The organism is Pseudomonas sp. UBT (genome assembly GCF_050915955.1).
GTDB classification, from domain to species: domain Bacteria; phylum Pseudomonadota; class Gammaproteobacteria; order Pseudomonadales; family Pseudomonadaceae; genus Aquipseudomonas; species Aquipseudomonas antarctica_A.
In genome coordinates this window covers 112,000-154,692 of sequence record NZ_CP168082.1, presented here as the reverse complement: position 1 = coordinate 154,692, position 42,693 = coordinate 112,000, and the positions used below count along the sequence as shown (strand labels likewise).

Here is a 42,693-nt window from a genome sequence, read left to right as displayed (position 1 = left end):
CAGCAATGCGGCCCTGTTCGTAGCGCAAAAACAAACACCGGCCTACACCGTTATCCAGCCGCTCGATCCGCCCCAAACGATCACGGCTGATGCGCAGTCGGTTGTCATAAGCATCGCTGATGGTGGTCAGCACACCGTCGCGGAAATGGTAGAAACGCGACGCCTGAGCCAGCACCAGTTCATCGGGTAAAGCACCCAAGTAAATCGCGGCTTCGGCCAAGCTGTTGGTAATCGCCGGCCGAGCCACCGTAGGCAAGGGCAGGGCAGTCGACCGGTTCTCATGGTCCGTCCACACCACCGAATCACCCGTAACCACCAACCGCTGCGCCAGCGCATGACTCCAGCCAAACCCCAACCCGCAATCCACGTCCACCGCGCTGGTGCGATACAGCCGCGTCCACTCAAACGGCAAAACCCCATCCAGGGTGCCATCGGTGAGGGTCAACAATTCTTCCCCGGTAACCATCGACACCGGGCATCCATTAGTAGCGGTTTTGTCCGCAGGGGCCGCCGCCTCGCCGTTCGGGTTCTTACCCGCAGCGGGCACATCGTCGACATGTTCCTGGCGCACCAATGCCGTCTGCTGGGTCTTCTTACGAACCGCAGGCACCGCGTTGGAAACCAGTTGATCCCCAGCCTTCAACGACGCAACCGGCACGGTCTTGATCGGCGTCGCCGTACTGCCCACCAGCAACGGCTTCACCACCTCGGCATGCGGCTCCAACCTGGGCATCACCAGTTTTGTCGCCAACAACTCCAGCAGATCCCGCGTCCGCCCAGACTTGATGTGCCCCAGCACCTGCGTACCCAGGCGCACCGCCACACCCATTCCCGCAGTCGCCCAGATCAGCAGCAGGTTGATCAACACCTCGCCGGTGATTTCCCCCATCAGTTCGTTCATTTCTTGCGGCGGCAGCATTCGCATCCAGCTGACCATCGCCGACACATAAATGAACAACAGCGGCTCATCGCTGAGTATCAGCAGGCCATTGGTAATCGCGTCGTTGCCGAGCTTCAGCAGTTCATCAAGTTCGGTTTGGGAGATGTATTGCAGCAACTTCTCGCTGTTGGGCTTGATGTCCGCCAGCAAGTCAAACAGCTGCGTGATGTTGTCCCACAGCCCGTAAAGCGCTTTGCCCATGCCACTGAGAAACGCCGCTTCCAGCACCCTGCGCCGATCCAGCGCAGTAGCGTCCGTATAGTCTTTCCACTGCGCTTGGAACGTGCTGTTCCACTCGCCGCGCAGGCGCGCTTCCAGCTCCCCGATCACCGACTGATAAGACGCGTACAGCGCCTTGACGTGATCCGTGGAAACGTTGGGATAGAAGCTGATTCGGTACGGCTGGTTGCGATCACACTCGGTGATTTCGAGAATGCCGCTGGGGCCGATGGTCTTGTGGATCGGCTCGCCCAGTGGGCCGCCGTTGGGATCGACGCGTTGCAGCACCACCGGTGTGTTGCCGATGGGCACAAACCGCGTGCTCTGGAACATGTGCACCAGGGTCAACGTGCCGTTGGCCTGGCACGTGGCGACGGTGCTGCCGGGAAAAATGGAGCGGTTGATGGGCGCGACCAGCGCCACCTCGTCGCCGACCTTGAACACCTGCTCGACATCCAGCGCCGAAAAGCTCCAGAAGCTCGAAGCCCAGTCGTCAAAGGTGTTCAGGCACTCTCTAAAGTCGCGCAAGACGGTTTCAACATCGACCGTCTTTGCATCCATTGGGGCCAGGGCCAGCCTGCCAATGGCCGGGTTCAAGCGACAGCCCCATTAACGCGGGCATTAACGAAAAAAACCATCTGCAATCCCTCGCACTGTGTGATCAGGCGAAGGACTTTGCAGAGGTTTTCAGGAGAGGTATGTAGAGCTTATCCGGAGGCGGGGTAGGATGTTTCAGTAGTCCTTGTCAGTGATCCATTAACACGATTCGACACGTTTTCAGCGCTGCGCAAACGCCAGGTTTAACCCAAGCCCTGCAAAGGCCGTGGCAAAACTGCGACGCAGCCAGTTCTGCACACGTGGCGATTCGACCACCGCACGACGAAACACATTGGCCAACAGGCCATACAGCACAAACACTGCAAGCGTCATCGCCATGAACACGCCGCTCAGTACCAGCATCTGCACGGCCGGTGCCGTGCCGCCTGGCGTTACGAATTGAGGCAGGAAGGCCAGGAAGAAAATCGTCAGCTTGGGGTTGAGGATGTTCAGCAAAAAGCCACGCAGCATCAGGCTGCGCGCGGTCGCAACCGTCGGCGTGTCGCTCATTGCAAAGGCCGAGCGGTCACGCCAGGTGGCATAGGCCAAGTACAGCAGGTAGGCCGCGCCGGCAAATTTCAATGCTTCGAAGGCCAAGGCGCTGGTGTGGAGCAGGGCGGACAGGCCCAGTATCGACGCCAGCAAGTGAGGAATGATCCCGGCGGTGCAGCCCAGCGCGGCAAACAAGCTGGCGCGTTTGCCGGAGGTCAGGCCGGTAGAGACGGTAAAAATCACGCCAGTGCCGGGGATCAGTACGACGATCAGGCAGGTGACGAAGAAATTCAGACTGAGCATGGCATCCAACTCCGTGTACGAATGGCTGATAACGGATCCTGTCATGTTCGGTGATAACTGGCGAGTGCAGCAGGTCGGCGAACCCCGGTTAGACTTACCTGTCGATATCCGCATTGCCCGGCCCGTCGTTACTGAAGGAAGCCCCATGTATTCAAGCCGTCTGATCCTGTGCCTCACTACGTTGCTGGTGCTGGCCGGCTGCTCCACCCCACGTGGCCCGCAGCAGCCTGAACGCAGCGAGGCCGAGGTAAAGGCGCAGATCGTGCGCCTGTTGCCGACCTCGGTTCCCGACCGCAGTGGCTGGGCCCAGGACATTTACACCGCCTTCGACACCCAGAAAGTCTACCCCAGCACCGAGAATATCTGCGCTGTGCTGGCGGTGACCGAGCAAGAGTCCACCTACCAGGTCGACCCACCCGTGCCAAACATGGGCAAGATCGCCCAGGATGAAATTCTGCGGCGTGCCGGCAAGGTCCATGTCCCGGCCTTCGTGGTGCGGACCACGCTGCAATTGCGCTCGCCCAGCGGTAAGACTTACGCCGATCGCCTCAACGCGGCACGCACAGAGAAGGACCTGAGCGGCATCTTTGATGATTTCATCAGCATGGTGCCCTTGGGCAATTCATTGTTTGGCGGTTTCAACCCGGTGCATACCGCCGGCCCCATGCAGGTCAGCATCGACTTTGCGCAACAGCACGCCCGTGATTATCCCTACACCGTGGATGGCACGATTCGGCGCGAAGTCTTCACTCGTCGTGGCGGGATGTATTTTGGTATCACCCATCTGCTCGGTTACCCGGTGAACTACGACCAGCCGTTGTACCGCTTTGCCGATTTCAACGCGGGCTGGTATGCCAGCCGTAACGCTGCGTTCCAGGCTGCCGTCAGCCGTGCCAGCGGTACCGAGCTGGCGTTGGACGGGGATTTGATTCGCTACGGGTCGCTGCTGCCGGGCACCACTGAGCTGGCGGTGCGCTCACTGGGTTCGAAGTTGGACATGCGCAACCCCAGCATCCGCAGCCAGCTGGAGCAGGGCGAGCAATTGGACTTTGAGCAGACCACCCTCTACCAGCGTGTGTTTGCTCTAGCTGATAAGGCTGCAGGCAAGCCGATGCCACGGGCGATCCTGCCGGGCATCGTGCTCAAGAGCCCGAAGATCACCCGCAACCTGACCACGGCGTGGTTTGCCAAGCGGGTGGATGAGCGCTATCAGCGCTGTATGAAGCGCTGATCATGGGCGGCGTTTAACGAACCGGCGCCACAGCCAGACCCACAACCACACCACCGGGAACGCCAGGATCACAAACGGCAGCACATAACTGGCGCGCTCCAGGGCGTCTGCCGTGCCGTTCACCAAGTTGTCACCCAAGTTGCTGAACATCCGGCTGAAGCGTGAGGGTTGATTCGCGCCGTCGGAAGAACGGAAATTCAGGGTCACACGGTTGGTATCAAGGCGACGTTGCTGGCCCGCGGCGACCTGTGCCAGTTCCTGCAATTCGTTTTCGATAGCAGCCTGTTCCTTGCTCAGGGCGATCAGGTCGCTGACGGTGATGTCCTTGCGCTTGGCCAGTTCGTCGAGGCGTTGCTGTTGGGCTTGCAGGCGATCCTGGCGACGGCGCACATCGGCCACCGCGTCGGCCAGGTCTTCGGCGCTAGTGATGCGCTGGCCGAGTTTTCCGCCTTCAGCGGCCAGTGCGACCATCGGCTCCACGCCGGTAGGTGCGATGCGCAGGATGATCGTGCCGCCATTGTCATCTTCGGTGATACCCAGAATATTGCAGGCGCCGAAACGTGCCGATTCACACGCCTCACGGGTAGCGTGCATGCGGGGTGCAAGCAGGGCGCCGGGCAGCGCCAGCGTCAGCTCATGTTCATAGGCCAACTGCGCCCCGGCCCGGCCCTGTTCGCCATTGATCACCGTGGCACGGGAGTGGTCCTTGGGCGAGCAACCGGCCAGGGCCAGGCCGGCCAGCACGATCAAAAGCAGCGGTTTTGTTGTGCCGTCCAGATGGCGCATTGCAGTTCCTTGGGGTGTGCAGGGGAAATGATCGCGATTAAAGCGGGTCTGGCGTATTTACGCAAAGCATCGCACAGGATTTGCGTGGCTGATGGTGATGGCAGCCTCGCAGAGCCAGGCGTACACCTCAAACCTTATACCAAGGAAGAACTCGCCATGATCGCTCACGCCGTGCCCGAAGGGTTTGTCTCGCTGCCGCGCAGCAGCCCGTTGCTCGACTTGTTAGGCCCGGCCTATTGCCGGGGTGAAGGTTTGCAACTGGAAATCGGCCTGCGCGCCGACAACCGCCACGCCAATGGGCGCGGCACGGTGCACGGTGGGGTGTTGGCGACTCTGGCGGATATCGGCATGGGGTATGCGATGGCGTTTTCCAGTGAACCACCGTTGCCGTTAATTACCGCGAGCATGACGCTGGACTACCTGGGCGCGGTGCAGGTGGGTGAGTGGGTGGTGGTGCGGTTGGAACATCATAAACGTGGTCGGCAGATGGCGTTTGCCACGGCGAGCTTGCAGGTGGGGGAGAAGGTCGTGGCGCGGGCGAGTGCGGTGTTTGCGGTGCCTCGTACCGACTGACACTGAAATCATTACCGTGTTTTTTCAGGAATGCTGCCCAAAGAAAAGGCCCGGTTTTCGTGGAACCGGGCCTTTTCCATGTTGCTCTTGAATCAGCTGCGTTCGAGGGCGAGGGCTACGCCTTGACCGCCACCGATGCACAGCGTCGCCAGGCCTTTCTTGGCATCACGCTTGATCATTTCATGCAGCAGGGTCACCAGCACACGGCAGCCTGAGGCGCCGATCGGGTGGCCGATGGCGATAGCGCCACCGTTGACGTTGACCTTGTCCGCATCCCACTCCAGCTCTTTGCCCACCGCCAGGGATTGCGCGGCGAAGGCTTCGTTAGCTTCGATCAGGTCCAGGTCGCCCAGGCTCCAGCCGGCTTTGTCCAGGCAGCGGCGCGTGGCCGAGACCGGGCCGATGCCCATGATGGCGGGGTCAACACCGGCGTTGGCGTAGCTGGCAATACGCGCCAGAACGGGCAGGCCGAGCGCCTTGGCTTTATCAGCGCTCATCAGCAGTACCGCCGCCGCGCCGTCATTGAGGCTGGAGGCGTTGCCGGCGGTGACGCTGCCGTCCTTTTTGAACGCGGGTTTGAGCTTGGCCAAGGATTCGGCGGTGGTGCCGGCGCGCGGCTGTTCATCGACCGCGAAGGCCGCTGGGTCGCCTTTGCGCTGGGGGATCAGGATGGGCGTGATCTCATCGACAAACCGGCCAGCTTCGATCGCCGCAGTGGCTTTCTGCTGGGAGGCCGCTGCGAAGGCGTCCTGGGCTTCACGGCTGATGCCGTATTTGTCCACCAGGTTCTCGGCGGTGATGCCCATGTGGTAGTCGTTGAACGCATCCCACAAGCCGTCGGTGATCATACTGTCGATCATCTTGGCGTGGCCCATGCGCAAGCCGGTGCGCGCAGCGGGCAACACGTACGGCGCCAGGCTCATGTTTTCCATACCGCCGGCGATGATCACGTCAGCGTCGCCGCAACGAATCGCCTGGGCGCCCAAGTGCAGCGCCTTGAGGCCAGAACCGCACACCTTGTTCAGGGTCAAGGCCGGCACGGCATGGGGCAGGCCGGCGAGGATCGACGCCTGGCGCGCAGGGTTCTGGCCACTGCCGGCCGTGAGCACCTGGCCGAGGATGACTTCATCTACCTGAGCGGGGTCCAGGCCGGTCTGCTCCAGCAGGCGACGGATCACGGCCGCGCCCAGTTCCGGCGCCGGGATACTGGCCAGCGAACCTTGAAAGCTGCCCACGGCGGTGCGGGTGGCAGCAACAATCACGACGTCTTGCATGGAATCTGTCCTCACTGGAAGTGCATTTCTGGAACGTGGTCCGGGACGATCAGTTTACCGGCGGTCTTGCTCACAATCTCTTCAACGCTGACGCCAGGTGCGCGTTCCTTGAGGACAAAAGCGCCATTTTCGATTTCCAGGTAGGCAAGATCGGTCAGCACACGCTTGATGCAATTGGCGCCCGTGAGCGGCAGGCTGCATTGGCTGAGCAACTTGGATTCACCGTCTTTGGAGGCGTGGGTCATGATGACGATGATGTTTTCCGCGCCGGCCACCAGGTCCATGGCGCCGCCCATGCCTTTGACCAGTTTGCCGGGGATCATCCATGAGGCGATGTTGCCGTGTACGTCGACTTCAAACGCGCCGAGCACGGTGAGGTCGACGTGGCCGCCGCGAATCATCGCGAAGGACTCGGCGGAGGAGAAAATAGACGCGCCAATGCGCGCAGTCACCGTCTGTTTGCCGGCGTTGATCATGTCGGCATCGATGGTTTCTTCAGTCGGAAACGGACCCATGCCCAGCAGGCCGTTTTCTGATTGCAGCATGACTTCCATGCCTTCGGGGATGTAGTTGGCCACGAGGGTCGGAATGCCGATGCCGAGGTTGACGTAGAAACCATCCTGCATTTCGCGGGCGACGCGTTGAGCCATTTGTTCGCGGGTAAGAGCCATTTTTTGTCTCCTTATTATTTGGGCTGGAGGATTATTTGCGGACAGTGCGCTGTTCGATGCGCTTCTCGAAGGTGCCGCAGATGATCCGGTCGACGTAGATGCCAGGGGTGTGGATCTGCGCCGGGTCCAGCTCGCCCGGTTCGACGATTTCTTCAACTTCGACCACGGTGATCTTGCCGGCGGTGGCGGCCAGCGGGTTGAAGTTCTGGGCGGTATGACGATAGATGACGTTGCCGAAGTGGTCGGCTTTCCAGCCTTTGACAATCGCGAAGTCGCCGGTGATGGACTCTTCCATCAGGTACGGGCGACCGTTGAATTCACGGGTTTCCTTGCCTTCGGCAACCGGGGTGCCGACGCCGGTGGCGGTGAAGAAAGCCGGGATGCCGGCACCGCCTGCGCGCATTTTTTCCGCGAGGGTGCCTTGTGGGGTGAGCACTACTTCGATTTCGCCGCTGAGCAGTTGCTTCTCGAACAGGGCGTTTTCACCGACGTAGGAGGCGATCACTTTGCGGATCTGCTTTTCTTCCAGCAGCACGCCCAGGCCGAAACCGTCGACGCCACAATTATTGGAAACCACGGTCAGGTCGCGGGTGCCTTTGCGTTTGATCTCGGCGATGAGGTTTTCCGGAATGCCGCACAGGCCAAAACCACCGGAAAGCACCGTCATGCCGTCTTCCAGGCCTGCCAGTGCTTCTTCATAGGACGCCACGCGTTTATCGAAACCTGCCATATGCACCTCTTTTATTGTGTGTGGGCCAGCCAATGAGCCGAGTGTTGCGCTGACGGATTGATTTGTTAAGTTGTTTTTTAAGGTTGATTGATTTAGAAAACAGCATAGTCCACCCGTCGTTCGGAGCAACCTCATGACCGTTAAACAGATGCGTGCCTTTCTCGCCGTGGCCCAGAGCCTGAGTTTCGCCGCTGCCTGCGAGCGCCTGCACCTTTCCCAATCGGCGCTGAGCCTGACGATCAAAGGGCTGGAGGAGGGCTTGGGTGGCCGCCTGTTCAGCCGTAATACCCGCAACGTCGCGCTCACGCCTGAAGGTGAATCGTTGTTACCCCTGGCGCGGCGCTTGATTGCGGATTGGGACAACGCCGAGGACGAGCTGCGCCAGCGCTTCACCCTGCAGCGTGGCCGGGTCACAGTGGCTGCCATGCCATCGTTTGCGGGCAACCTGCTGCCGCCGATTCTGAAGATATTTCGCGCACGTTACCCTCAGGTGAACGTGACGGTGCATGACCTGATCAACGAGCAGGTACTGGAGATGGTCCGCGACCGTCAGGTGGAATTGGGCGTGGCGTTCGAACCGTCGGAAGGTTCGTCATTGGCATTCACACCGTTGTACCTGGACCGGTTCATAGCCGTGGTGCCGGGTGACTCGCCCTTGGCACAGTGTGCCGAAATCGACTGGAAAACCTTATTGGAGCAACCGTTCATTACCTTGCAACGGCCTTCCACGGTGCGGGTGATGCTGGAGGAACACTTGGGCGCCTTGCAGATGAAATTGCCGGTAGCGCTGGAGAGCCATCAACTGGCAACGGTGGGCAAGATGGTTGCTAGCGGCCTGGGCGTCAGCGCCGTACCGGCATTGTGCGCACGACAGATGGAGGAGGCGGGTGCCCATTGCATTACGTTGAGTGATCCGGTGATCGAGCGGCCCATTGGTGTTCTGACCAAACCCGGGCATGAATTGTCGGCGGCGGCGCAGGTGTTGTTTGATATTTTTCGCGATGAAGCGGCGAAGGGCAGGTTTCCCGCACGGGCATAAGGTTTTTGAAAATCAGGTATTAAAAAGCCCGCTCGAATAAACGAGCGGGCTCAAAATTAAGTGACTCTGTTATCAGCAGTATCTATCAATCACTTTAACCTGCGACTGGCCTTTGAGGTGCTGCCATTCGGTATTAAGTGTATGGAAAACTTGCTCGATAAAGTTGCGATCGGCAGCCGCTTTCTTGCCAACATAACCCTGGCCGCGGCGGTACATCTTCAGGCGTGCCGCCAGTTCATGGTGATTGCGGTCGAACTCGGCTTCTTCGGTATGGGGCGCCAGGCAGTCAATATTGACTTCGCCCGATTTACCAATCCACAGGATATGGTTGTCGAGTTTGTCTTTCTGCGCTGCGAACATCTCAGCCAATTCATCAATAGTAGGTTGGTTGTTCAGATTCATGTGTAAGCCCCTTGACCAGTTGGCGATCTATCAGTTGATTCGTTAATACTGCTTAGTTGTCTCCGGTTCCGAAAACCGGGCGTCAGTGACGGTCTGCCGAATACGGGCAGGGTCTTGAACCTGATGCATGTAGTCTTGCTGATGAACTGCTACGCAATGGTTTCATAACGAAGACAAGCAGCGTTTGAGCCCCTTGTACCGATTCTTTCGAGCCGGTCAGCTTCATCAATCTGCCTTGTGGGCAGTGCACATCCGGAAAAAACAGCTCGGCGGTCAGACGAGCTTGTTCAAAACGCTTGTTACCAACGCTCCCGATCCGGGAGACGTCTCGATAATGCAAGGACAAAAAGGTTACGTCAACGATTATGTAGTGATTTTTTTGGAGCACTACATAAATCGCAGCAGGGCCGGGAGAATGCGGGAAAACGTGACTCGGGCGTCATTTTTTGTGCGGTTGGTCGAAGGGCACGATAGTCGAACCAACACACGAACCCTGTGGGAGCGGGCTTGCTCGCGAATGCGGTGGGTCAGCTAAACATTTGTTAACTGACAATCCGCTTTCGCGAGCAAGCCCGCTCCCACATTTTTTGATCTGCAGTGTTCCTACTGTCCCAATCGCTCGACCAGCAAGGGCAACAACCGCTCGCATGAGGCCTCGATCTTTACCTGCAACAGCTCATCCCCACGGGTCTTGCCCAGGTTGATGGCAATCACTGGCTTGCCTTGTTCCACCATTGCTTTGCACAGGCGGAACGCCGAGTAGGCCATCAGCGATGAGCCCACTACCAGCAAGCCCTCGGCGTGTGCCACAGCGGCCATTGCCTTGGCCGCCGTTGCCTGGGCGACGTTCTCGCCAAAAAATACCACATCCGGTTTCAGCCGTTGGCCGTTGCAGTAAGGGCAGTGGGGGACCTGGAAGCGTTCTTCAAAGGCAGGATCGAGCAGCGTATCGCCATCGGGCGCCTGCACGGCATCAACGCCGGCCAGATAAGGGTTCTGATCTTCCATCACCCGCTGGACTCCATCGCGCTCGCTGCGCTGTTGGCAATCCAGGCACAGCACCCAATGCAGGCTGCCATGCAGTTCGATCACCTCATGGCTGCCCGCCTGGTCATGCAAGGCATCGACGTTTTGCGTGATCAACCCGCCGATGCGCTCACGTTGCTGCAATGTCGCCAGCGCCCAATGAGCCTTGTTCGGCTGTGCGATGCGTACCCGTGGCCAACCCAGCATCGCTCGCGCCCAGTAGCGGCGCCGCGCTTGAGGCGTGGCCAGGAACTCCTGGTACATCATTGGTGCCTTGCCTCGGCGCACGCCTTCGCTGTCGCGATAGTCGGGGATACCCGACGACGTACTGATCCCCGCGCCGGTCAACACCAAAAAGCGCCGTTCAGCCATGGCCCGGTGCAGGGTATCGAGGTGGTCCTGTTGATATTCCAGCGTGTCGAGCATGGGGTCTCCTATTCGCCGCGGATGTACTGCTCCAGTTGCTTGATCAGGTCAGCCTGTTCGGCAATGGCTTCCTTGACCAGGTCACCGATGGAGAGCAGGCCCAGCAGTTTGCCGTCTTCGACCACCGGCAAATGGCGCAGGTGACTGTCGGTCATGATGTTCATGCACTCCTCGACACTTTTATGGGTATCGACGGTTATCACCGGTGAACTCATCACCTCATCGACCCTTGTGGTGACCGACGATAAGCCTTTGAGGATGAGTTTACGTGCGTAATCACGTTCGCTGATGATCCCTACAACCGTGCCTTCTTTGACGACCGGCAAGGCCCCGACGTTCTTCTCGGACATCCGCACCAGTGCCTCAAACACGGTGTGGTCCCATTGGATTGTGTGGACGTCGTGATTCTTCTGGTCCTTGGCTTTGAGCACTTGTGCAACGGTTTTCATGGCGGCCACTCCGGTGTTGTTGTTAGGAAGTCAGCGGGTCACCTACAGAATCCTAGACGGCCCACGGCGGAGCAAGGTCCAAAGCGGCGTTAAACCCGTCGAAAAACGTCATTCGCCGGATTTTTTCGACGTTATCCAGCATTTGTCGGTTTTTTCGCGCGCTTGGTGGGGGTGGCTGTCGCTTTGCGCGGTGTGCTCTTGCGTTTCTTTTTCCACGGCGTAGCGCCTCGGCCCGCAGGGCTGGCCGGGCCGCTGATGGTCATGCGCATGCCATTGCAGCGCGCCACTTGTTTACTCATCCAGGCGGCCTGCTTGGCGACGAACTCTTCCAGGCTCATTTCACCGCTTTGCACCATGTCCAGTGCCTGCTCCCAGATCGCGGTGGTGCCGGGGTCGGCGATCGCCCGTGGCACCGCGTCGATCAGGCTGAACGCCGCCGCAGTGGCTGAAAGCGCCTTGCCGTTTTTGACCAGATAACCACGGTCCAGCAGGCCCTGGATGATCCCGGCGCGCGTGGCTTCGGTGCCAATGCCGGTGGTGTCCTTGAGTTTTTGCTTGAGCAGCGGATCTTCCACCAGTTTGGCGACGTTTTTCATCGCCTTGATCAGGTCGCCTTCGGTAAACGGCTTGGGCGGTTGGGTCCAGAGGTCCTTGAGGTTGACCTTGGCCACCGCATAATCCTGGCCCTGCACCAGCGTCGGCAACGCTTGTGGCGCGGCGGCCTCTCGGCCTTTGGCGGGCGCCAGCGCTTCGGGCAGCGCGCGTTTCCAGCCCGGCTCGATGATGACCTTGCCGACTGCACGCAACGCCTGGCCGGCGCAGTCGAAATCCGCCTGGGTACGATCGTATTCATGGTTGGGCAGGAACTGCGCCAGATAACGCGCACGAATGAGGGTATAGACCGCACGATGTTTGCCGGTGAGCTGCCCGACATCCTTGCCTGCGCCGGTAGGAATGATGCCGTGGTGCGCGCTGACCTTGGCGTCGTTCCAGGCCCGCGAACGGCGTTGCGGGTCGATATGCGGCATCAGCTCGTTCACCGCCGCATCCGCACGGCCCAACGCTGCGAGGATCTTAGGCGCGTCGCCGTGCTGGCTTAACGGCAAGTAGCCGCAGTCACTGCGCGGGTAGGTGATGACCTTGTGGGTTTCGTAAAGGGATTGCGCGACATCCAGGGTTTCCTGGGCGCCGAGGCCGAGCTTCTTGGAGCAGATTTCCTGCAATGTGCCGAGGTCGAAGGGCAGGGGGGCTACCTCGCGCATGCGTTCGGTGCGCAGTTTCATCAGGCGCGCAGCCCCGGCATTGGTCATCGCATCGGCCGCTTCCCGAGCCAGCTGGGGGTTCAGGCAGCGGCCCTGATCATCACAGGCGTCCTCGCTGGCGCGCCATTGCGCGGTGAAGGTCATGCGTTCATGGCGCAAGTCGACATCGATGGCCCAGTAAGCCACCGGCACAAAGTCTGCGATGCTGCGGTCGCGGTCCACCACCAGGCGCAACGTCGGGGTTTGCACCCGGCCCACCGGCAACACGCCTTGATAACCGGATTGGCGCCCGAGCAAGGTAAACAAACGGCTCATGTTCATGCCGATCAGCCAGTCGGCGCGCGAGCGGCCGAGGGCCGAGTGATACAGGCTGAAGGTCTCGGCGCCCGGCTTGAGCGCGGCCAGGGCCTTGCGAATGGAGGCGTCATCCAGCGCCGACAGCCACAACCGCTGGATGGGCCCGCGGTAACGGCAATGCTCCACCAGTTCACGGGCGATCATCTCGCCCTCACGGTCGGCGTCGGTGGCGATCACCAGCTCCTGCGCTTCCCCCAACAAACGCTTGACCGCCTTGAACTGGCTGGCGGTCTTGGGCTTGACCAGCATCTTCCATTTTTCCGGGACGATCGGCAGGTCGGCCAGCACCCAGCGCTTGTATTTGGCGTCGTAGGCATCGGGCGGGGCGGTTTCCAGCAGGTGGCCGATGCACCAGGTGACTGTGACGCCATTGCCCAGCCAGCAGCCATCGCCACGGCGACTGGCGCCGAGTACGGCCGCGATATCCTTGGCCTGGGAGGGTTTTTCACAGAGGTACAGCCGCATGGTCATCACATCACATCACATCGGGTTGATGCCTTGCAGGATGCTTAGTCAGAAGGATTTGAGCAACCATTATCTGTATGGATGTACAGCTTTAAGTTTCAAGCTATAAGCTGCAAGTAGAGGCCGATCAGCTCCTACTTGCCGCTTGCAGCTTGCCCCTTGAAGCTGACTCAGTTGTTATCGATGTCCACATTCCGCGTTTCTTTGAGGCAGAACAACCCCACGATCAAGCTCACCCCGGTCACGACCACCGGGTACCACAAGCCATAGAAAATATCGCCGGTGTACACCACCAAGGCAAACGATACGGTCGGCAGGAATCCGCCAAACCAGCCGTTACCGATGTGGTAGGGCAGCGACATCGACGTGTAGCGGATACGCGTCGGGAACAGCTCTACCATCAACGCCGCCAGCGGGCCGTAGCACATGGCGGCGATCAGGATCAGCGCCACGATCAGCACCACCACCATCACCTTGTTGACCTGGGCCATGTCCGCCGAAGTCGGGTAACCGGCCAGGGTCACCGCGCCGCGCAGGGCGGCTTCGTCGAAGCCATCGATGCGCACGTCACCGACGCTCACCTGTACCGGGCTGCCCGCCGGGGCTACAGCGCTGCTATACGGCAGGCCCTGCTTGACCAGGAAGGTCTTGACCTTGTCGCACGGGCTGTCAAAACGCGCCTTGCCCACCGGGTCGAACTGGAAGGTGCACGTGGCCGGGTCGGCCAGCACGGTAATCGGGGCCTGGTGGCTGGCCTGGTCCATCGCCGGGTTGGTGTAGTGCGCCAACCCCTTGAAGATCGGGAAATACAGCACGGTGGCCAGCAGCAAGCCGAGCATCAGCACCGGCTTACGGCCGACCTTGTCCGACAGCCAGCCAAACAGGATAAAGAACGGCGCGCCGATCACCACACTGATGATCAACAGCATGTTGGCCAGCGCCGGGTCCATCTTCAAAAACTGCGTGAGGAAGAACAGCACGTAGAACTGCGCAGCGTAGAAGGTCACCGCTTGCCCGCCGTTGATGCTGAAAAGCGCGATCAGCACCACCTTGAGGTTTTCCCACTTGCCGAAGGACTCGCGGATCGGCGACTTGCTGGCCTTGCCTTCCTCCTTCATTTTCAGGAACGCGGGTGACTCATGCAGGCTCATGCGAATCCAGGTGGAAATGCCCAGCAGCACGATGGAAAACAGGAACGGAATACGCCAGCCCCACACTTCGAACTGGTCGCCGGTGAAGTAACGGCAGGCCAGCACTACCAGCAGCGACAGCAGCAGGCCGAGGGTGGCGGTGGATTGAATCCAGCTGGTGTGCAAGCCGCGTTTACCGGCGGGCGCATGTTCGGCCACATAGGTGGCTGCGCCGCCGTACTCACCGCCCAACGCCAGGCCTTGCAACATGCGCAGCGCGATCAGGATGACCGGCGCCGCAATGCCGATGCTGGCGTAGGTGGGCAACAGCCCGACACAGAATGTCGCCACGCCCATCAAAATAATGGTAACGAGGAAGGTGTACTTGCGCCCGATCATGTCGCCCAGGCGGCCGAACACCAGCGCGCCAAACGGCCGCACGACAAAACCGGCGGCAAAGGCCATCAGGGCAAAGATAAACGCCGTGGTGTCGTTGACCCCGGCAAAGAACTGCTTGCTGATCACCGCCGCCAGGGCGCCGTACAGGAAAAAGTCATACCACTCGAACACCGTCCCCAGGGACGAGGCGAAAATGACTTTCCTTGATTCGCTGCCGGTGCTCGCGCGGACCGCGGAGCCCAGGGGTTGAGCGTGTTCTGACATCGGGTATCCCTCACAGTGATTATTTATTGTTGTTCCACTGTCGGCGCCGGGTGTGGCGCCGCTATTCAGATTGCATGAACCGTTTCTTTCTGCGGGGCGAGGCTCCTTGTGTTCGGCGAAAGGATCAACTGCGCGGCTTTCTCCGCAATCATCAGTGTAGGTGAGCAGGTGTTGCCGGATGTGATGCGGGGCATGACCGAGGCATCGGCAATGCGCAGGCCGGGCACCCCATGCACGCGCAGTTGGGCGTCGACCACGGCGTCGGTGTCGCTGCCCATGCGGCAGGTGCCCACCGGGTGGAAAATAGTCGTGCCGATACGCGCGGCGGCTTCGTGCAGTTGTTCTTCGGTTTGCAACGACTCGCCAGGCAGGTATTCCACCGGTTTGAACGCGCTCAAAGCCGGTGCGGCGACAATGCGGCGCGTCAGGCGGATCGCGTCGGCGGCTACCCGCAGGTCTTGCGGATGGCTGAGGTAGTTGGGCCGGATCAATGGCGCATCCGCCGGGTTTGCCGAGCGGATATCGATACGGCCACGGCTCTGCGGGCGCAGGTCGCAGACCGATGCGGTGAATGCCGGGAATGCATGCAACGGCTCGCCAAAGCGCTCCAGGGACAGCGGTTGTACATGGTATTGAAGGTTGGCCGAGGTCTGTTCCGGGTCAGAGCGAGCAAAGGCGCCGAGCTGGCTGGGCGCCATCGACAGTGGACCGCTGCGGTCATACAGATAGCGCAGGCCCATGCCCATTTTGCCCCACACGGTGCCTGCGATCTGGTTCAGGGTTCGCGCGTTTTCCAGCTTATAGATCAGCCGCAATTGCAGGTGATCCTGCAGGTTGCCGCCGACGCCGGGCAGTTCATGCAGCACGTCGATGCCCAGCGGCTTGAGCACATTCGACGGGCCGATCCCCGAGCGCTGCAGGATGCCCGGTGAACCGACGGAGCCTGCGCACAGCAGGATTTCCTTGCGCGCCTTCCAACTCACCGGCTGGCCGTGCTGACGCCCGACTACCGCCGATGCGCGGCCGTTTTCCAGCGCCACACGGTCCACTTCCACTTCGGTCAGCACCGTCAGGTTAGGCCGCTGGCGGATCGGCTTGAGAAATGCCTTGGCCGCATTCCAGCGTACCCCGGCCTTCTGGTTGACCTGGAAGTAGCCGCAGCCTTCGTTATCGCCCTGGTTGAAGTCGCTGATCGGCGCAATGCCACTTTGCGCCGCCGCATCGCGAAAGGCATCCAGGATCGGCCAGTGCAGGCGCTGTTGCTCAACGCGCCATTCCCCGCCGTCGCTGTGAAACTCCGAGCCACCGGCAAAATGGTTTTCGCTCTGCTTGAACAGCGGCAGTACATCTTTCCAGGCCCAGCCAGCGTTGCCTTGCGCTGCCCAACCGTCGTAATCCCGGGCCTGGCCGCGCATATAAATCATACCGTTGATGGACGAGCAGCCACCCAGCACCTTGCCTCGTGGGTAACTCAGTGCACGGCCTTGCAGGCCTTCCTGGGCTTCGGTCTTGAAGCACCAGTCGGTGCGAGGGTTACCGATACAAAACAGGTAGCCGACGGGGATATGGATCCAGGGGTAATTGTCGCGGCCACCGGCTTCAAGCAGCAGCACGCGGTGGGCGGGGTTGGCGGACAGTCGATTGGCCAGCAGGCAACCTGCGGGGCCGGCGCCTACTACCACGTAATCGTATTCAGCAGCTGCAATGGGCATCTGAGGTCTCGCTTGTTTTTCTTATTGGCTCCATCCTAGTTGTTAGTTTTCGTCTTAAAAATGTTAGTTTTTACCCAGCTGCTGTGCGTTTTTAAACAGCGCGGCTCAGGCTCTCGCAACGGAGACGACATGTTCGACTGGAATGACTTGCGGTTTTTTCTTGAGTTGCAACGCAGTGGCCGCTTGCTCACCGCCGCGCAGCGCCTGAAAACCACCCACGCCACTGTGGCCCGTCACATCGAGGCGATCGAGAAAAGCCTCGGCACCGCGTTGTTTGTCCAGCACGCGCAGGGCTACGAGCTGACGCCCTCCGGCGAAGCCCTGCTCAAACACGCCGAAGCCATGGAAAACGTTGCGCTGCTGGCCGAAGACGAACTCACTCATCGCGCCGCGCCCTTGGGCAAGATTCGTCTGGGTGTGGCCGAAGGGTTAGGCGTGATGTTCCTCGCCAGTCGCATGGGCGGGCTGTTTGAGCGTTATCCGGGGCTGGAAGTGGAACTGGTGGCCGTGCCGCGCTTCGTCAGCATCCTCAACCGCGAAGCGGAAATCAGCATCCACCTCGAACGACCCAGCGTCGATCAACTGGTCACGCGCAAACTCACCGACTATCGCCTCGCGCTTTACGCCAGCCGTGCCTACCTGGACCGTAACCCGCCGATCGAGAAACGCGAAGACCTCGCCGCCCACGCCTGGATCGATTACGTGGACGACCTGCTGTTCAGCCAGGAACTTAAACTCCTCAGCAGCTTTTGCCGAAACCCCAAGGTGGTGTTCCACAGCACCAGCGTGATCGCCCAGCATCAGGCTGCGCGTTCGGGATTGGGGATTGCCGTGTTGCCATGCTTCATGGCTGCCGGCGATCCGGACCTGGTGCCGTTGCTGCCGGGGGAGGGCATTCAGCGAAGCTACTGGATCAGCTCGCGCCGGGAGCTGCACAAGTCGGTGCGGCTGCGCGTGTTGTGGGATTACGTGGTGGAATTGTGTGCGCGCGAGCAAGGTTTGCTGCTCGGCGAATCCAGTTGAAGAAACCGGATGAACCTGTGGGCGGAGCTTGCTCGCGAAAGCGGCGTGTCAGTCAGTAAATGTATTAACTGAGCCACCGCGTTCGCGAGCAAGCCCGCTCCCACAGGTTGATTGTGTGGTGTCAGGCAGGGGTTAGAGCTTTACCACCTGATGCACCTGTTCGGCACAGGCCCGCGCATCTTCAATCATCTTGCCAAACGCATCACTGGTGATTTGAGCGTGGGTCAACCAACGCGTCTTCTGGCTCAGGCGATAGTGGTAACGCAACCCGTCATCCGTGCGTTGCCCTTCCAGATCCAGGTCATACCACGGCGAGCGTACCTGGCAGCCGGGGATCGCTTTTTCCATCTTCCCGCCCATCAGCACGAAGCTGTAGTCGTGGGTCTCCGGGTTGCCCATGTAGAGATCTGCCTGTTGGCCGTGGCGGCGATAGTTGATAAAGCCGTCCCAGAGACCTTTGAGTGACTCATCGGTATAGACATAGTCATTCGCCAGTTTTTCCAGGGCGCGATGGTCGTTCAAGGTTGCGCTGACGGTGTAGCCGTCGTGCACCACAAACGCGGTGGGTGGGCGGCTGATGTGGCAGTCGCTGATCTCGTTGCCGAAGCGCGCGCAGAACTCTTGGTCGGTGGCGGTGGTGCCTTGTTGGCGGTCGGACACGCTCATTTGCATCAGCGGCAGGCGGCTGAATACGATGGTGGCTTGAGTCGCGCCGTTGCCTTGCTTGTCGTAGTGCACCTGCTTGTTCAGACGCATGCTCGTTTCGGGACGCTCCAGCGGGATATGTTCTTCGCGCACCTGGCTTTGGGCGTCGTTGACCAACACCCAGCGGTCCTGGATGTCGGGCAGCGTCTGGCCTGGGGCGAACACCGGGTTGGTCGGGTCGAGCCACCAGACCTGGCCATCCACTTCGGCGCGAACGATGGCGTGGTTCGGCGCGTTGGTGCCGGGAATCAGCAAGGAATCCACCACTTCGCCACGGCTGACCCACGCCGTCTCGGCCTTGATGCCGCTGGCCTTGAGCATGGCGGTCAGCAGGATCGCGAGGTCTTTGCAATCGCCATAACCATGCTGCTCGATTTCAGCCAGATTGAACGGCACATAGCCGCGCTCTGTAGCGCGCCAGTCGCCCAGGTAGCGGTAGTGATCATTGATGTGCTGCATCAGGGCGGCGACTTGTTCAGCCGGCGGCAAACCGCGCGCGGCGGCCACGGCCGCGGCACTTTGCGCTGGCAGGGTGGCCCCGAGGATCTGGTTGTAGCGTTGGGCGAAATCACCGAAATACGCTTGGCGATCCAGGGCGCTGCCCACTTCCAGGCGCGGGGTGCGCAACAGTGCGGCGCCGGGGGATTCATTGATGTAGTTGAGGTAAATCGGGGCTTTTTGTACCACGTCCAGGGTCTTGCCGTCGGCCGACGCGGTCACGGTGAAATCGTCGAACAGTTCGCTGCGCCACTGGATCGGTCGCTCAGCGGTAAAGCGTGCCTTGACGTGGTCGCGACGGACCGCGCTCGGGCCGAACTTGAGGGCGTAGTGAAACTGGGTCATCAGCGGCTTGGCCGCGCGATGTTCGCGCACGGTGTAACGAATCTGTGTGCCGACGCGCAGGTTCGGAAAGGCCAGGGAGGTCTGTTTGTCGCGGCGAAAGCCCTGGTCCGGGTTGGGCGCGGTGCGGGTGTCGATTTGCGCGGCATCCAGCGCGATCGGCCTGGCGCCAGGCTGGGTGGATTGGGCGCTGATCACTTCAAAGGTGTCGCCTTCGGAGTAATCGAAGTCGATGCGCGAGAGTATTTCGCGGCCGTTGGGCGCAAGGATTGTGTAGTGATAGGTGGTGGTGCAGTCGGTACTGGCATCGCGGTTGAAGTGGCAATGCAACTCGGTGTCGCCGGCCAGCGGGGCTTCGGCCATGGGTTGCAGTGCGGCGTTAACGGAGTGGGTAACCAGCCCCAGACTGAGGGCAATCAAAGGGCGGTGAAACGAAAAACGGTACATGGGCGCCTCGGGTGACACATTGAAACAACTACCCTGTGGGTAGCAAGAAGGCGCAGATGATAATTGATCTCAACAGCTAAGGCCAGGATTGTTCTACAATTTATTGGTCTGAAAGGCCCGTTCTAGAGCCTTTTGTGTAAGAAATGTCAGGCTTTATTCAGCTCGAACTCGGCGCTGGCGAGCTTCTCGCCATTGATCAGCACGTGTACCCAGTGTTTGCCTGGGTAGTGCTTGCGTGTGGTCAGCTCACGCATATGTTGTTCGCGGCGAATGCTGTGGTGCTCGCCCGCATCCAGGGTAAGCACCTTGAGCTTGAACACTTTGGCCGCACTATGACCGGCACTTTTTACATAGTCGATGGCGTAGTCCACCACCAGCTTTTGTGCGGTGGCGGCAGTGGACTCCAGGCTGAAAGAGAGGCTGATGCGCTCGCCCAGGTTGATCACCGCCGGGGTGACCGTCAGGTGGTGAACCTTCACCTCGGCCCTGGCACCGGCGCCCATTATTGTCAGCGCGCGGGTGTTGCCTTGCTTGATCAGGCTGCGCAGTGCATGGCGGGCGATCCACGCGGTATGCGGGTTATCCAGGTGCCAGCCTTCGATCAGGCTGAGCACCCAATCCGGGTCATCCTTGGTGATGTCATTGAGGTGGTTGGCCACGGATTTGCGCACATACAGGCTGCTGTCAGCCTTGAGGTTATCGAGGATCGACGCGCACAACTCGGGGTTGGCCTGCACTTCGGCAAGGCGAAAGGACCAGGGCAGGCGCGGGCGCGAGCCTTCGCTGGCCAGGCGCCGTACATGTTCGTTGGCGTCCAGCGACCATGCCTGCATCACGGCCAGCGTGCGCTTGAAGTCGTGCAGCAAAAAGTGGCGGATGGCGAATTCGGCCGAGCCAAACGTGGTGAAATATTTGAGCGCGGCCATGGAGCGTTTGAAGTCACCTTGGCCGTAACTGGCCACATAGTGCGGCAGGAACAGGCTGACAAACCCACTGTTCAGACGCGGGGCGAGGGCGTAAAGCAGCTTGAGGGTTTGCGCATAATCCAGTGGGATGACGGCGTGGAGGCTTTCGCTGACCCGCGCCATGCGCTGCATCACCGACAACTCGGCAAGCCCTGCCTTGGCGTGCTTGAGGAACCCCTTGGCGTCGAATGCCGGGTACACCGCCGACATCTCGCTGGCAATGTGTTGCAGGCGCTCGACGTTGAAGATTTCCTTGAGGGCTGGGGCGCTTTGCTCGGTCATCGGGGGTTCCAGGGCGTTAGAGAAACCAGCGGTATTCCCGCGCGTTGATCTCTTGTTGAAAGGCCAGGTGATCCTGGCGTTTGTTCTCGCAATACACGTCGACAAATTCGGCGCCCAGCTTATCGCGCACGACCGGTTGATGTTGCATGGCGCGCACGGCATCGAGCATTTCCAGGGGGAAGTCGGCGCCGCTGTTACGGTCTTCGTTCAAGGGGGCGATGGGTTCTTGCCTGGCTTCAAGGCCATGCTCCAGACCGGCGAGAATCGCTGCCAGCACCAGATACGGGTTGGCATCGGCACTGGCCAGGCGGTGTTCGATACGCAGGTTGCGCGGGTCGGACTCGGGGATGCGCACGCACGCGTCGCGGTCCTCAAAGCCCCAGCTGGCGCGGGTCGCCGCATTGACGGTGCCACCCAGGCGGCGGAAGGCGTTGTGGTTGGGCGAGAAAATCGGCATGCAGTGCGGCAGCAGTTCCAGGCAGCCGGCCACGGCGTGACGCAGCGGTTGTTGCTGGTGCGCCGCCAGCACATTGTTGCCCGCACCGTCGTACAGGCTCACATGCACATGCATGCCGCTGCCCGGGTATTGCAGATAAGGCTTGGCCATGAAGCTGGCGCGGTAACCATGCTTGAGTGCCACACCTCGGGTGCTGCGGCAGAACAGGGCGGCCCAGTCGGCGGCGCGCAAGCCGTCGTCAAGGTGGCCGAAGTTGATTTCAAACTGGCCGGGGCCAAGTTCGGCGGTGATTACCGTGATGTCGATGCCCTGGTCCCTGGCGGTTTGTGCCATATCGTCGAGCACGTCGGAAAAGCGCGACAGCCGTTCGATATGCAGGTTGGGCTGGTCATCGGTGTCATCGCTCAGCGGGTCGCGGGCAAATTGCGGCAGGCCGCTGTCGAGCTTTTTATCGAACAGATAGAACTCCAACTCGAATGCCACCACCGGATGGATGCCTTTGTGGTGCAGGCGTTCCAGGACCTTGGCCAAGACTTCCCGGGGTTCGAATTCGATAGGCGCTGCGGTGCCGTCCGAGGTAATCAGCATTTGCCCCAGCGGCTGTGACTCCCAGCTCACCGGCTTGAGCGTGCCAGGCACCAGGCGCCGGTTGGCGTCCGGGTCGCCATCGTGGAAGCAATAGTCGCCAATCTTGAACAGGCCGCCCTGAGCCCCCAGCAGCACAGCGTTTTGCGGCAGCTTCAACGGGCTGCCGGCGGCGACTTTTTCCAGCATGTCCACCGGGTAGCGCTTGCCGTAGAAATGCCCGGGAATGTCCAGGGCGATCAGGTCGACGTAACGCACCTCGGGATGGTTCTGGCGGAAAGTCCGTACTTCGGCCAGCAAACTGGATGAATGGCTTTTCACGGGTGTCGCTCCTAGTTGTAAACCCACAGCACGCGGGCGGGCAGCTCAGTCAGGTTGGCGTAGCGGCAATGGGCGAAACTGGCGAGGTGGAAGCTGTCGCCGGGGCCGAGCGTGACCGAGTCGTCCTCACCGTCCACCCACAGCGTCAACTCGCCCTCCAGCACAAAACCGGCCTGCTCGGCGCGGTCGCTCATGGGGTGTTCGCCACTGTTGGCGCCGGGTGCGAGCAGGCTGTCGAGCATCGAAAAGGCGGCGTTCATGCTCGGCGAGACCAGGATGTCGGTGATGCCATTGGCGTAATACACCGTGCGCCGCTCGTTGGGGCGGGTGACCCAGGCCACCGCCTTGGGTTTGGGCAGGCTGTAGAAGTAAGTGGTGGGCACATCGAGGGCGTGGCTGATGGCGGTCAGGTCCGCCACGGTCGGGCGCGACAAGCCGCGTTCGACCTGAGACAGGAAACCCACCGAGCGCTCGATTTTTTGCGCGAGTTGGGCGAGGGTGAGTTTCTTGTGCTTGCGCAGGTCGTGGATCAGGACGGCCAGGGTGTCGAGTTCTTGTTGTTGGTTCATGAAATTTATTTCGATAAATTTCATGAAAAATTACAGGATTTATTTCATGGGAGCAATGGACATGGCATTGGAAGCGCTTTTATTCGAGCAGGAACAGGCGCTGCAGGGGTGCACCACCCGTTCAGACGCAGCCCGACTGTCGCAGTTGCTGGCCGATGATTTTTTTGAGTTTGGTGCCAGCGGGAATGTTTGGGGCAGCAAGACCGAAATAATTACCGGCTTGTTGGATGAAGGGTTTTGCGCGCGGAGCATGACCGGGTTTGCGGTGAACGTGTTGGGTGAAGGCGTAGCGCTGGTGACTTATCGCGGCTATCGGGAAGGGGTCGGGCATTCGTTGCGCAGTTCAGTCTGGCGCGAAGAGGCTGGGCAGTGGCGGATGGTGTTTCATCAGGGCACGCCGGTGGCCGTTGTATAACCCGCCTTGAAGTCGAGTTCTGGCTGAATGATTCCGCGCGTCCGCGGTCGGAACCTGGGTACGCATCATTCATTGAAGGAGCACCCATGAAGTCTAAAACCCTCGCCGCTTGCCTGCTGGTCGCCACCGGCCTGTCCACCGCCAGTTTTGTCGTGCAGGCCGGTGATACGCCCCAAGAAACCGTAAAGCCTTCAAGCATTAACGCCCGCGACCTGAAAGAGGGCGACCGCGCCCCGGATATGCTGATGCGCAAGGAATCGGCGGTCAGCGACTGGAAGAAGCGTGGCCTCAAGCAGCCTGAGGCAGACAGCCAGTGGGCTCGGGTGGGTGACAGGTTTGTGCTGCTGAAAACCACCAACGGCACCATTCTCGAGATCACTCCCGTCAAGAAATGACCGGTCTTTTTTCCTGGCGCTTGCGCTAAGGTAACCGACCACACCGGTCGCGTTACCTTCAAAGGCTGAGAGCAGGATGTTTGCCACCCTGAAAAACTACCCGCGTAGCGTTAACCTGCTGTTGTGCGCCACGTTACTGCTGACCTTGGCCAAGGCGATCACCTTTCCGTACCTGGTGATTTACCTGATCGACCACTTCGGCCTCGACATTACCCAAGTCGGTCTGGTGATCGGCAGTTCATTGATCGTCGGCTCATTGCTCGGCGTGTACGGTGGCTTTCTGGTCGACCGTATCCACAGTTACCCACTGCTGCTCGCCTTGAGTGCGCTGTTTGTACTGGGGTTTGTCGGCACGGTCGTGGCCCACCACCTCTGGCTGTTTTACGGCTGCCTGATCCTGATCAACCTCGCGTATGCCGTCATCGATATTGCAATCAAAGCCGGCTTTGCCAGCTTGCTGCCTGAAGACGCGCGCAGTGGAGTGTTCTCTATCAAGTACACGCTCACCAACATCGGTTATGCGGTGGGGCCGTTTCTGGGCGCGATGGTGGCCAAGTGGGATATCAGCCTGCCGTTTATGTTGTCGGCGCTGCTCGGCGCGGGGTTCTTTCTGTTGTACTGGCGCTGGGGCGATCGCACGTTGACGACTGCCGATGCCGCGCAAAAACCGGTGTCGTTCCTGGCTGTTGGCCGCGTGCTGTTACGCGATCACCGATTGGTGTGCTTCACCGTCGGCGGTTTGCTCAGCGCGGTGGTGTTCGGCCAGTTCACGGCCTACTTGTCGCAGTACCTGATGACTACCAGCACTGCCGAATACACCTACAGTGTGATCAGTGCGGTGCTCACCACCAACGCCGTGCTGGTGATTGCGTTGCAGTATGTGATTGGCCGGCGTATTTCCCACCGTTACCTTAGCCAGTGGCTGATCGCTGGCCTGGGCATGTTCATATTGGGTGTGATTGGTTTTGCACTGTCCACCAGTGTGCTGTGGTGGGTGTTGGCGATGGCGGTATTCACCGTGGGGGAGATCATCGTGGTTCCGGCCGAGTACATGTTTATCGACCGGATTGCCCCGGACCCTCTGCGGGGCATGTACTACGGTGCGCAAAACCTGACCAACCTCGGCGCCGCCCTGGGCCCGGTATTGTGCGGGCTGGTGCTGGCCAGCCTGCCGGCCCACGCGATGTTCTACATGCTGGCGGCGTTTATCGTGGGCGGTGGGGTGTTTTACTTTATTGGCGCGTCGTTGAAACCGCGGCCGCTTGAGTAGCGCGCGGTTATTGCGCCGAAGGCGACAGGGGTAGGTCGTCCAGCGTCAGCCGCCCCATGGTGTTGCTCTGCAGTTCATAGCGCAGTTCTTCAACCATGTTTTCCACGGCCTGGGCCGACTGCAACTTGTTGACGCTGATACCCGTTACCACCAGGTCAACCCGGCCACTCTCGGCATCGAACACTTTCAGTGTCAGCGAAGCGTCCCGGCACAAGGTGAATTCGCAGGTTAGCGGCAGCAGGGCTTCTTCGATGCAGTTACGCAATTGGGAGAGCGTGAACATGGTGCTCAGCCTCCTCAACGGCGACGCAGCAACAGACCCACGAGCAGACCGATTCCGGCAACAACAGCCACGGTAGCCAGCGGTTTGTTTTTGGCAAAATCACTCACTGTATCCAGCGCGTCGCCATAGGTTTGCTGCAATTGGCCTGCGGCCTGGCGGGCAACACCTTCCGCTTGCAATTGCTCGTCACCGGTCAGGTCGCCGATAAAACCTTGGGCCTTGCCAGCGACCTTCTCCACGGCGCCTTTGACTTGTTCGCTTTTCATGGTGCATTCCTCAAAGAGATCAAACCTTTACGGCACGGGACTAAACGCCCTGTGCCCACTCTTCAAGGTTAAGCAGCGCATCGCGACGCAATAAGGCGAATTTGCACTGGTCGCACTAGTGCATTTGCACTCTATTTCTTGCTTTTAACTCGCAATTCACCGGCGAACAGCCCGCGTTCACGGGCCCACACGATGGCTGCACTACGGCTGTGCACGCCCAGCTTGGAGTACACGGTGGCCACGTGGTTACGCACGGTGTTAGGGGCCAGTTTCAGGCGCGATGCAATTTCCTTGTCGGCCAGGCCTTCGCAAATCAAGCCCAGCACATCACGCTCACGGGCCGTCAAATCGGTAAAGCTCACGCTCGGCAAATTGGGGCTGTTGACGCTCTTGGCGTTGGCCAGTTTCTCGATCAGGGTCTGGCTGAACCAGGAGGCGTCCTGCATCACTTCCTCGATGGCCGCCACCAGCTCCAGCTCCGAGCGTTTGCGCTCAGTGATATTCATCATCACCAACAGGTAGCAGGGCACGTCCTGGATGAGCACGGTGTCGGCGGAAACCACACAGTCGATCACCTCGTTGCCTTTCTTGCGCACCTTGAGGTCCTGGCCGTCGAGGTTGCCGGCTTTTTCCAGGGTGGCGAACAGCTGCGCGCCTGCCTGGGCGCTGTCGATAAAGTGGATGTCTTCGACGGTCTTGCCGATCAGTTCTTCGCTGATGTAGCCCGTGATGTTCATGAACGCTTCGTTGATATCCACCACCTGCCGGTTGGCGGCGCTGCACACCAGCGTCGGCACTGGTGTCAGGCGGAAGGATTTGGCGAAGCGTTCTTCGCTCTGGCGCAGGGCGGTTTCCGCCTTGCGTCGCGGCTCCAGGTCGGTGAAGGAAAACAACATGCAGTCTTCCTCGTTCATGTCCAACGGCTGGCCGGCGACGATCACCAGCTTGCTACCGCCCTCGGGCAGGCGCAGTTCGGCCTGCATCTGCGGGATGGTCGCGCCTTCGCCCAGGCGCTGCACGGCCAGGTCCTTGCGCTCGGCGTGTTCCAGCACATCCAGTTCATACACAGAGCGGCCGATGACCTGGTCACGGTTGTAACCGGTCATCTCAAGGAAACCCTGGTTGACCTTGATGTAGCGCAAGTCACTCAGGCGGCAGATCACGGCGGGCGCCGGGTTGGCGTTGAAGGTTTTCTCGAAACGCTGCTCGGCGCTGGCCCACTCGGTGGCGTCGCTGAGGATCAGCACCAACAGCTCCGGCTCGCCGTGAGCGTCGTTCAGTACCAGGCTGCGCAAGCGATGGACCCAGCGGCGGTCTTCGTCGGCGGCGGGGGTGACTTCCACTATCACGTCGCTGAATTCTTCACCGGCCGCCACGCGGCTGAGCGGGTAGTTGTCCAGCGGCAACGGATGGTTGTTGCGGTAGCGCAAGGCGAAGCGCTCGGCGTATTGCTTGGTATTGGCGCCGAGCTGCTCGATGTCGCTCACCCCATGCATGTTCAACGCGGCTTCGTTGGCCCAGAGGATGGTCTGGTCGACCTCGGCCAGGATCACACCGTCGGATAACCCTGAGATGATCTGCTGCAAATGGCGGCGGTTGGTTTCTTTCGCGAGGACATCCTGGCTCATGGTTTCTCCCGGTAGATAGCTCTTGGGGGTACGACACCCGGGGTTGAGGATAGTGCAGAGAAAGTGCGACAAGGGAAGTGCGAATGTACCAGTTCAACTGGTGCATTTGGGCCACGACTGAACATATGTCCTTTCGCCACACTCACACCCATCAAGGCACTTTGCCTTGCTCTCATAACTTGTGAAGGACCTGTGTATGACCACTGTCTATGAAACCAATCGTTCGCTGTTTCGAGTGTCCTGGAGCTCGGTATTGGCCGGTAGCGCAATTGCACTGGTGACCTATTTGGTGCTCAGTGTGCTGGGCACGGCTATCGGGGCGAGTGCCGTCAACCCAATGCAAGCAGGTAACCCACTGAGTGGCTTTGGTACGGGCGCCGGGATCTGGCTGTTCGTGTCGACACTGATCGCCATCGGCGCCGGTGCCTTTGTGGCTGGCCGCACTGCGCCGGACCGTGGTGGCTTGCACGGCGTGTTGACCTGGACCGTCACCACCTTGCTCACCACCTGGCTGTTGGCGGGTTTGGCTGCCAGTGTGGTCGGGACGGCTGGCAACGTCGTGGGCAAAGGCCTGTCGGCTGCCGGCAGCGGCATTGCGGCAGCAGCACCGGGCATTGGTAACACTGTTAAGCAGCAGTTGAACGAGCAGGGCATCCAGCTGGATTGGAACAGCCTGCAAGGCCAACTGGACACACTGCTCAAGCAAAGCGGAAAACCTGAATTGGACCCGGCCAACGTTGAGCAGAAGGCTGACCAGGCTGCCGCTGACGGCAAGCAATCGGCCACCGCTGCCGCTACCGATCCAGCCCAGGCCGGCGACGCATTGAAGCAGTGGTTTGAACGCGTTAAAGCGTCGGGTGAACCCGCGCTGAACGCTGCGGATAAAGATGCACTGGTCAACATCGTCGCGGCCCGTACCGGCAAGAGCAAAGAGGAAGCGACCCAGATCGTCGACAACTATGCCCAGGCCTATCAGCAAGCCATGCAAAAGGTTGACGAACTGAAGCAGCAGGCCGAGCAGAAAGCCCGTGAAGCCGGTGAAGTGGCGGCCAAACAGCTCTCCCGCGCAGCCTGGGGCACCTTGGCCATGTTGCTGTTGGGCGCAGCCTTGAGCTTCTTCGTCGGGCGTACGGCGCTGACCACTCGCCGAGTGCCATTGGCTTAAAAGTGTTTGCGGCAAGGACGCCGCTTTGCTGAACGCGTAAAATGCCGGCTTTTTACGCGGATCACGCAAAGGTGCACTTTGAGCGCAGGCAAAACTGTCGGGTTGTTATTACTCACCTCAATGATGGCGGCGTGCGGTACGTCGCCGCCACGCACACCCAACGACATCTGCGGCATCTTTCGCGAAAAAGATGACTGGTACGATGCAGCCAAGGTCACGCAAAAACGCTGGGGCGTGCCGATTCAGGTGCCGCTGGCGATCATGTATCAGGAGTCCGGCTTCCGTCAGGACGCCCTGGCCCCGCGCAAATACTTGCTGTGGATCATCCCCTGGGGCCGCGTCTCCACCGCCGCCGGCTATGCCCAGGCCAAGGATGAAGTGTGGAGCGACTACCGCAAGAGCACCGGCCGCAGCGGCGCCAGCCGGCGGGACTTCGACGACGCCATCGACTTTATCGGCTGGTACATGGACAAGACCTACACCATCAACGGCGTTTACAAATACGACGCCTACGGCCAATACCTGAACTACCACGAAGGCTGGGGCGGCTACCGCCAGCGTACCTATGCGGCCAAAGCCTGGCTGCCGCCCGTGGCCAGCAAGGTGCAGGCGCGTTCGCAGATGTATGCGGCGCAATATGCGGGCTGCAAGAATGATTTGGGGCGTGGGTTTTGGAGCCGGTTTTGGCATTGGTTGTGAGGGACAAGAACGTTGACTGTTCCCACGCTGCGCGAAGGGCGCCGCGTGGGAACAACCTCACATTTGGACTAACCAGCCCACCGACGGCACGATCAACAGCGTACTCAACGCCATTGAGATCACGTTCGCAATATACGGATGAAAGTCTGCTGGCAATCGTCCTGCAATGGCTGATGCCAATGGCGGTGCGATCAGAGCACCAAGTAGCGCGCTTGAGCCAATCACCATCCAGCTACTGCCATAGGTCAATACGGCTGCGGGCACTACTGAAACCAATGGAATGTAAGTTGGATACCAGCCTCGTCTGATCCACTGGTGTCGCCAGAACACTACGCCCAGTGCCGATGTCAGTGCTTGCGCCCCTAGCAGTGGCAAGACCAATCCTGACCCATAAACCGGGCTGATGGGGTTCAAAGCATATGCAAGCAATACGCCTGCCAGCAGACCAAGACTGGCCAGCTCATTTCCGAAAGACGGTGCTTCGGAAAAGTCGGCCAAAACTCGACGCAGGCTCCAGACGACACCATAAGTCGGTGGTTTGCCCTGCAGGGGTCTGGCGGGGGGCTTGTAGTCTGAGCGCATCAATGATGGCGCATGACGACACAGTAAAAAAGCTAAGACACTACCCACGGCCATGCCCAGCACATTGCCGATTACCGGAGGTAAATCCAGCGGTACGCATACGAAGTTCACGATTATCAAGCACATCGGCGTAACCAGTAATGCCCCCAATACTGCGCCAATGAGCGCAACCTTCCAGCCGCCGCCAAACATCAGCACCATTGCCGCCGGCAACGAAATGAAGGCCGCGAATGTGGTCGGTTGCCACGTTTGAGCGGTAACGCTCCAGCCCCACAGTAAATTGCTAAGCAGTAGCCCTAAGAGCGAACTGGTCACCAGCCAAGGCCATAGTCCAGTTCCGTATGAAATGGAAAAGCCCTGCCAGGTTTTACCGCGCTTGCTAGCCCACCACGCCAAATAGGCGCCGCTCAGCAAACCGAGTGAGGCGAGTTCATGCTTGTAGAAGGCGAATTCACTGATATCCCCCAGTATCCATCGCAGCCATGCGACAGGATGGGGCAGACTTGCGACCATTTCGCTATAGCTTGGCCAAGAGCCGTGATGATTGACTGCTACCCATAGCACCAGCAATGCACTGATTAAACCCAAAATAATGACGATGATTTCTGCCCGTGAATGGCCGCGTTTTGTATCGGTAGAGAGCGTTTCCATCTTCTGCCCTCCCATCAACGCGGTAGAGCAGGATGTTGGGCGTACCCGAGCATTTGATCGTAGAGATCATTTCGTCGATCACGTTGTAGGTCATTGAGGCTGTTCCAGATCGGTGCGCTCCGGGCGCTGGTGATATCAATGTCAGCAAATAAAATTTCCTGACGGTTGGCCGAAGCTACAGCGCCGATCGGCCAGCCGTTGGTGCCTGCAATCAACGAGCATCCCAGGTAGCGAGCATCCCGCTCCTCACCAATGCGGCTTGCGGCTGCGATAAACACGTTATTCACATGTGCGGCAGTCATCGTCAGGTAGGACGCCATGCATTTGCCTGCCTCATCGAATAGCGGTGGTGGCGTCCACACCCAATTATTTAGGCTGCAAATAATATCTGCGCCTTGTTGGCTGAGAATACGTGGTACTTCCGGGAACCAGATGTCCCAGCAGATCAGTAAGCCGATGCGGCCGATCGGCGTTTCGAACACGGGAAAGCCCGTATTACCGGGAGTGAACCAAAGCTTTTCCAGATTCCATAAATGAGCTTTGCGGTACTTGCCTATAAAACCGTTGGGGCCCAGCAATACGGCAGTATTGAACAGCTGCATTGCGTCGATTTCGCTTAGGCCGGCAACCAGATACACCTGGTGCCTGACGGCAAAGTCAATCCACGCGCGCACACTGGGACCGTCCGGAACCACCTCGGCGTGATCAAAGGCGTCTTGGCGACTGCTGAAAAAATACCCGCAATTGGTGAGTTCCGGCAGCACGATCAGATTGGCACCGCCGTTTGCAGCTTCGGTTGCCAGTACAAGACTCTGACGCAGGTTATCCGCTCGGTTGGTCATTCCGACTTGGGGATCAAGTTGGATAACCGCGATACGTGCCGGGCTCGTTGGTTCGTTCATGGAGGTGACCTCTTATTGTTATGCAACCGGGGTGGTTGAATGTTTATAAGAGGCGATAGAGTGTTTATGTGAAAGTCAGATGATTCCTGTTGTGTTGTGGTCTGATTCCTTTATGTCTGAGTTTGAACTTCATATTCAGGATAGTCTTGCAGGGTGAAGCCGCCATTGAAGGTTGCATGGGTTTTTTTACAGATATTTATCACTGTATCAATAGCGCCTCTGAAACAGGGCTCAGTCCAGCCAGCGTCAACAGAAAAAGACTCGCCACAAAGATAAAGTCCTGATAGGTGAGAGAAATCTCTGTTGTATTTCATCAGGCTTATCGCATCGTAGTAAGTGCCTGGACGATAAAGCTTCGCGCAGCCAAGCGAATTTTTATCGGTCATCCAGCGTTGAACAATTGCTCGTTCACGCCCTATGTAAGGGGATATTTTTTGTTTTATATTGGTTGATTTCAAAAGAATTCTATCAAGTTCTTCTATACATTTGTCAACCAGTTCTTCATCGCTGAATAATGAAAGCTTAGTGGCGTCATCCTCCCACGTGTAGCTGAGTAAGATGCAGTCATAGGTATGGTTATCATTATATCGGTAGGTGTAGACGTCATGTACTAAGCTGTCTGTTACGATGGTTTGAGGGATTATTTTGTTCTGCGAAAGAAAGGTTTTTTTAAGTGGGGCGTACACTTTGCAGCTGGTTTCCCAGTGAGCTGTTTTATAGGCTGATATTATTTGTGGTGGGAGGGATTGTTCGTCGAAGCCTTCGATTGAAATTTGTGTTTCTATCAGCCACGAAGGCAGTGTCATAACGACAGAGTCAAAATCAAGAAACGTTTTTTCTGACCGCTCTGGTTGTGAGGTGTTCCAGTCATAATGAACGCGTATTTTTCCATTTTTTAGTTTTTTAAGTTTTGTCACTGCGCTACTGGTCAGCAGTCCTTGCTGGCTTTTAATTAAATGTTCGTACAGGGATTCCCTGGTCTCGTCCGGCTTTATGAAGAGCAGGGACTCAGCCAGAGAGCCAAGCCCAATATAATTTGGTTTGTTAAATTTAACTCTTTTTGAATCGAATATTTCTGTCGAGTTAAAATAAGGTGAATCTATCGGCCTGCCTTCTGTGTTTACGCGTCCGTGGATCAACTGCAAGTGACTACTGAACCCAAATATTGCCGTGCGTAAAGGGTAGAGCGAACACACATCATAGAACGCTCCCCAACTTCCGTCACCAATTCCAATGGAGTAGAAAACAGCAGATTCTTGGGCAGTCATACCCATCCCGCCAACATTACCAGGATCACTTTGGCACCAGGCCGCTATGGTTGGCATCTTCACCAAATCACGAAATGAAATACCTTCGTATTTTTTTACTATGGACATCCACATGCGTTCCCAGCCCTCAGAACCATAATGCTCAGAGACTGTTAGAGTCATTCGCTCTGCAAACATTTTCCATTTTGCAAAAAACGGTGCCTAGCGTTTTACCGGGTGGTGCTGTTTTTCCATTGGGGGTTTCCCCAGATAAGCAGGGTGGGCTCATGGCTACCATCTATGCTCCCTTCTCGTAGGTATATTCCTGTTGATCAGACTGTTCCTGCACTTGCCAACCCCACCCGTTTCTGGGAAAACCCCTGTCTTTACACCTTCAATGAGCTCCCCATGAGTCACGACGAACTCCAGATCACTGATATCCGCGTGGGCGACGGCAAAGCCGTGGTCAAAGGTGCGCTGATTACCACCCAATACACCGGCACTTTGGAGGACGGCACGGTGTTCGATTCGTCCTGGGAACGCGGCAAGCCGTTCCAGTGTGTGATCGGCACCGGGCGCGTGATAAAGGGTTGGGACCAAGGCTTGATGGGCATGCAGGTCGGCGGTGTGCGCACGTTGTGTGTGCCCGCGCACCTGGCCTATGGCGAACGCTCGATGGGCGCGCATATCAAGCCCAACAGCAATTTGCGCTTTGAGATTGAGTTATTGGAAGTGCTGACGCGGGACGACTGAACGGAGTTGAACATGGACGTTGATTCACCGCCGTTGCCGGATTGCTCCGTCGAGGGTATTCGAGTGGTTGAACTGCAGGTCAGCGATGCGGCTGAACTGCAGCGGTTTTTTGAGCAGGCACCGGATTATTTCATCGCCGTCAACGGCGAGCCCGCTTTGCCGACTGAAGCGCACGAAGAGTTGCAGGGCCATTTGCCCGCAGGCTGGCGCTGCAGCCGGATGTACTGGTTGGGTTACCGCGATGCTGATGATCAATTGGTCGCGGCAGTGAACATTGCCGCCGACCTGTTGGCTGCCGGTGTGTGGCATATCGGGCTGTTGCTGGTGCACACGCGCTTGCATGGCACCGGGCTTGCGCGGCAGTTGCATGCGGATCTTGAGGCGTGGGCTATCGGCAAAGGTGCCCAGTGGTTGCGGTTGACCGTTGTCATCGGCAATCACAAGGCCGAGCGCTTTTGGCCCAGGCTTGGGTATGTGCAGGTACGACGTCGTGAAGGGATTACGATGGGGCGACAGGTCAATAGCGTGTCGATTCAGGTCAAGCCGCTGACAGGCGGGCAGGTGGATGAGTACCTGCAGCGAGTCGGCCGGGATCGACCAGGCTCGCCGTAACAGCGCCAGTGCAACCAGCCCGTTGGGTGCCACCTCAAACGGTTGGGCCATCCTGGCGGGCCTGGCCGCCGTGCGCTTCCAGTTGCTTCAGTTGGCTGATGGTTTGCCCGACCTTGAGTACCGCCATCTCGACTTTGCGCGTCGGTGCATTGGCGAAGTTCAGGCGGATGCAGTTTCGGTATTTTCCCGCTGCCGAGAACATATTGCCGTTCGCCACTTGTATGTCCTGGGCTTCGAGCAGCTGGTTGAGGGTATAGATGTCGAACTCTTCGGGCAGTTCGACCCAGAGCGTAAAGCCCCCCTGGGGTTGGCTGACGCGGGTGCCCGCCGGGAAATAGCGGTTGACCCACTCGCTCATCAGGTCGCCATTGCGTTTGTATTGTTTGCGCATTCGACGCAGGTGCAGGAGGTAATTGCCCTTGGCGATGAATTCGGCAACCGCCAGCTGTGGCTGGGTGGCCGTGGCGCCGGAGCCAATGTATTTCATGTGCAGCACCTGTGGCAGATAGCGCCCTGGTGCGATCCAGCCAACCCGCAAGCCAGGTGCCACTGTCTTGGAAAATGAACTGCACAGCAGCACCCGATTGTCCTCGTCAAAGGACTTGAGTGAGCGCGGCCGCGGATAGCGGTGCGACAGGTCACCGTAGATATCGTCTTCTATGATCGGGACGTCGAAGCGCTGGGCCATGCGTATCAGTTTGAGTTTGCGCTCGTCAGGCATGATGTAGCCCAACGGGTTATTACAGTTGGCGGTCAACTGGATAACCTTGATCGGCCATTGCTCCATGGCCATTTCCAGGGCTTCCAGGTTGATACCCGTCACCGGGTCGGTGGGAATCTCCAAGGCCTTGAGGTCGGCCGCCTTGAGGATCTGCATCATCCCGTGATAGCTCGGCGAGGCAATGGCGACAATGTCGCCGGGCGAGCAAATCGCGCGTATGGCGGTGGAGAGGGCTTCCTGGCAACCGCTGGTGACGACGATATCGGCCGGGTTCAGGCGGCAGCCCGAGTCAATCGACAGCCTTGCGATCTGCTCGCGCAAGGCCAATACACCCTGAATACGGTTGTACTGCAGGCTGGCGTTATCACTGCGCCGGCTGATGCGTGCCATTGCCGTCAGCAGTGGCTTGAGCGTGGGCGCGGTGATGTCCGGCATGCCACATCCCAATTGAACAATATCGGCGTTCTCATCGAAGCGCATCAGCTCCTGGACCATATCCCATTGGGAAATGTCCACCGGGCGCAGGATCGGCCGGCCCATTTGTGGCAATGGCGCGATGCGTCGGTTGGCCGGCACGAAGTAGCCCGACTTGGGGCGTGGTATCGCAAGCCCCGAACATTCCAATACACGGTAGGCCTGTTGCACGGTCGTCAGGCTGACGCCGTGCTCATGGCTGAGCGTGCGCACAGAGGGCAGGCGCTCGCCGGGGCCATAAAGGCCCTGCTCGATGCGGCTGCTGATAAATTCGGCGAGGTTCAGATAAAGAGTCATGGTCTGACTGTAGCTGCTCATCTGTTACTTAAGAAGGTACAGAGGCACCTTTTTTTGAAGAATTTTCTTACAAAAAAGCCAATCTGTATTTAAAAGATTAGATGTTTCTGTATCTGCAATACACATCGTCGTCTTGGGATGATGAGCCCCGTAACGGTGCACAGGGCCTTGGACAGGGTAGTCGCAAAATAGCAAGGCAACACCTGGCACGGTCAAATTTCAAGACATGCCCGGCATGACAAATACAGATACCTGAATCTGCCCAGCGAATAGCGAGAGGACCACGCGCAATGACGGCAAGGATGACGCTCACACCGCAAATGGCCGAATATGAACAGAAGTTCACCGATGGTGGCGAGGTTCGTTGGTTACCTTATTTGATGTACTTTCACCCGACTGACTATCGCTCCTTCGTGGTCAATACCGATTCGGCAGGTTTTCGCTACTCGGAGTCGTTGACCACGCGCTACTCGGTGGCCGACGGCGGCCAAAGCAGTGGCCCGGTACGGTTGTTGGCGGGCAGCTCGACCGTATTCGGTATTGGCGCCAGTGCTGACAGCCAGACACTGGCGTCGCGCCTCACTCAAAACGACCCCCGTGGCCAGCACTGGCTCAATTTTGGCGGTCGCAGTTTCAACTCCACTCAAGAATTGACGCTGTTCACCCTTAATAAGCACCGTTTGCCGAAGGTGGACGAGATCGTGCTGTTTTCCGGTTTCAACAACCTCGGCCTGGCTCGGCAGCCCGAAAATTATCGCGGCGAGTATGGAGCGTTCTTCAATTGCCATCAGTTTTTCGACGCATTGGCCCCAGCGGAGCCGGCGTCCACTTCGTGGAGCCTGTCGAATCTGTTCGGCAAGGCCCAGGAGCCTGAGCGCCCGGCGCCGCAGTCGATGCAGGAACAGATTGACTACGCCGCCAACCTGACCTTGCAGCACCTGGATATCTGGCGTGCCCTGGCCGCTGATATGGGCGCGAAGTTGACGTTCATCCTGCAACCCCTGGCCGGTTGGGTACGGGAAACCGGTAGCCCTGAGGAACAGCAATTGTTCGCCGAACTGGACCAGGCAGGAAACTTTACCGACGTGTACGGCGACATCCTGCAAACCTCAGTGCGTGAAGCCTACGCCCATCGGCTCCGGGCCGGGGCACAGGGCATGGGGGTCGGCTTTGTCGATATCACGCCTTTGCTGGCAGAGGCCCTGGGCCCGGACGACTGGCAGTTTGTTGACCGTATTCACTTCACCGACTTCGGCAATGACCTGGTTTCGAAACTTATTCTTGATGTCACTCGGTAAAAGGACTTGCTCATGAAATCCATCAAAAAGTTTTTTCAGCGCCTGTTTGGAAAGAAGAAGAAAAAACCCGACTCCTCTATTTATCCAATGTTCTGACGTTTGATTGGACAAGGTATTGGCTATGGATGGCTCGGTTTCAACACGCATGATGGAAGAGGGCAGGTGGCGCGAGCTGTATCGCCTGGCGCTCAACCCTGAATGTTTTCTGGAGGCTGCGTACCTCAACCGTATGTTGGGCAGCGGTGAGCCAACGCCGCTGTCGCAGCTGTCGCCTCGGATCGACCAGTGGCAAGTGTCTCAGGCAACGGCATACGCCAGCGCTGCGGCAGCGGCCGCTGAACGCAACAACACCCGCGCCTTTGCCCAGGCGCTGGCCATTTACTCGGCGCCGATGGCCTCGGTGCTCGGCTGCTGGCTTCAGGGCATGAGTGCGCCTGGGGTTTTCGAAGACCCGGCACAGCTACGAATCATGCAATTGTTTGCCCATGACGTGGGCGTCGGTTACCCGAATGCGTCACGGGCCCATCATTTCAAAGCGCTGCTGGGCCAGTTGCAACTGACGGCTTATGCCCTGGCGCCTGAGCAACTGTCGACGTTGCCGGACCTCAGTGACGACGCGTTTGAATTGCCCGCATTACTGTTGGCGCTGAGCCGTCGCAGTGATGAATTTGGTGATGAACTGTGCGGTATCGACTGGGTGTTGCGGGCAGTGGGGTTATGCCCCGGCTGGGCCGCGATGGGGCAACTCGACGGTGTGGCGCTGGAGGTGCGGCGCCTGGACCTGAGTGAGTCATTCCCTGGCATGGAGCCGGCATCGCTGCGCCAGATCAGCCAGTGGGTTGCGCGCCAGGTTGCCTTGCAAAGTGAGGAACGGCAGGCGCGGTTGATGCGTGGGGCCAGCTGGGTGTTTGGCGCGTTACAGCGCTGGAATGCTCGACTGTACAACGCGTCGTTGGCGGCCACTTGCCCGCAGCAGGCGATGATGCAGTTGGTGCAGCGCCTGGCCAGGGTCGGCGCGGTGTATCACCAGAACTACCTGATCGAAGGCCGTAGCCTGGCGCTCTGGCTTGGGGAGGCACAGACCGACCCTGCGCCCTTGCTGGATGTGCTGTCCCGCAGCCGCTTGATCGTCCCCGGCAACGCGAAAAAAAGCCTGTTGGTGACCAGCCTGGTGGCGCCGACGGGCCGCATGTTCCGCATTTTCAGTGAGGCGGATTTGAGCGTGATTCGCCAATGGATCGACGCGTTACCCCAGCTTGCCGGCAGTCAGCAGTTGCCTCGACAACCGGTCGATAACGTGGCCATTGAAGCCCGCCAAACCGTGGGCGCCGAGGTCAGTGTTGGCCATTGGCCCCAGAGTTTGCGCGAAGCGTATTTTGTCTTGCAGGGGCGGGCGCTGGAGGCCTCCACGCTGCAATTCGCTCACGCCTATGTGTCCCGTTGGCTGGCGCGTTCGCAGCGGTCGCTGAAAACCTCCGGGCGCCAGCTGCCCGAGCAGTGGGGCACCCATGTGCTGCGCGCCTGGTTGCTCGATAAGCATGACCAGCACGGCCAGCAGTTCGATAACAGCGACCCCGCGCAAATGCCGAGCCGTGAAGAAATCATTGATTCAACCCTGCAACTGGCGCCCTTGACGCTGATCGACGGTGCCTGGCTGCAAGGTTTTACCGATGTGGGTTTGGCGTCTTCCCATGTCGGCTACAGCTTGTTTCAGACGTATTGGGATGAGCTGGGCAACGGCATCGCTGCGCTCAATCATCCGAAGATCTACCGCGATGGCTTGCGCGAGATGGATTTCGAGCTGGCGCCAACCGGCAGCCGTGAATTTGCCGAGGACCCGCGCCTGGACGAGGCGTCCTTCCGCTTGCCGGTGTATTGGCTGTGCCTGGGGAAACTGCCGGTGACCTTTATGCCGGAAATTCTCGGCATGAACCTGGCGATGGAGTTATCCGGCGTGGGCGGTACTTATCGCTCTGCGCGACGTTTTCTGCGGCACTACGGTTTCAGCACCGCGTTCGTTGATCTGCATAACACCATCGACAACGTTTCCACCGGGCACTCAGCCTGGGCTGCCGATGCGATTGACGCTTACATGCGCCCATTGGCCACGGCTGAAGCCGTCGCCGAGCAATGGCAGCGCGTACGCGTGGGCTATGAATCACTGGCGCCGATGCCGAGCAAGTGGGACTCGATATTGAGTCGGCTGGGCCTGTCATCGGTGGGGCGCGTGTTACCGCGTACGGAGCGGGCAACGGCTTCAAATGACTATCTTCATCACCTGCCGATCACTCGGGAAGTGTTGACGCACGTGACCGATCAGTAACGCCACGAGGAGCAACTATGTCTTTGGTAGAAGTGCATAACGAATGGGACCCCCTCGAGGAAATGATCGTAGGTATTGCCCATGGCGCGCGCGTGCCTCGGCCGGACAAAGGCCTGTTCGCCCTTGATTACAGCGAACATCACGACGCCATGCATGAGATTCCGTCGGGCCCCTATCCCGAGCAGGTCGTTGCAGAGGCCGAAGAAGACCTCGATGCGTTCGCGGCGTTTCTGGTGGGGCATGGCGTTACCGTACGCCGCCCCAAGAAGTCCTACCACGCCGAGGTCTTCGGGACGTCCGACTGGAAGACCGACGGTGAATACAATTACTGCCCTCGGGATGTCCTGCTGCCGATCGGCAAGACCATCATTGAAGCGCCGATGGCCTTGCGCAGCCGCTACTTCGAACCTTTCGCCTACCGTGAACACCTGCAAGCGTATTTCGCCAGCGGCGCCAACTGGATCTCGGCCCCCAAGCCGCAACTGGGTGACAACACCTACCGGGTGAACCCGCGTGAAGGGTCGATCATTGCCAATGAGGAACCTATCTTCGATGCAGCCAACGTGCTGCGTATGGGGCGCGACATTCTTTACCTGGAGTCGCGCAGTGGCAATCGGGTGGGCTACGAATGGCTCAAGCGAGTGCTCGGTGATCAATACCGGGTGCACGCCCTCAGTGGGTTCTACGACGGTACGCACCTGGACACTACGATCACGCTGGTACGCCCCGGGTTGGTGGTGTTGAACCCTGAGCGTATCGCCAAGGACCAGGTGCCGGAAGTGTTCAAGCACTGGGACATTATCTGGGCGCCCGACATGGTGGACACCGGTTATTGCTGGTCCTACCCACGCGCATCCATTTGGCAGGGCATGAACTTCATCATGGTCAACCCGTCGTTGGCGGTGATCAACGACCAGCAAGTCCCGTTGATTCGTGCGCTGGAACGCCATGGCATCGATGTGGCGCCGTTGAAGATGCGGCATGCCCGCAGTTTGAGCGGTGGGTTCCATTGTGTATCCGTTGATATCCGTCGGCGCGGCACGCTGGAAGACTACCGTTGATAAGGGGGCAGTGATGCAGATTCTGGATTACTACGCGGTTGCATTGTTCGTGATCGCCACCTGCGTCACGCCGGGGCCGAACAACGTGATGTTGATGTCCTCGGGCGCCAACTTCGGAATGGGCCGCACCCTGCGCCACGTGGCCGGGATCAACATCGGCTTTCCGTTGATGGTGGTGGCGGTCGGCCTGGGCGCCGGCGCGATTTTTCGGCAGTACCCGAGCCTGCATGATGGGTTGCAAGTGATCGGGGCGGTGTACCTGCTGTTTCTGGCTTATCAGATCGCCCGCTCGCCCACCGCCGACCTGGCTGACAAGTCCGGCAAGCCCCTGGGGTTCACTGGCGCGGCGTTGTTTCAGTGGGTCAATCCGAAAGCCTGGGTCATGGCGGTGGGCGCGGTGTTGGCTTACACGTCGCCACTGGGCGGCTACACCCTGCAGGTTTTTTTGATCGCACTGTTGTTCTTTTTGTTCGGCACACCGTGCTCGATGGTGTGGGTGTTTTTTGGGCAGTACCTGCGGCGCTTCTTGACGCGGCCGCGGCATTTGAAGGTCTTCAATATCGCCATGAGCCTGGTGCTGGTGGTGTCGTTGATACCGGTCATAAAAAGTCTGCCATTCGCTCAAGGATGGTTTTGAAACGCCTAGAAAGTTGCTGTGCCGCTCACCGCTCGGTGGGCACAAGCAACTCCATGGATTGGCATGATGTGATGAGGATGCACACTTAAATGGCTATGTATGTTTTAGGGATATCTGCCTTCTATCACGACAGTGCTGCCGCCTTGGTCAAGGACGGTGTGCCCGTTGCAGCTGCTCAGGAAGAGCGCTTCACCCGTGTGCGTCACGATCCGGCATTCCCGGCCCAGGCGATTGCTTACTGCCTGGACGCCGAGGGGATTACCCTGGATGACCTGGAGGCTGTGGTCTATTACGAAGACCCTCAGGAGAAATTCTCCCGAGTGATGTCCTCCTTCGCCAGTGGCGGCATCGGCGGCGCCCGCACGTTTATCAATGCGATGCCGGAATGGATTCGTTGGAAGTGGAACGTGCTCAAGTTCGTCGATGAGCAGCTCGAGGCGCTGGGACGGGGCAAGGCGCCGCGCACCCAGGCGTCCCGGCATCACCGTTCTCACGCGGCCGCTGCGTTTTATCCCTCACCGTTCGAGAACGCCGCAGTGCTGTGCATCGACGGCATTGGCGAATGGCATTCGACGACCATCTGGCAAGGCCAGGGCTCCAGCCTTGAGCTGAAAAACTCGATTTCCTACCCGCATTCCCTGGGCCTGCTGTATTCGGCGATGACCTATTACTGTGGTTTCAAGGTCGATTCGGGGGAGTACAAATTGATGGGGTTGGCGCCGTATGGTCAACCCATCTATGCCGACAAGATTCGCGATGAACTGATCAATATCCGCCCCGACGGCTCGTTCACCTTGAACATGAAGTACTTCGAGTACCTGCGTGGTGAACGCATGGTCGGGGAGGCCTTCGAAGCGCTTTTCGAAGGGCCGATCCGCCAACCCGAAAGCCCGATATCGCAGCGTGAATGTGACCTCGCGGCGTCGATTCAAAAAGTCACCGAAGAGGTGGTCCTGGGGCTGGCGACGGCCGCCGTCAAGCAGACCGGCCAGCGCAATCTGTGCCTGGCCGGCGGGGTCGCATTGAACTGCGTGGCCAATGGCGTGCTTAGTCGCTCCGGGCGTTTTGACTCGATCTGGATCCAACCGGCAGCCGGGGATGCCGGTTGCGCCTTGGGTGCCGCGATGGATCATGCGGTCAAGCGCTGCGGCCGCCCGCACCTGGCCAGCAGCAAGTCGGACGCCATGAGCGGCAGCCTGTTGGGGCCGGGCTTCGGCGATGAAGAAATCGCCGCGTTCCTGCTGGAAAACCAATACCCCTTCATTCGCTATGACGACAGCGGCCTGTATGACCAGGTCGCCAGCCGACTGGCCGATGGCGCTGTGGTGGGCTGGTTCCAGGGCCGTATGGAGTTTGGCCCGCGGGCCCTGGGCGCGCGCTCGATTCTCGGCGATGCGCGCAACCCGCAGATGCAACGCACGATGAACCTGAAGATCAAGTACCGCGAGTCGTTCCGCCCGTTTGCGCCGGCAGTACTGGCCGAGGACGCCGGGAATTATTTCGATATCTGTGAAAAAAGCCCCTACATGTTGATGGTCGCGCCCGTGTCGGACGCCATCAAAACCCCGCAATCGCTGCAAGAGGGTGGCCCGGAGCGTGGCTTGGGCAGCATCAACAATATTCGCTCGCAATTGCCGGCAGTGACCCATGTCGACCTGTCGGCGCGGGTGCAAACGGTGACCGAGGAAAACAACGCGCCGTTCACCTACCTGCTGCGCAGTTTCAAGCAGCGCACCGGGTGTTCGGTACTGGTCAATACCTCGTTCAACGTGCGTGGCGAGCCCATCGTGTGCAAGCCGGAGGAAGCGTATGCCTGCTTTATGCGCACGGAAATGGACGTTCTGGTACTCGGCCGTTACGTACTGGAGCGGCCGGGCCAGCCTGCCTTTGTTGAAAGCGTCGACTGGCGCAACGAAATCCCGCTGGACTGATCGTGACCCCTAACTTTCCGGAGCTTTTTCCATGCTGAGATTTCTCGCGTTTATCGTGTTCATGGTTGTACTCCTGCCCGTCGGGTTGACGCGCTCGGTGCTGCATTCCTCACGGTTTGGCCGTCGCTTCCACCAGGCGCCG

General features: G+C 59.1%; 39 protein-coding genes and 1 pseudogene (1 of these 40 only partly in view). 17 read left to right on the top strand and 23 right to left on the bottom strand.

Annotated elements, in window-relative coordinates; all coding sequences use genetic code 11:
* On the bottom strand, positions 1-1,687 hold a 1,687-nt coding region (locus tag ACDZ94_RS27705; RefSeq protein WP_432751897.1), incomplete at its 3' end, for a DUF6531 domain-containing protein.
* Between the two features lie 249 nt (positions 1,688-1,936).
* Positions 1,937-2,551 carry a LysE family translocator gene (locus ACDZ94_RS27700; protein ID WP_064451770.1) on the bottom strand — a complete coding sequence of 205 codons (615 nt, stop codon included), beginning with the start codon at positions 2,549-2,551 and terminating at the stop codon, positions 1,937-1,939.
* Between the two features lie 145 nt (positions 2,552-2,696).
* Here ACDZ94_RS27700 and ACDZ94_RS27695 point away from each other — a divergent pair, with 145 nt between their 5' ends.
* The gene (locus ACDZ94_RS27695; RefSeq protein WP_432751896.1) at positions 2,697-3,782 is read left to right on the top strand and encodes a DUF1615 domain-containing protein; all 1,086 of its coding nucleotides are present in this window, start codon (positions 2,697-2,699) and stop codon (positions 3,780-3,782) included.
* Here the strand turns inward: ACDZ94_RS27695 and ACDZ94_RS27690 are convergent, their stop codons facing one another.
* Entirely contained in the window at positions 3,783-4,568 is a 786-nt protein-coding gene (locus ACDZ94_RS27690; RefSeq protein WP_432751895.1) for a DUF4349 domain-containing protein, read from the bottom strand.
* A 156-nt stretch (positions 4,569-4,724) separates the two neighbouring features.
* On the opposite strand from ACDZ94_RS27690, the gene ACDZ94_RS27685 reads away from it, so the two are divergent.
* Positions 4,725-5,141 (top strand): PaaI family thioesterase, encoded by a 417-nt coding sequence (locus tag ACDZ94_RS27685; RefSeq protein ID WP_432751933.1) that lies wholly within the window; start codon positions 4,725-4,727, stop codon positions 5,139-5,141.
* 92 nt (positions 5,142-5,233) lie between these two features.
* Here ACDZ94_RS27685 and ACDZ94_RS27680 read toward each other — a convergent pair whose 3' ends face one another.
* Genes ACDZ94_RS27680 through ACDZ94_RS27670 form a run of 3 tightly spaced genes read right to left on the bottom strand, consistent with a single transcriptional unit; the run spans position 5,234 to position 7,816 of the window.
* Positions 5,234-6,415: an acetyl-CoA C-acetyltransferase gene (locus tag ACDZ94_RS27680; RefSeq protein ID WP_432751894.1), complete on the bottom strand. Its 1,182-nt coding sequence runs from the start codon at positions 6,413-6,415 to the stop codon at positions 5,234-5,236.
* 11 nt (positions 6,416-6,426) lie between these two features.
* Entirely contained in the window at positions 6,427-7,086 is a 660-nt protein-coding gene (locus ACDZ94_RS27675) for a CoA transferase subunit B (protein WP_032886654.1), read from the bottom strand.
* 31 nt (positions 7,087-7,117) lie between these two features.
* Positions 7,118-7,816 carry a CoA transferase subunit A gene (locus ACDZ94_RS27670; protein WP_048729618.1) on the bottom strand — a complete coding sequence of 233 codons (699 nt, stop codon included), beginning with the start codon at positions 7,814-7,816 and terminating at the stop codon, positions 7,118-7,120.
* A 133-nt stretch (positions 7,817-7,949) separates the two neighbouring features.
* Here ACDZ94_RS27670 and ACDZ94_RS27665 point away from each other — a divergent pair, with 133 nt between their 5' ends.
* On the top strand, positions 7,950-8,855 hold the full coding sequence (locus tag ACDZ94_RS27665; protein ID WP_432751893.1) for a LysR family transcriptional regulator: 906 nt from the start codon (positions 7,950-7,952) through the stop codon (positions 8,853-8,855).
* Positions 8,856-8,927: 72 nt separating this feature from the next.
* On the opposite strand, the gene ACDZ94_RS27660 is transcribed toward ACDZ94_RS27665, so the two are convergent.
* From ACDZ94_RS27660 to ACDZ94_RS27635, 6 genes are all read right to left on the bottom strand, one after another.
* On the bottom strand, positions 8,928-9,257 hold the full coding sequence (locus ACDZ94_RS27660; RefSeq protein ID WP_432751892.1) for a hypothetical protein: 330 nt from the start codon (positions 9,255-9,257) through the stop codon (positions 8,928-8,930).
* Between the two features lie 603 nt (positions 9,258-9,860).
* Positions 9,861-10,709 carry an NAD-dependent protein deacetylase gene (locus ACDZ94_RS27655; RefSeq protein WP_262667511.1) on the bottom strand — a complete coding sequence of 283 codons (849 nt, stop codon included), beginning with the start codon at positions 10,707-10,709 and terminating at the stop codon, positions 9,861-9,863.
* 8 nt (positions 10,710-10,717) lie between these two features.
* Positions 10,718-11,158: a CBS domain-containing protein gene (locus ACDZ94_RS27650; protein ID WP_064451776.1), complete on the bottom strand. Its 441-nt coding sequence runs from the start codon at positions 11,156-11,158 to the stop codon at positions 10,718-10,720.
* 131 nt (positions 11,159-11,289) lie between these two features.
* On the bottom strand, positions 11,290-13,242 hold the full coding sequence (locus tag ACDZ94_RS27645) for a DNA topoisomerase III (RefSeq protein WP_432751932.1): 1,953 nt from the start codon (positions 13,240-13,242) through the stop codon (positions 11,290-11,292).
* Between the two features lie 170 nt (positions 13,243-13,412).
* Positions 13,413-15,035: an MFS transporter gene (locus ACDZ94_RS27640; RefSeq protein WP_064451777.1), complete on the bottom strand. Its 1,623-nt coding sequence runs from the start codon at positions 15,033-15,035 to the stop codon at positions 13,413-13,415.
* Between the two features lie 65 nt (positions 15,036-15,100).
* Positions 15,101-16,747, bottom strand: a complete 1,647-nt coding sequence (locus ACDZ94_RS27635) for a GMC family oxidoreductase (protein WP_064451778.1) — start codon at positions 16,745-16,747, stop codon at positions 15,101-15,103.
* Positions 16,748-16,876: 129 nt separating this feature from the next.
* Between ACDZ94_RS27635 and ACDZ94_RS27630 the strand changes: the two genes are divergently transcribed.
* Entirely contained in the window at positions 16,877-17,770 is an 894-nt protein-coding gene (locus ACDZ94_RS27630) for a LysR family transcriptional regulator (protein ID WP_221294395.1), read from the top strand.
* A gap of 132 nt (positions 17,771-17,902) precedes the next feature.
* Here the strand turns inward: ACDZ94_RS27630 and ACDZ94_RS27625 are convergent, their stop codons facing one another.
* From ACDZ94_RS27625 to ACDZ94_RS27610, 4 genes are all read right to left on the bottom strand, one after another.
* On the bottom strand, positions 17,903-19,762 hold the full coding sequence (locus ACDZ94_RS27625; RefSeq protein WP_432751891.1) for a DUF3857 domain-containing transglutaminase family protein: 1,860 nt from the start codon (positions 19,760-19,762) through the stop codon (positions 17,903-17,905).
* A 146-nt stretch (positions 19,763-19,908) separates the two neighbouring features.
* Positions 19,909-21,009: a DNA alkylation repair protein gene (locus ACDZ94_RS27620; protein WP_221294397.1), complete on the bottom strand. Its 1,101-nt coding sequence runs from the start codon at positions 21,007-21,009 to the stop codon at positions 19,909-19,911.
* 16 nt (positions 21,010-21,025) lie between these two features.
* Positions 21,026-22,372, bottom strand: a complete 1,347-nt coding sequence (locus tag ACDZ94_RS27615) for a glutamine synthetase family protein (protein ID WP_432751890.1) — start codon at positions 22,370-22,372, stop codon at positions 21,026-21,028.
* An 11-nt stretch (positions 22,373-22,383) separates the two neighbouring features.
* Positions 22,384-22,941, bottom strand: coding sequence for a helix-turn-helix domain-containing protein (locus ACDZ94_RS27610; protein ID WP_432751889.1), 558 nt, complete (start codon positions 22,939-22,941; stop codon positions 22,384-22,386).
* Between ACDZ94_RS27610 and ACDZ94_RS27605 the strand changes: the two genes are divergently transcribed.
* From ACDZ94_RS27605 to ACDZ94_RS27595, 3 genes are all read left to right on the top strand, one after another.
* The gene (locus ACDZ94_RS27605; protein WP_432751888.1) at positions 22,940-23,356 is read left to right on the top strand and encodes a DUF4440 domain-containing protein; all 417 of its coding nucleotides are present in this window, start codon (positions 22,940-22,942) and stop codon (positions 23,354-23,356) included. The genes ACDZ94_RS27610 and ACDZ94_RS27605 overlap by 2 nt on opposite strands.
* An 86-nt stretch (positions 23,357-23,442) precedes the next feature.
* Positions 23,443-23,751 carry an RcnB family protein gene (locus ACDZ94_RS27600; RefSeq protein WP_064451783.1) on the top strand — a complete coding sequence of 103 codons (309 nt, stop codon included), beginning with the start codon at positions 23,443-23,445 and terminating at the stop codon, positions 23,749-23,751.
* 76 nt (positions 23,752-23,827) lie between these two features.
* A complete protein-coding gene (locus ACDZ94_RS27595) occupies positions 23,828-25,021 on the top strand; it encodes an MFS transporter (RefSeq protein ID WP_432751887.1) in 1,194 nt (397 codons plus the stop codon).
* Positions 25,022-25,028: 7 nt separating this feature from the next.
* Here ACDZ94_RS27595 and ACDZ94_RS27590 read toward each other — a convergent pair whose 3' ends face one another.
* The 3 genes from ACDZ94_RS27590 to ACDZ94_RS27580 form a co-directional block, all read right to left on the bottom strand.
* The gene (locus ACDZ94_RS27590) at positions 25,029-25,304 is read right to left on the bottom strand and encodes a DUF1652 domain-containing protein (protein ID WP_221294399.1); all 276 of its coding nucleotides are present in this window, start codon (positions 25,302-25,304) and stop codon (positions 25,029-25,031) included.
* Between the two features lie 14 nt (positions 25,305-25,318).
* Positions 25,319-25,570, bottom strand: coding sequence for a CsbD family protein (locus ACDZ94_RS27585; RefSeq protein ID WP_064451786.1), 252 nt, complete (start codon positions 25,568-25,570; stop codon positions 25,319-25,321).
* A gap of 131 nt (positions 25,571-25,701) precedes the next feature.
* Positions 25,702-27,198, bottom strand: a complete 1,497-nt coding sequence (locus tag ACDZ94_RS27580) for a PAS domain S-box protein (RefSeq protein WP_064451787.1) — start codon at positions 27,196-27,198, stop codon at positions 25,702-25,704.
* Between the two features lie 196 nt (positions 27,199-27,394).
* On the opposite strand from ACDZ94_RS27580, the gene ACDZ94_RS27575 reads away from it, so the two are divergent.
* Together ACDZ94_RS27575 and ACDZ94_RS27570 are read left to right on the top strand one after the other, a co-directional pair.
* On the top strand, positions 27,395-28,363 hold the full coding sequence (locus ACDZ94_RS27575) for a hypothetical protein (protein WP_064451788.1): 969 nt from the start codon (positions 27,395-27,397) through the stop codon (positions 28,361-28,363).
* A gap of 78 nt (positions 28,364-28,441) precedes the next feature.
* A complete protein-coding gene (locus tag ACDZ94_RS27570) occupies positions 28,442-29,062 on the top strand; it encodes a hypothetical protein (RefSeq protein ID WP_432751886.1) in 621 nt (206 codons plus the stop codon).
* A gap of 57 nt (positions 29,063-29,119) precedes the next feature.
* On the opposite strand, the gene ACDZ94_RS27565 is transcribed toward ACDZ94_RS27570, so the two are convergent.
* From ACDZ94_RS27565 to ACDZ94_RS27555, 3 genes and pseudogenes are all read right to left on the bottom strand, one after another.
* Positions 29,120-30,295 (bottom strand): hypothetical protein, encoded by a 1,176-nt coding sequence (locus tag ACDZ94_RS27565; protein ID WP_432751885.1) that lies wholly within the window; start codon positions 30,293-30,295, stop codon positions 29,120-29,122.
* A 14-nt stretch (positions 30,296-30,309) separates the two neighbouring features.
* The gene (locus ACDZ94_RS27560) at positions 30,310-31,197 is read right to left on the bottom strand and encodes a nitrilase family protein (RefSeq protein ID WP_432751884.1); all 888 of its coding nucleotides are present in this window, start codon (positions 31,195-31,197) and stop codon (positions 30,310-30,312) included.
* Positions 31,198-31,307: 110 nt separating this feature from the next.
* Positions 31,308-32,776: pseudogene (locus ACDZ94_RS27555) on the bottom strand (FAD-dependent oxidoreductase); the annotation flags it as partial.
* A gap of 76 nt (positions 32,777-32,852) precedes the next feature.
* On the opposite strand from ACDZ94_RS27555, the gene ACDZ94_RS27550 reads away from it, so the two are divergent.
* Together ACDZ94_RS27550 and ACDZ94_RS27545 are read left to right on the top strand one after the other, a co-directional pair.
* Entirely contained in the window at positions 32,853-33,197 is a 345-nt protein-coding gene (locus tag ACDZ94_RS27550) for an FKBP-type peptidyl-prolyl cis-trans isomerase (protein ID WP_262667523.1), read from the top strand.
* Between the two features lie 12 nt (positions 33,198-33,209).
* The gene (locus ACDZ94_RS27545) at positions 33,210-33,809 is read left to right on the top strand and encodes a GNAT family N-acetyltransferase (RefSeq protein WP_407017228.1); all 600 of its coding nucleotides are present in this window, start codon (positions 33,210-33,212) and stop codon (positions 33,807-33,809) included.
* Positions 33,810-33,843: 34 nt separating this feature from the next.
* Here the strand turns inward: ACDZ94_RS27545 and ACDZ94_RS27540 are convergent, their stop codons facing one another.
* A complete protein-coding gene (locus tag ACDZ94_RS27540; protein WP_407017241.1) occupies positions 33,844-35,301 on the bottom strand; it encodes a PLP-dependent aminotransferase family protein in 1,458 nt (485 codons plus the stop codon).
* Between the two features lie 290 nt (positions 35,302-35,591).
* Between ACDZ94_RS27540 and ACDZ94_RS27535 the strand changes: the two genes are divergently transcribed.
* The 6 genes from ACDZ94_RS27535 to ACDZ94_RS27510 all read left to right on the top strand — a co-directional run.
* On the top strand, positions 35,592-36,599 hold the full coding sequence (locus tag ACDZ94_RS27535) for an SGNH/GDSL hydrolase family protein (RefSeq protein ID WP_432751883.1): 1,008 nt from the start codon (positions 35,592-35,594) through the stop codon (positions 36,597-36,599).
* 121 nt (positions 36,600-36,720) lie between these two features.
* On the top strand, positions 36,721-38,922 hold the full coding sequence (locus ACDZ94_RS27530) for an iron-containing redox enzyme family protein (protein ID WP_432751882.1): 2,202 nt from the start codon (positions 36,721-36,723) through the stop codon (positions 38,920-38,922).
* Between the two features lie 17 nt (positions 38,923-38,939).
* Complete coding sequence (locus ACDZ94_RS27525) at positions 38,940-39,983, top strand: inosamine-phosphate amidinotransferase 1 (RefSeq protein WP_432751881.1); 1,044 nt, start codon at positions 38,940-38,942, stop codon at positions 39,981-39,983.
* A 13-nt stretch (positions 39,984-39,996) separates the two neighbouring features.
* Entirely contained in the window at positions 39,997-40,620 is a 624-nt protein-coding gene (locus ACDZ94_RS27520; RefSeq protein ID WP_064451796.1) for a LysE family translocator, read from the top strand.
* A gap of 89 nt (positions 40,621-40,709) precedes the next feature.
* Positions 40,710-42,551 (top strand): carbamoyltransferase family protein, encoded by a 1,842-nt coding sequence (locus ACDZ94_RS27515; protein ID WP_064451797.1) that lies wholly within the window; start codon positions 40,710-40,712, stop codon positions 42,549-42,551.
* 31 nt (positions 42,552-42,582) lie between these two features.
* Positions 42,583-42,693: the 5' portion of a hypothetical protein gene (locus ACDZ94_RS27510; RefSeq protein WP_167353688.1), read on the top strand. 33 nt of this gene lie beyond the right edge of the window; the window shows 111 of its 144 coding nt (coding positions 1-111); the start codon lies at positions 42,583-42,585; the stop codon falls past the right edge of the window.

Excerpts from the sequence above, each read along its gene's own strand:
- ACDZ94_RS27630 (WP_221294395.1), top strand. The coding sequence starts at position 16,877 with ATGTTCGACTGGAATGACTTGCGGTTTTTTCTTGAGTTGCAACGCAGT.
- ACDZ94_RS27590 (WP_221294399.1), bottom strand. The coding sequence starts at position 25,304 with ATGTTCACGCTCTCCCAATTGCGTAACTGCATCGAAGAAGCCCTGCTG.
- ACDZ94_RS27690 (WP_432751895.1), bottom strand. The coding sequence starts at position 4,568 with ATGCGCCATCTGGACGGCACAACAAAACCGCTGCTTTTGATCGTGCTG.
- ACDZ94_RS27620 (WP_221294397.1), bottom strand. The coding sequence starts at position 21,009 with ATGACCGAGCAAAGCGCCCCAGCCCTCAAGGAAATCTTCAACGTCGAG.
- ACDZ94_RS27685 (WP_432751933.1), top strand. The coding sequence starts at position 4,725 with ATGATCGCTCACGCCGTGCCCGAAGGGTTTGTCTCGCTGCCGCGCAGC.
- ACDZ94_RS27550 (WP_262667523.1), top strand. The coding sequence starts at position 32,853 with ATGAGTCACGACGAACTCCAGATCACTGATATCCGCGTGGGCGACGGC.
- ACDZ94_RS27645 (WP_432751932.1), bottom strand. The coding sequence starts at position 13,242 with ATGCGGCTGTACCTCTGTGAAAAACCCTCCCAGGCCAAGGATATCGCG.
- ACDZ94_RS27560 (WP_432751884.1), bottom strand. The coding sequence starts at position 31,197 with ATGAACGAACCAACGAGCCCGGCACGTATCGCGGTTATCCAACTTGAT.
- ACDZ94_RS27680 (WP_432751894.1), bottom strand. The coding sequence starts at position 6,415 with ATGCAAGACGTCGTGATTGTTGCTGCCACCCGCACCGCCGTGGGCAGC.
- ACDZ94_RS27660 (WP_432751892.1), bottom strand. The coding sequence starts at position 9,257 with ATGAATCTGAACAACCAACCTACTATTGATGAATTGGCTGAGATGTTC.
- ACDZ94_RS27625 (WP_432751891.1), bottom strand. The coding sequence starts at position 19,762 with ATGTACCGTTTTTCGTTTCACCGCCCTTTGATTGCCCTCAGTCTGGGG.
- ACDZ94_RS27535 (WP_432751883.1), top strand. The coding sequence starts at position 35,592 with ATGACGGCAAGGATGACGCTCACACCGCAAATGGCCGAATATGAACAG.
- ACDZ94_RS27530 (WP_432751882.1), top strand. The coding sequence starts at position 36,721 with ATGGATGGCTCGGTTTCAACACGCATGATGGAAGAGGGCAGGTGGCGC.
- ACDZ94_RS27545 (WP_407017228.1), top strand. The coding sequence starts at position 33,210 with ATGGACGTTGATTCACCGCCGTTGCCGGATTGCTCCGTCGAGGGTATT.
- ACDZ94_RS27540 (WP_407017241.1), bottom strand. The coding sequence starts at position 35,301 with ATGACTCTTTATCTGAACCTCGCCGAATTTATCAGCAGCCGCATCGAG.
- ACDZ94_RS27665 (WP_432751893.1), top strand. The coding sequence starts at position 7,950 with ATGACCGTTAAACAGATGCGTGCCTTTCTCGCCGTGGCCCAGAGCCTG.
- ACDZ94_RS27585 (WP_064451786.1), bottom strand. The coding sequence starts at position 25,570 with ATGAAAAGCGAACAAGTCAAAGGCGCCGTGGAGAAGGTCGCTGGCAAG.
- ACDZ94_RS27695 (WP_432751896.1), top strand. The coding sequence starts at position 2,697 with ATGTATTCAAGCCGTCTGATCCTGTGCCTCACTACGTTGCTGGTGCTG.
- ACDZ94_RS27580 (WP_064451787.1), bottom strand. The coding sequence starts at position 27,198 with ATGAGCCAGGATGTCCTCGCGAAAGAAACCAACCGCCGCCATTTGCAG.
- ACDZ94_RS27600 (WP_064451783.1), top strand. The coding sequence starts at position 23,443 with ATGAAGTCTAAAACCCTCGCCGCTTGCCTGCTGGTCGCCACCGGCCTG.
- ACDZ94_RS27635 (WP_064451778.1), bottom strand. The coding sequence starts at position 16,747 with ATGCCCATTGCAGCTGCTGAATACGATTACGTGGTAGTAGGCGCCGGC.
- ACDZ94_RS27575 (WP_064451788.1), top strand. The coding sequence starts at position 27,395 with ATGACCACTGTCTATGAAACCAATCGTTCGCTGTTTCGAGTGTCCTGG.
- ACDZ94_RS27605 (WP_432751888.1), top strand. The coding sequence starts at position 22,940 with ATGAAATTTATTTCGATAAATTTCATGAAAAATTACAGGATTTATTTC.
- ACDZ94_RS27565 (WP_432751885.1), bottom strand. The coding sequence starts at position 30,295 with ATGGAAACGCTCTCTACCGATACAAAACGCGGCCATTCACGGGCAGAA.
- ACDZ94_RS27700 (WP_064451770.1), bottom strand. The coding sequence starts at position 2,551 with ATGCTCAGTCTGAATTTCTTCGTCACCTGCCTGATCGTCGTACTGATC.
- ACDZ94_RS27650 (WP_064451776.1), bottom strand. The coding sequence starts at position 11,158 with ATGAAAACCGTTGCACAAGTGCTCAAAGCCAAGGACCAGAAGAATCAC.
- ACDZ94_RS27640 (WP_064451777.1), bottom strand. The coding sequence starts at position 15,035 with ATGTCAGAACACGCTCAACCCCTGGGCTCCGCGGTCCGCGCGAGCACC.
- ACDZ94_RS27515 (WP_064451797.1), top strand. The coding sequence starts at position 40,710 with ATGGCTATGTATGTTTTAGGGATATCTGCCTTCTATCACGACAGTGCT.
- ACDZ94_RS27595 (WP_432751887.1), top strand. The coding sequence starts at position 23,828 with ATGTTTGCCACCCTGAAAAACTACCCGCGTAGCGTTAACCTGCTGTTG.
- ACDZ94_RS27675 (WP_032886654.1), bottom strand. The coding sequence starts at position 7,086 with ATGGCTCTTACCCGCGAACAAATGGCTCAACGCGTCGCCCGCGAAATG.
- ACDZ94_RS27520 (WP_064451796.1), top strand. The coding sequence starts at position 39,997 with ATGCAGATTCTGGATTACTACGCGGTTGCATTGTTCGTGATCGCCACC.
- ACDZ94_RS27670 (WP_048729618.1), bottom strand. The coding sequence starts at position 7,816 with ATGGCAGGTTTCGATAAACGCGTGGCGTCCTATGAAGAAGCACTGGCA.
- ACDZ94_RS27610 (WP_432751889.1), bottom strand. The coding sequence starts at position 22,941 with ATGAACCAACAACAAGAACTCGACACCCTGGCCGTCCTGATCCACGAC.
- ACDZ94_RS27655 (WP_262667511.1), bottom strand. The coding sequence starts at position 10,709 with ATGCTCGACACGCTGGAATATCAACAGGACCACCTCGATACCCTGCAC.
- ACDZ94_RS27525 (WP_432751881.1), top strand. The coding sequence starts at position 38,940 with ATGTCTTTGGTAGAAGTGCATAACGAATGGGACCCCCTCGAGGAAATG.